Here is a 43,461-nt window from a genome sequence, read left to right as displayed (position 1 = left end):
CTGCATGCAAGTGCCAGGGTGTCCGGACAGCGGATCAGCCTGTCGGAGAAAAATGCTTCCCTGGAGGAGGTGTTTTCGGAGATTCGGGATCAGACCGGCTATACGTTTGCCTATGCCGAGTCGTTAATGCGTCCTTCGCGCAGGGTGACGGTGGATCTCCGCAACGCGACGTTGGAGGAGGCGCTGGCTCGCTGTATGGAAGGCCAGCCGCTCTCCTGGGTGGTGATCGGCAAGACGGTAGTGATCCGTTCTCTGACCCGGGATTCGGCAGACAGGATGCCGCCGTTGCCACAACAGCCGGTATCCGGCAGGGTCACCGATTCCTCGGGCAATCCGTTGTCCGGAGTGACGGCACAGGTGAAAGGCGGGACCGCCGGAACGGTCACCGATGCCGACGGCAAATTCAGCCTGGACGTTGCTGCTGATGCCGTATTGGTGTTCTCCTACCTGGGCTATGACAAAAAGGAGTTGCCGGTAAACGGACGTTCCCATATCAACGTGGTACTGAAGCCTTCCAGTACCGGTCTGAATGAGATCGTAGTCGTGGGATATGGCACCCAGAAAAGGAGCGATATTACAGGAGCCGTCGAATCTATCGATAATAAAATGATTGCCACCCGCCCCCAGGAAAACGTAGCCCAGACGCTACAGGGTTTGTCTCCGGGTTTAAATGTCAGTACGAATAGCTCCGGGGGAGAGCCCGGCGCGACGATGAATTTTAATATCAGGGGGATGGGGTCTCCTTATGTTCTGGTAGATGGGATGCCCATGGATATCAACCAGGTGAACCCCGCCGATATCGAGTCCGTTTCTGTTCTCAAAGATGCGGCGTCGGCAGCGATCTATGGCGCTAACGCGCCCTATGGCGTCATTCTCATCACTACAAAAAAGGGGAGGAGCACCTCCGGCAAACCCAATTTCACTTATCATACCGATATGGAATGGGCAACGCCAACGGTATTGCCTCAACCCGCCAATTCGCTTGAATTTGCCAAGGCCTGGAATGACGCAGCGAAAAATGCGGGAATGGCCCCGATCTTTTCTGACGAAGTGATCGGGCGGATTGAGGCGTTCATGAAGGATCCGCGGAATACGCCCGGAACAGTGCCGGATCCGTTCGATCCTAATAAGTGGGCCAAACATGAAAACGCCAATGCCAATACCAATTGGTACGATGCCCTGGTAAAGAAATGGTCCTTTCGTCAGAAGCATAACCTGTCCATGGACGGCAGCCGGGACGGATTGTCATATTATGTATCTGCAGGGTTTTATGACCAGTCCGGTCAAATGCGTTACGGCGATGAGCAATACCAGCGCTACAATATAGATGCGAAGATCAATACCGAGATTACAAAATGGATGAGGGTTAACTTCCTGACCAAATTTACGAGAAGCAAATCCGATTATCCGAATGACGGATATGGCCTGGAACGGGATGTAATGTGGCACGATCTTACACGCAGATATCCCACTGACCCGGTCGTTTATCCAAACGGTGAATACAGCGAGATGTCCAGGATCAATGTCTATGAGCACGGCGGACGGGATGTCTATACCAACAACGATTTGTGGCTTCGGGCGGAAGGCGAGCTGGAGCCGGTGAAGGATTGGCTGATCAAGGGAGATTATTCCTGGAAAAACGGAAACAATACCAATGCTGCTCATCATGCGCTGGTGTATGCCCACGGACCTAACGGTGACCCCTACGTGGCCTTTGATACCCGTACGCCAAATGATATAGCCAAAACATTTGATACGGATAATTACTGGACCTTTAATATTTCCACTTCTTACGAAAAAAGGATAAAATATCATCAGCTTAAATTGTTGCTGGGCTATCAACGTGAATATCAGTCTGCAAGCAATCTCTATGCTTTACGGAATACATTGATTACGGATAATGTGCCGTCCATTTCAACCGCTGCCGGCGATGTCAGTGCAGACGATGAAGTTTATCACTGGTCTACCGTTGGAGCATTCTTTCGATTCAACTATAACTTCAGGGATAAATACCTTCTCGAGGTGAATGCCCGTCGCAGCGGGTCTTCGAAATTTGCTGAAGATAAGCGATATGGTTTCTTCCCCTCTGTGTCTGCCGCCTATCGCATTTCCGAAGAAAAGTTCTGGTCCGGAATAAAACCTTACATCGGCTACTTCAAGCTGAGAGGCTCTTATGGATCTTTAGGTAATCAGAACGTGGATAATTATTTGTACATACCCATTATGCCGGTAACTCCTCAGGTCGGATGGATACTTGGGGATAACATGCCGGTCGGCGTCGGGATGCCCGGTATTACAAGTCCGGATCTTACCTGGGAAACCGTGAGGACTTTCGACCTGGGGTTCGATGCAGCGTTGTTGAAAGAAAGAATGAATGTGATATTCGACTATTTCAAAAGAGATGTGCTTAACATGCTCGGCACATCATACCCGCTGCCATCCGTACTGGGGACGGCTGTGCCGTTGGAGAATAATGCCGCTAAAAGAAATTCCGGTTGGGAAGCTTCAGTGGAATGGAAGGACAGGATAGGCGATAATTTCAGCTATAACCTGAAGGCCAGCCTGTCCGATTACAAGGTCGTGATCACAAAATGGAATAATCCGGATAAAACGCTGTCGAGCAACTATGCCGGGATGCGGGAAGGGGATATCTGGGGATATGCTTCCCGCGGCCTGTTCCAGTCGGAGGAGGAGGTGAAGGGCCATGCCGATCAATCCATTATCTATGCGAATTGGTATCCCGGAGATGTGCGGTATGAAGATCTGAACGGCGATGGCATCGTCAACTATGGCAACCGGACTGTAGATGATCACGGAGATTTAAAAATAATAGGGAATTCACTGCCGCGGTATGCTTATTCTCTTCTCTTTGGCATGTCCTGGAAGCAATTTGATCTCTCCATGTTCTGGATGGGCATAGGAAAGCAGGACGTCTGGTTTAACAATACCGCCAATGTATTCTGGGGACAGCTGGGAGATGTATGGCAAAACAGCACTTTCAAGGAACATCTGGACTACTGGACGGAAGACAATCCGAAGGCCTATTATCCGAGACCTTATTTCAGCAGCGAAGGCAACAAGAACCGGGAGATATCGTCATTGTATCTCCAGAACGCGGCTTATCTGCGGCTTAAATCCCTCCAGGTAGGTTATACGCTCCCTGAATCGCTGCTTCGAAGAATATCGGTTAAAGGCGCCCGTGTTTATGTCAATGCCGAAAACCTGCTGACCTTTTCTTCTATAAAAGGAATGTTTGATCCGGAAGGCATATCCGGCACATATGGACAAGGAAAGATATACCCGCTGTCGAAAATAATATCCTTCGGATTGAATGTGAACTTTTAAAAATTTTCTATGAGAAAGATAATTATTTGTATCATAGGATTTCCCCTGGTATTTCTTTTTTCCTCCTGCGAAAAGGATTTCCTGGATAGAAAGCCGCTTGACCAGATCTCCCAGGTTGAATTCTGGAAGACCACAAGCGACATGGAAACTTATTTGAATACCTTATATGCTTCGCTTCCCGGATGGGGGACGCATGATGCCGGGCCCTTTTGGATCGATAATAACAGTGACAATATGGTGCCGGGGCTGTACAATACGCATCTGGCCGGTTTGACCGTACTGCCGGTATCCGGAGGAGGATGGGACTGGACGAATGTGAGGGCTGCCAATGTTTTCCTAAGCAGCAGTTCGTCGGTCGAAGATGGCGCTGAGGGGGACAAGCAGCATTTCCTTGGAGAGGGCTATTTTTTCCGTGCTTGGTTTTATTTTGAATTGTTTCAACAATTCGGAGGTCTCCCGTGGATTGACGAGCCGTTGGAAACCAATTCTCCGGAATTGTATGGCATGCGGCAGCCCAGAAATATCACCGCCGATCATATTCTTTCGGACCTCGATTCCGCCATCATTCTTTTAAAAGATGCCGGCCAGGCCCCGGTGAACAGGGTGAACCGGTCGGTGGCTCTGGCTTTTAAATCGAGAGTAGCTCTTTATGAAGGGACATGGGAAAAGTACCACGCGGGAACGGTGTTCGGGATCACAGATGGCGATCCCGGAAAATACCTGAAGCAGTCACTGGATGCTTCGGAACAGCTGATGGAAAGTGGAAAGTTTGCCATCTATAATACCGGACATCCGGAATCCGACTACGATCTGCTTTTTAATCAATCGGATCTGAGCGGGAATCCGGAGATTATTTTTTGGAGAAAATATAAAGAAGGCCTGCTCACCCATAACGGCCAGCGGTACCTTTCAATCATTGCGGGCAATACCGGAATCAGCAAATCATTGGTGGATAGCTATCTCTGTACGGACGGACGACCTATTTCTTCCAGCCGCCTTTACCGTGGAGACAGCGGTCTTTTACAGGTAGTTAAAAACAGGGATCTTCGTCTCCGGCAGTTGATATTTGTTCCGGGCGATCCTATTACCATTGATTTCTCCGGAGGCGGTGATACGTTGTCAGTATTTGGTAAAGCAAAAATTAACCTGGGCGGCGATTCGCGGGATGTTACGGGGTATCAGATCAAGAAAGGCGCCTATCCGGATAAAACACTGCAGCAGGCTGATTTTACCTCTACTACCGCCGCTATTCTGTTCCGGTATGCGGAGGTGTTGCTTAATTTTGCAGAGGCCAAAGCAGAACTGGGGACGATCACCCAGTCCGATATCGACCGTAGCATCAACCTGCTGAGGAAACGAGCAGGGGTAGCGGCCCTTCAACTGGCAGACATCGCTTCCGATCCCGGCTGGGATTTTCCGGAATTATCCCCGGTGATCAACGAGATCCGGAGGGAGCGAAGAGTAGAACTTGCCTGCGAAGGCTATCGATACAATGATCTTTGCCGCTGGAGCGCGCATAGGCTTATTGTACATAAAAGAGCCAAAGGAGCGAGGTTTATCGCCCGCGATTATCCGGATAATATCAACATCAATGTAGATGAGGATGGTTATATTGATCCGTATCAGAAGTCGCTGCCGAACGGATATGGATTCAATATTGAAAGGGATTATCTGTATCCGTTACCGGCATATGATCTTTCTCTCAATGAAAAACTGGAACAAAATCCGGGCTGGCCGAGAAAATAATAGTAAAACTTAAATATTACGATATGCGTTGGGCACTTATTTTGATCCTTTTGTTTTCCTGGTCCGCCGGGGGACCGTCCTATGCGTATGATGCTTCCGGCCTGGCTATGCGAGATAAGGATACCCCGATCTATTATCCGGTCAGATATCTGGAAAAAACGGATATCCGGATCGACGGCACGGCAGACGAACCCGGCTGGGGAAAGTGTGTGGTGATAAGGCCATTACATGCTACCTGGGAGAATGATAAAGGGGATAATACCTCTTTTCGGGCCTGCTTCAGCAGGGATTATTTCTATTTTTCGTTTAAAGTTGAAGACACCACCCCGGTCGTAGCCAAATACACAGACGAGAATTCAGTGGCAGCGGGAGACCGGGTGGAGCTGTTCTTTTCCGCCGATGCGAATATGCATGATTACTACTGCATGGAGATCTCCCCGGAGGCCAGGGTACTCGATTACCAGGCTTCTTATTACCGGATTTTTGATTCGGACTGGAATATGCCGGGGGCGGACATCCGGTCGCAGCGGCATGAAAATGGGTATTCGATAGAGGGAAGATTACCCTTGCGCTTTTTTAAACGGCTCGCCCGCTCAGCTTCCATTAAAGGCCGAAGCATCAGGGCCGGTATATTCCGGGCCGACAAAAAGGGAGGCGGAACCGATACCGGGTTTACCTGGTTTACCTGGAAAACCCCGCAGGTGGATACGCCTGACTTTCATATACCTTCTGCCCTCGGTGTTTTTCAATTCGGGGAAGATCAATAAAAAACGATAAATACTTTAATTATGGATCGGAATAATTTGTTGAACAGGCGAACATTTGTAAAGGACGCACTTGTCTTATTGCCCGCCCTGTTTTTCACTGATAAACTGGTCAGGGGAGGAATGCCCGCCTGGACCCCGGGTCAGCTTAAGACCCGGGGCGTTGTGCTTTCTGTTGAGGACCTGCTTACGCTGGATTGGCCAAAGCTGGCATTTGATGCAGGGCTGACGACCATCGGAACCCATGTAACTCCTTCTCAGGTGGCCCGTTTTATCACATCGGAGAAGGGGCAGCAGTTCCTGTCCGATTGCAAAAAATATCATATTCAGGTTGAGCACGAGCTTCACTCCATGCACGATCTCTTGCCCAGGAGCCTTTTTTCAAAAAATCCGGATATGTTCAGGATGAACGATCAGGGGATCCGGGTGGGCGATTATAACTGTTGTGCTCACTCGAAGAGCGCATTGGATCTGATAGTTGAGAATGCGCTTAAATATGCAGATGTGCTTCGCGCGACTACGGGAAGGTATTTTTACTGGATAGACGATGGTGAGCCCATGTGCCGCTGTGAGCAATGCCGGCCATTTTCCGATTCCGAGCAGGCCCTGATCATTGAGAATGCAGTTGTATCAGGTTTGCGAAAAAAATACCCGGATGCGTCTCTGGCGCATCTTGCCTATGCGAATACAATTATCCCTCCCGTTAAGGTCAAACCGGCAGAAGGGATCTTTCTTGAATTTGCCCCGATATACAGAGACTGGGCGAAGCCGCTTACCGACCGGTCGGCCGGCGGGATAGGCAAGATAGCCGGTAAGAACAGGTTCATCTCGCATGGGGAGACATTGGATCTTTTGTCGGCTAATCTGGAGGTATTCCCAAAAGGAACTGTCCAGGTACTTGAATATTGGCTGGACGACTCGTTGCAAAGCAAATGGAAAAAGCCGCCGGTAAAGCTCTCGTGGTATCCGGAAGTATGTCGCAGCGATGTGCAGACATATGAAAAGATGGGCGTTACAAATATCACCAGCTTTGCCGTATATATTGACGCTACATACAAAAAGATGTATGGGGACCTTGGTTTCATCCGGTCTTACGGTCAGATACTGTCGGGGAAAGCCGGGTGATCCCGGTCTGCAGGCGAATGGGTTTACGCATGCGCAAAAAAGCAAAAAAGAATAGGCAACGTTGTGTATATTTGGCAGCATAAGTCCTAATCAATTGTTATGCTGTCACCGATCCTGATCCGCCTTTTTTCTTTTTTTCTGCTGATGGCCGCATGGGCGCCTTGCCAGGCGCAAACCAGGCCGGCTTCCCTTCCCAACATTGTGCTCATCTATATGGATGATATGGGATACGGGGATGTGGACGCCTATGGCGGCATCGGCTATACCACGCCGAACATCGACCGGCTGGCTGCCCAGGGGATGCGGTTCACCAACTTTTATTCCGCTCAGCCCATCTGCAGCGCTTCGCGGGCAGCAATACTGACCGGCTGCTATCCCAACCGCATCGGCTTCCATGGTGCATTGATGCCGCATTCCCCCATCGGGATCAGCGGCCGGGAAGAGACCATCGCCGGTATGCTGAAGAAAAAAGGATATGCCACGGCGATCATCGGGAAATGGCACCTGGGCGATGCCCGGAAATTCCTGCCGCTGCAGCACGGTTTCGATACCTATTTTGGCTTGCCTTACTCAAACGATATGTGGCCGGTGGGATACGACGGAAAGCCTTTTAAGGATACCAGCAGTCCCCGCGCCAAATGGCCCCCGCTTCCCCTGATAGACGGCAATAAGGTGGTTCGTTATATCCGTACCCTGGACGACCAGAGCATGCTGACGACCTGGTATACGGAAAGAGCGGTGCAATTCATCAACCATCATAGAACACAGCCGTTCTTCCTTTACTTTGCACAGTCCATGGTGCATGTGCCCCTGGGCGTATCGGATAAGTTCAAAGGGAAAAGTAAACAGGGTCTTTTCGGCGACGTGATGATGGAGATAGACTGGTCTGTAGGACAGGTGATGAAGGCGCTTAAGGAAAATGGCATGGAAAATAATACGCTGTTCATCTTCACCAGCGATAACGGCCCCTGGCTCACTTTCGGCAATCATGCCGGATCGGCGGGCGCGCTGCGTGAGGGAAAAGCCACTACCTGGGAAGGCGGGCAACGGGAGCCTGCCATCATCCGCTGGCCGGGGAGGGTACCGGAAGGGACGGTCTGCAATAAGCTGGCGGCCAACATTGACCTGCTTCCCACCCTGGCTGCGGTTACCGGCGCGCCGCTGCCTGCGAATAAGATCGACGGCGTGAATATCCTTTCTTTGCTGAAAGGCGATCCCGGCGCCAACCCCCGCGACCATCTTTTTTATTATTATCATCTGAACAGCCTGGAGGCCGTCCGGCAGGGACCGTGGAAGTTGATCCTGCCACACCCTTATCATTCGTATGAAGGACAGCTTCCGGGAAAGGACGGATGGCCCGGCAGGATGCACAAGGATTCCACCGGGCTGGCCCTTTACGATCTGCGCCGCGATCCGGGAGAACGCTATGATGTAAAAGCCGCGCATCCCGAAGTGGTGACGCAGCTGCAGCAGCTTGCTGAGGAGGCCCGGGAAGACCTGGGAGATGATCTTACCGGCAGGAAAGGCAAAAACAGGCGTCCCCCCGGTCGCTTATAGCCGGCCTCTTTACCGGGCCGGGTCTGGTGCGACCCCGGCATTACCGACAGGATATGGATGAGGATTGCCGGCAGGCAACGATTGCTGGTTGACCCGGTTTGACCCGGTGGCATACGCCGGCTTTGACAAGAAATAATGAAGAAGGTCCCGAATGCCGGAAGGCTACTGACTCAGCACTTTGATGACACGGCTGGCGGTCTTTTTAAACCGTTTCAGCTCCTGCCGGGTATATTGTATAAAACCGTTTTCTGCCAGCGGTCCCATTACCCGTTCCATTTCCGCTTCATTTTCATACACCATCTTCCGGAAGGGGTTTGTGTAATCCTTTTTCCGGCTGTTGATGATCTGCTCGCTGATCCATTCCTGGTTTCTGACGGCTTCCTGTAGCATTTCTTTACAAAGAGCGGCATCCGGCATACCGGAGATGCCGGCGATCTCCCGCAGCGAGGCCAGGGCATGCTGCAGTTTTTCGCGGGGATACTGCCGGCCCAGTTTGATATAGGCGTTATGCAGCTCTGTCCAGCCTTTGATCTTTCCGCTTTTGATATCCTGACGGAGCTGGGCTTCCGTATCGGCCGGCATAAGCTGTCCGCCTACATTGGTCCATTGCCTGCGCTTTGCTTTCTGCATGATCTTTTTCAGCTCGGCGAGGCCGGTGATGCTTTGCTGTTCCACCGCATCCATACAGGCGCGTATACCGTATTGAAAAATCATCCTGCGGAAAACGGGATAAGCCCGGGCAAGTTTTAACAATACCGCCGGGCGGCCGGAGTTTTCCACCCCCGTTATGGTTACCGTGAGCTTGTCCAGCCTTTCGGGATGATGCAGCAGTATATCCTTTCCGATACGGCAGACGGCTGCCCTGTGTTCTTCGCTGACGCCGGGGTCTGCGTTCTCCTTCTTCCGGCTTTTCAGCCATGCCCGCCCCGTATGGTATTCCATCAGCTCCAGTCCCTGGAACATTTCCTCCACGGAGTCCGGCGCCAGGTAGTCATATTCGAGCAGCTGTATCTTTCCGGTGCGTTTGTCCCGGTCCGCATATTTCCAGAAATTCCGGGACAGGGCATACATGTTGTAAAGAAACCAGTAGCCGGGGATGATGCGGATCTGGTCGTTGGATTCGTCGTTGATGAGCAGGGAAAAGGGGATGGGGAGGTCCAGTTCCGCAGGGTAGTTGCCCTTGGCGATCAGCGTAAAGGTGGCAAAACGGGAATTGTGTTTCAGGCTTACGCAGAGACCGGGCCAGAACCCCCTGCCCGCAATGATCTCCCCATCTGCTCCCCGGGAATTATGATTAGAGCCGATGGTGGCGCCCGCCGCCATATTGCTTTGTCCCATCAGCAGGGCGGCGCAAAGAAAAGAGTTGTTATGGTGCTGTTCGTGCGCCGGGAAGATCAGGGAGTTGAGCACCTCGCAGCAGGATACGGTAGCGTTGTTGCCCAGGTAGGAGTTGATCAGCCGTGCGCCATACTTCAGGCTGGAATGCGAGGCCATGATAAAACGGACCGCTTTTACGCCGTAAAAAATACGGCAGCCGTAGCCCACGATGCCGTTGACGAGCTCGCATCCTTCTCCGATCTGGGTATTGGCCTCGGCCTTGCTCTTGATCGTCAGGTTCTTGATCTTGTTGGCGCCTTTGATATAGGCGTCCGATCCGATGGCCGTGTCTTTGATGATCTTGCAGTTCTTGATCACCGAGCGGTCGCCTACGGTACCGTAGTACCCCCTTTTTGTATCGAACTGTTTTTCGGTGAACTCGCGGAATTTCTGCATGAGCAGGTCGTCATCGCGATGGCGGGTCCAGAGGTAAGCGTCTCCGGGCAGCATGTCCTCAAAGGGCAGGATGCGCCTCCCCCCGTTTTCATTGCAAAGCTCCAGCCAGATGCGGGTTTTTTCTTCTTCGCCTTCCTTCAGGATGCCGTTTCCGAATTTTGCATAGGGGGTGGTGGCCATCTCGTTGATATTGGCCAGCATGACCTCGTTGCCGATGATGTAATGAGAGAGATAGTTGACGTTGTGTACAACGACGTTATCCCCGAAGTCGCAGGAGGAGATGGTGCTGTTGTATAACCCTACAGCCAGGCGGAGGTTTTTAAATTCCAGGTAATAAGGTTCCAGCTTGCCGATGCGCACCAGGCCGTGAAACTGGCAGTGGCTGACCAGGTCTGCATCGAAGGCATCGGCCACCAGCACCTTGTTCCAGTCGTCCGAAGTATTGTAGTTGCGGACCAGCGTTTCGATCTCGTGGGCGGAAAGCTGGCGGTACTGCCGGGTTCCGTTCTGCCGGTTGCGGATATAATATTCGTCTTTCCCCTTTGGAAGGGCCTGCTTGTCGATAAAGTCGTAACCTAATTTATTTAACGGATTCTTGACGATATTATTCATCGGGGGGATTTATAGGATCGTTAGCGGATTCTAAGTAGAACAGGAAAAGCTTCCTCCTGGCTGCGGGCGCTATATTCCTGTTCGTTTTATCTATTCCACGGTCACTGATTTGGCCAGGTTCCGCGGCTTGTCCACATCGTAACCCTTCAGCACCCCGATGTGATAAGCCAGCAGCTGCAGGGGAATCACGCTGACCAGGGGCGCCGCCAGCTCGTCGGCTTCCGGAACGACGATCACATCGTCGGCCATGCCGGGGATGGTTTCGTCGCCTTCGGTGATCACGGCGATCACCTTTCCGCTGCGGGCTTTTATCTCCTGGATGTTGGATACTATCTTTTCGTAGTAGCTGTCGCGCGTGGCCACGATCACTACCGGCAGCGTTTCATCTACCAGGGCAATAGGGCCATGCTTCATCTCTGCCGCAGGATAGCCTTCTGCATGAATATACGATATTTCTTTCAGCTTCAGCGCGCCTTCCAGGGCCACCGGGAAATTATATCCGCGGCCCAGGTAGAGGAAGTCCCGTGCGTCCTTGTATTTCTCGGCCATGCTGCGAACCTGGTCATTCAGCTGCAGGGCCAGCGCTACTTTTTCGGGAATATCTTCCAGCTCGGTGAGCAGGTGGAGGAAACGTTTCTGGGTAATGCTGCCTTTTTCTTCCGCTATCTTCAGGGCGATGAGGGCCAGTACGGCCAGCTGGGCGGTGAAGGCCTTGGTGCTGGCCACCCCGATCTCCGGTCCGGCATGCGTATAGGCGCCGGCGTGAGAGGCGCGGGCGATGGAAGAACCCACCACATTGCAGACGCCGAAGATAACGGCCCCCTGCGCCTTTGCGCTTTCTATGGCCACCAGCGTATCGGCAGTTTCGCCGGACTGTGAAATAGCGATAATGATATCCCCGGGATTGATGACGGGATTACGGTACCGGAATTCCGAAGCATATTCCACTTCCACCGGGATGCGGCAGAGCTCCTCGATCATATATTCCGCTACCAACCCGGCATGCCAGGATGTACCGCAGGCAATAATAATAATGCGCTGTGCATTTTTCAGCTGCTCCGCATACTCGCGTATGCCGCCGAGGGTAAGAGAGCCTTCCGCCGCATCCAGGCGTCCCCGCAGACAGTCGAAGATGGTATGCGGCTGCTCGAAGATCTCTTTCAGCATGAAATGATCATATCCCCCTTTCTCGATGGCGGCCAGCTCGATATCCAGCTTCTGGATATAGGGGGTTTGTATTTCGTTGGCGATGTTTTTCAGGATCAGCTCATCTGCTTTGATAATAGCGATCTCATAATCGTTTACATATACCACCTCTTTGGTGTACTCTACAATGGGCGAGGCGTCGGAGGCCAGGAAATGTTCTCCTTTGCCAATACCGATTACCAGGGGGCTTCCTTTCCGGGCGGCAATGAGGGTGTCCGGGTTGTCTTTGTCGAGTATCACGATCACATAGGCCCCCACAATGCGTTTAAGAGCGATCCTTACCGCTTCTTCCGTCGGGCAGTTGTTGTTTTTGCGGATCTCTTCGATAAAATGAATCAGCACTTCGGTGTCGGTATCGCTCTTGAACACATGGCCTTTGTTGCTCAGCTCCTGTTTGATCTGCGCATAGTTTTCGATGATGCCGTTGTGTACGATGGCCAGCCTTCCGTCGCCCGAGCTGTGGGGGTGGGCATTGCGGTCGCTCGGTACTCCGTGGGTAGCCCAGCGGGTATGGCCTATGCCGATATGCGCATGCATGTCCTTGCCGGTGAGATACTCTTCCAGCTCCGCAACCTTTCCTTTTTTCTTGTAGATATGCAGTCCTTTGTTGAGCAGGGCCACTCCGGCGCTGTCGTAGCCCCGGTATTCCAGTCGTTTCAATCCTTTCAGAATGACGGGGTAGGCTTCCCGTTGTCCGATATAGGCGACAATGCCACACATAAGCGTATTCGGTTTAGTTGGTGATTAAGATGAGGCAGGTTCAGGAGCAGCTGCATCCTGTGCAGGGCTTCCTGTTCCGGCGATTCGTCTGCAAATATCAAAAAAAATGCCCAAACCATCCGGGAACCGGCAGAGTTTACAAAATAGTCATAACCGTTAGCGGTGAGCCGGGGACAGGAGGTCGCCTTACGTCTTATATCGTTTTGTTATTGTCGGGCTTTCAGTTATTCTTTCCGCCCCTGGTAGTACAGCACCCGGATTTTTTCCAGGGTGACCAGGCCGCCGCAGCCCGCCTCATCCATCAGGCGATGGACGGTAGCTACGAAATCTTGTATTTTTTCTTCCCGGTCGACGATTTCTACGATAATGGGAAGGTCTTGCGAAATATCGATCAGCTTGGCGGTATGTACCCGGGTGCTGGCGCCGTAGGACATGATGCCCCGCAGGACAGTAGCGCCGGCCATGCCCGCCTTCTTGGCCTCAAAAAGGAGCGCTTCATACAGGGGGCTGTGGCTGCTCTTGTCCGATTCGCCGATGAAGATGCGCAGGAGGGTGGACGTTCCGTCGGGTTGCATTTCCATATCAGTATGATTTTACGAGGACGATGCCGCCATATACCGCCAGGAATCCTATGAGGATGCTGACGGCGGTGTAGAGAAAGGTATACAGTATTTCCCCGTCGCCGAGCAGGGCAACATTCTCATAGGCAAAGGAAGAGAAGGTGGAATAGCCTCCGCAGATGCCGGTGGCCAGGAACAGCCGCCATTCGGGAGACAGCAGATTGCCTTTTTCGGACAGACCGTATACCAGCCCGATCAGGAAGCAGGCGGTGATGTTCACCAGCAGGGTGCCGAAGGGAAAGGAGGAAGGGAAGCGCCGGAATACCAGCTGCTGCACAAGATATCGGCCGATGCTGCCGAGGAAACCGCCGGTGCCTATGAGTAAGAATGTTTTGATCATCAGAATTGCAGTTATCTGTTTCAGACTATGGTTACTTCTATGCCGGCGTCTTCCATGGATTTGATCATATGGGGGGACACGGCGTTGTCGGTGATCACCTGGTCTATGTCCTGCAGCTCGCATATCTTACCAAAACCCCGTCGTCCGAACTTGGAGGCGTCGGCGAGGACAACGGTTTTCTGACAGGCGGCCATCATCTGCTGGTTCAGGTGGGCTTCCATGGCGCTGGTGGTGGTGATCCCGAATTCGAGATCGATACCGTCCGCCCCCAGAAAAAGCTTGCTGCAGAAAAAATCGGTCAGCATCTTTTCCGCATAGGGACCGGCCACCGAGGAAGAGCTTTTCCGGAGAATACCGCCCAGCTGGAGGACTTCGATTTCCGGATGGTGGTTGAGCTCATTGGCCACGTTGAGCGAAGCGGTGATAACGGTAAGGCGGCCCTGGGGTTGGATGTATTTGGCCATGGCCTGCACGGTGGTGCCGGAAGCAATAATAATGGAATCATCGGCCGTTACCAGGGGAGCGGCGGCGGCTCCGATACGGCTTTTTTCCGAGGAGCGGATCTTTTCCTTCTCGTTGACGGGCCGGTCGGTGGTATAAGGGTTGTGCAGGGCGGCTCCGCCATGTGAGCGGAACAGCAAACCCTTGTCCTCCAGTAATTTCAGATCCTTTCGTATCGTTACTGCGGAGACATCGAGCTCCCGGCAAAGGTCGAGCACCTTTACAAATCCTTCCTGGTTCAGCTTGCTCAGAATAGTCTGGTGACGTTCGGCGATATTGATCATAAACGGCGGATATGCGCTTGTCTGTGCCGGAACCGGCACGGAGGATAATAATAAGAAGATTTTCCCAATAATCCGAAGATAATATAAGGCGTGAGGACCGAAGTGCTCCCATTCCCCTCCGGGAGGTGCTTTCCCTAAGTTTGTTTTTGTGTCTGTTAGGCCTTCATCATCAGATAGTTCGAAGAAAAGTGAAAAAAAAGTTAAAAAGAATTTGCTTTTTCGATCTGATGAAATTACTTTTACTTTCGTTATATTTCACATTTGCGAAGTTTTCCTTTGTAAAAGAAATATTTTGGTATATACCAAAATATTGCGGTAAAACCGGGAATTCGGGTGTTCCGCATTTTGTAAGATCTTCTAAAAAAGAAAAATGTATGAAGAGAAAATCTATGCTACACAGGTGGAAAGCAGGTGGCAGATACCTGGTAGGGTGCCTGCTGCTTTGCTGTCTTTTTCTGGAAACCCACGCGCAGGAGCAGCAGCTGAAAGGAAGGGTAGTTGCCGTAAAGGACAAGACCCCCCTGGCAGGGGTGACGGTCCATGTCAAGGGGACCCAGAACGGAACGGTCACGGATGTCAATGGTAATTTCAGCCTCAGCGCCGCGCCGGATGCCGTGCTGGAAGCTTCCTATGTCGGCTATCTTAATAAGGAAGTGCCGGTAAATAGTCAGACCGACATCACCATTTCCCTGGCGGAAAATATCCGCGAGCTGAACGACGTGGTGGTTGTCGGCTACGGTACCCAGAAAAAAGTGAACCTGACGGGGGCTATCTCTACCCTGGATATGTCGGAGAAGGCTGGCGAGCCTACCACCAACGCCAGTAACGCCCTGGCCGGTATGCCGGGCATGTTCCTGAAGCTGGGGCAGAACCAGCCGGGGCTGGACCGTTCCCAGATCCGGATCCGGGGTATGGGCACCCTTAGCGGCAACGACCCCCTGATCCTCGTCGACGGAATCGAATACAGCATCGATGAGCTGAACCCGGACGATATCGAAAGCGTCACCGTGCTGAAGGATGCCTCCGCCGCGATTTACGGTTCCCGTGCCGCCAACGGGGTTATCCTGATCACTACCAAGTCCGGCGCCGGGAAGTCGCATGTGAATTACAACTATTATTATGGGGTGCAGTCGCCTACCATCATGCCCGATGTGATCTGGGATCCCATCGCCTATATGAAGCTGAAAAACCAGGCGGTGCTGAATGGAGGTACAGAGATACCGAATTACTCCGATGAGGAAATTGCCGAATACGAAGCGGGTATGAAGACCGACCCCTTTACCTATCCGGCCAATGACTGGTTCGATATTGCCCTGAAAAAAGGTCGTATCCAGAAGCATAACCTCAGCTTCTCGGGCAGCTCGGATAACTACCAGTACCGGCTTTCGCTGGGCTTTCTGAACCGGCAGGGGATCATCATCGGGCCCAACGATAAGGAGCAGAAATATTCTCTGGGGCTGAACACCTCCCTGAATGTGAGCAAGCGGCTGAAGGTGGGGCTTACCTTTAACGGCTATTACCGGTATTATAATGAGCCCTACTACAGCGGTGATGGAGGAGATTTCTTCAAGGACCTGATGCGCGCGCTGCCCATCTTTACCGATACGCTCAAAGACGGCCGTTACGGGGACTCCTGGCTGTCCACCCCGGGTCGCAATAACATTGAGAACCCCAGGATGATCGCCGAAACAGGCTATTTTCATAAAGTGGTACAGCGTTTCCTGGCCACTACTTTTGCCGAGTACAAGCTGCCCTGGGATATTACGTATAATATCCGTTTCGGGGTAGACAAATATGACGGTCTGCAGGAAAAATTCACCCCCCAGGTGAAGCATTATAATCCCAAGACCGGGAAAGCTACCAACTGGAACAGCCCCGCCACCGCGCCCCGGTCCACCAATACGGATTATAATGACATGAATATCCATTTCTATAACACGCTGGACTGGCACCGGCAGTTTGCCCGGAAGCACAATCTGGCCGTGATGCTCGGGGCCAGCTATGACTATTTTGATCACGGGCAGTTTGCCGCCGAAATGATCGGATACCTGGATGCGACGCTGACAGCCCTCGATGCAGGCTCTGTCAGGAATGCCATTTCAGGATACACTAATGAAGATGTACTGGAATCCTATTTCGGCCGGGTAAACTACGACTACGATGGCAAATACCTGTTCGAGGCCACCTTCCGGTATGACGGGTCTTCCCGTTTCGCACCGGGCCGCCGCTGGGGCTTTTTCCCATCTGCCTCCGCCGGCTGGCGCATCGATAAGGAAAGCTTTTTCCAGTCCTCCCTCATCGATCTGCTGAAGCTGCGGGCTTCCATAGGACAGCTGGGGAACCAGGCGGTTGACCTGTATAGCTACGAAAACAGCATTACACTGAATCACGACTATAGCTTCGGCGGGGTATTGGCCCCGGGTGCCGCTGCTACAGCCTATTCGGATCCTCTTACCAGCTGGGAGACTACCACGGATTACGACCTGGGTCTGGATGTCGATCTCTGGAAGAACCGGATCAATATCACGGCTGATGTCTATAAGAAGAGGACCAAAGATATCCTCCGCACCGTAGATCTGCCTTCCCAGGTAGGATTGACCGGTCCGAAAGAGAATGTAGGGACGGTGGACAATACCGGCTATGAGCTGGCGGTGCAGTATCGTAATACGATAGGGGCATTCCACTACGGCGTGCAGGGTAATATCTCCTATAACAAGAACAAGGTGATCGACCTGGGTGGACAGATACTGTATGATGAACAGACCAACCTGTCCACCATCACCCTGGCCGGTCATCCCATTGATGCCCATTACCTGCTGGTATCTGAAGGCATCTTCCAGACCCAGGAAGAGGTAGATGCACACGCTTACCAAAGTGAGGCTACCCGTCCCGGTTACCTGAAATATAAGGATGTAAACGGGGATAATATCATCAACGGGGACGACCGGGTGATCATCGACGAATCTTCTGCTATTCCCAAGTATACTTACGGTTTTGGGTTGAATGTAGGCTATAAGGGCATCTCCCTAAAAGCCTTTTTCCAGGGTATTGCCGGCATCAAGGTATATCCGGTCGGCAACATTGCCTATCCCTTTAATAACGGTGCCGGGGCTACGAAGCAATGGCTGACGGATGCTTGGACCCCGGATAATCCGGATGCCCGACTTCCGATCGTCACGGAAAGCACCGGCGGAAAGGACAATTTCCTGCAGTCTGATTTCTGGCTGCAGAGCGGAGCGTACCTTCGTCTGAAAAGCCTCCAGCTGGCCTATGCACTGCCCCAGAAATGGCTGTCCAAGGTGAAGATCGCACAGCTCAGCGTGTTCCTGAATGCCGAGAACTTCCTGACCTTTACAAAGTATAAGGATTTCGACCCCGAAACGATCAGCAACTACAGCTCGCTATATCACTATCCCAACCTGAAGACCTTCAGCGGCGGTGTAAATGTAAGTTTCTAAACAACAGTATATGAGCGGATCTCATTACAGCATATCAAAACGAACAGTTATGAAACGGATACTTGTTCTGCTCCTTGCCGGTTCCGGCATAGTGGCGAGCAGCTGCAATACCAACTTATTAGATACTTCTCCGGACAATAAATATGTGGAGAGTAATTTCTGGAAATCAGAAGCTGCAGCCAATGCGGCGCTTTCCGGATGTTATTCTGTCCTCAGTTATTCAGGGCTTTTTGGAGGAGATGCCACCCCACTCCTGGAAGATGCGGCCTCTCCCAATGCTTACAGCTATGGTAATACCAGTGGCTTTAATTCTATTGCCAATGGTCAGCTTGCCGCCAGTGACAACGGAATTATACCTACCCGCTGGAATCACTGCTACCAGGGCATCGGCCGTTGCAATACTTTTTTGGTAAAGGTGAATGAGGTGCCGGATATGGATTCCGCCCTTATGAGCCGTATGAAGGGAGAAGCGCGGTTTTTGCGTGCCCTCTATTATTTTGAGCTGGAGACCTACTGGGGTGATGTACCGTTGATCCTTGGCCCTCCCGATCCTCCGGCCCAGAAGAATCTGCCCCGGACGCCCAGGGAGGAGATAATAGCCCAGGTGATCAAAGATCTCGACAGTGCAGCCCTGCTATTACCGCTCAAATACGGAGCCGGGGATTTGGGACGCGCTACCAAAGGCGCTGCTCTGGCATTGAAGTCGCGTGTGTTGTTGTATGAAGCCAGTCCGCTGTTCAACGACAAAAACGACGCAAGTCGTTGGAAAAAGGCGGCGGATGCTGCCAAAGCGGTGATCGATCTGGCCCCGGAGGCCGGTTATGGCTTGTTTGATAACTACCGGGCGCTTTTCCTTCCCGACAATGAAAACAACAAGGAAGTGATCTTTGATGTGCAATTTATCTTCCCGGATGAGGGCAATTCGTTTGACCTGATCAACAGCCAGTATAATTCCAATGCGCCCTTGCTGGACCTTGCCGAAGCCTATGAAATGAAAAGCGGGAAACCCATCACCGACCCCACTTCCGGTTATAATCCGGATTCGCCCTACATAGGACGGGATCCCCGCCTTGAGGCTACGATCGTGTACCCGGGAGCTCCGTTCAAAGGAGAAGAAGCCACGCCGAAGTACTACAAACAAACGGGCTTTGCCATGAAGAAGTACTGTATCTATGATTCAGCTGCGCCCCCGAAAGATCTGGCTGATCTGAAAGCCGGCCAGTCTTTTACCAACTTCATCGTACTGCGTTATGCCGATATCCTCCTGGCTTATGCAGAGGCATTGAACGAATCGGATCCCGGGAATCCCGCTATCCTCTCCTCCCTGAACCAAATACGGGAGCGTGTACATATGCCTGCTATTGCATCCGGGCAAAGTCAGTCCCAGATGCGGGAGGCCATCCGGCACGAACGCCGGGTAGAGACGGCAGGGGAAGCCCTTTATTACAATGATGTGCGGCGTTGGAAAATTGCCGAGACTGTGTTGAATGCTCCGATCTACAATTATGATCATAAGGAGATCCAGAAACGGAAATTTAACAAGGCCAGGGACTACTGGTGGCCCATCCCGCAGGGTGAGCTGGACCTGAATCCCAAGCTGGAACAGAATCCTGGGTATTGAGGTTTGAGCTCTGAAGTTTAAAGTCTAAGGTTCAATGCCGAATAAATAAATGTTAACACTTCGATCTTGAACAGCGGACTTCCTATATTTGGGCCGGGGTTCCGAAAGGACACCGGCCCTTCTTGTATTGAACCGATATTGTGCACATGCAAAAAAAATTTACATCTTTCCATTACCTGCTGACGGGCATTTTGCTGCTGGCCGCCGCCTGCGGTAGGGGTACCGGTCATTCCGCAGGAGATGCCGGACCCTCCGGGGATACTGCTTCATTGGGGGACTGTACAAAATGTATCGTCATCGCCGAACAGCGCAGCCACGGCATCGACATTGTGAATACGGAGACCGGCAGTATTGTCTGGAGCTGGCATGCCAGCCTGGACCCTGCAATACGTCCGGAAGACACCGGCTGGTTTTCAACCCCCGATGATGCCAAGCCGGTGTACGGCAACAGATATATCCTGCTCAACGCGTCCGGCGGAGGTGTGGCCCTGGTCCGTGTTGCAGATAAGCGGGCCGTGTTTTACGCCCATGCCGGTAAGAATCCGCACTCCTCGGAGCTGCTGCCGGATGGCAATATTGTGACGGCGTCCAGCACAGACAACCGGCTGGTGCTGTTTCATGTGGATACCCTCTCATCCCCCGGGAAAATCTACCGCAAAGTCATTCCCCTGCCGTTTGCGCACAATGTGGTATGGGATAAAAAAAGACAGCTGCTGTGGTCGGCCGCCCGGAATAAGCTCTATGCTTTCCGGTACAACGGAAACTGTAAAAGACCGGACCTGACCTGCGCAGATTCGCTTATGCTGCCGGATACGGACGCGCACGACCTGTTTCCCGTTTACGGAAAAGATTTGCTCTGGCTGACCACCCTGAAGGATACCTACCGGGTGGATCCCGCCGGCCGGTCTGTTACGCCTGTAGCCGGGAAGTATACCCGCAATATCAAAAGCGTCAGCTCCGGTCCGGAAGGTTTTCCCGTGATCATCATCCTGCCCAAAGAAAAGTGGTGGACCGACGAGGTGCTGGACCGTGAGGGGAATACGGTATTCAGCGAGGCTGGCCTGAAGATTTATAAAGCTCGCTGGTTCCTGCAGAATACCTTCAGCTACGGGGACAATACAGACCTAAAAATATGCGTACCCTGAGACAGGCGAAATTATTCGATAAGTTTGCCACACAAATATCCGGATCCGGCTAAAATTAATTTTGGAACTTGATACGTTACGAGTTACATTTGTAATATGATTGGGAGCATCCGGCACAAAGGATTAAAGCGATTTTATGAAAAAGGAGATGTTTCCAAGCTAAATGCAAGCCACGTTAGTAAAATCCGGTTGATACTGACTCGTTTGGATGCAGCTGCAACTCCAGAGGAACTGAACGTACCAGGATATGGATTCCATCAGCTCAAAGGCGATTTGAAAAACTTTTGGGCGGTAAAGGTGGATAAGAATTTTAGAATCATATTTCGATTCGAAGGTGAAAATGCACAAGACGTAGATTATATAGATTACCACTAAAAGGAGGATAAAGATATGACCATGTATAATCCTGCGCATCCCGGTGAATTGATTCGGGAGACGATTGAGGGAATACGCGAAGAGACCAGCGAGAAGCTTTCTATTGAGGAAGTGGCTAAGGGATTGGGAACCACACGCAAGACGCTATCTGCCATCATCAACGGCAGGCAGGGGGTGACACCGGAAATGGCTATAAAACTGGCAACCGGTTTGGGAGCTACTCCAGAATTTTGGCTGCGGACACAGGAATATTATGATCTATTCCAGGCCCGAAAGAAAGTGGATACCGGAAGTATTCGGGTGTTTTGGAGAAATGCGGTTGCAGCTTTGTAGGCCATGCAACTTGTGCTACCTCTCCGGTTTCTATTTTTCAAAAATGGAGAGGGTATTTCTTTTTCGGCTGACTTCAAATTTCCTCGAAAATTTTTTCTTTCATTTGTATCTTGGGTGGGATATTCTTTTCTTAAACATTCAAGATTTATCGCCTCATGATACAAGATCGCAGGAGTTTTATTAAAAAGACGGCAATCGGAAGCACGATGGCTGTTAGCATTCCCGGCATCGTTTCGGCTGCGCTCAGCAAGCAGAAGGGGAAAAAAATAACCCTGTCCGACAATGATGTAGTGCTTTTCCAGGGGGATTCCATTACCGATATGGGCAGAAACCGCAATGCGAAGGATGCCAACAGCAACAGCGGGCTCGGACCCGGCTATCCCCTCATCGCAGGATCGGAGCTCTTGTACAAATACCCCGGGAAGCATCTGCAGATATACAACCGCGGTATAAGCGGTAACAAGGTGTTCCAGCTGGCCGACCGCTGGGAGGAGGATTGCCTCGCGCTGAAGCCTACCGTGCTGAGCATCCTGGTCGGGGTGAACGATTACTGGCATACCCTCACCGGCGGATATAAAGGAACGCTGCAAACCTACCGCGACGATTACCGCGCCCTCCTGGAGCGTACCCGCAAGCAATTTCCCGATATAAAGCTGATCATCGGGGAGCCCTACGCCGTCCGTGGAGTAAAAGCCGTGGATGACAGCTGGTTCCCCACCTTTACCGGCTATCAGCAGGCTGCCCGCGAGATAGCCGATTCCTTTGGCGCCGCCTTTATTCCTTATCAGCATATTTATGACCAGGCCCAGAAGTCCGCTCCCGCCAGCTACTGGACGCCGGACGGGGTGCATCCCGGCGCCGCCGGCGACGCGCTGATGGCGCATGCCTGGCTGGAAACCATAAAAGGATAAAACAAGCCGGCCTGCCCGGCAAAGTCTGTCCTGTTTTGTACCTTTGCAGCCTTAAAAAAAGCAAGGCAGGATATGATCAGTGTAAAAAACGTTACGCTTTCCTTCGGCAAACGGGTATTGTTCGAAGAGGTCAACCTTAACTTCACCAAAGGCAACTGCTACGGAGTGGTGGGGGCCAACGGCGCCGGCAAGTCTACATTTCTGAAGATACTCAGCGGCGTGGTGGAGCCCAACAAGGGTACCGTGGAGATCACCCCCGGCGAGCGGATGAGCGTGCTGAAGCAGGATCAGTTTGAATTTGATGAAATGCCTGTGCTGCAGACCGTGCTGATGGGCAACCAGCCCATGTGGAAGGTTATGCAGGAGCGGGACGCCATCTATGCCAAGCCCGATTTCTCCGAGGCCGACGGTATGCGGGCAGGGGAGCTGGAAGCGGCCTTTGGCGAAATGGGGGGATATACGGCCGAGAATGATGCGGCTGCCCTGCTGGGAAACCTCGGCGTGGAGGAAGGCCTGCACAACATCCTGATGAAAGAGCTGAGCGGCAACCTGAAGGTGCGGGTGCTGCTGGCACAGGCGCTCTTTGGTAATCCCGATATCCTGCTGCTCGACGAGCCGACGAACAATCTGGACGTAAGCACCATCGGCTGGCTGGAAAACTTCTTGGCGGATTATGAGAACATCGTGATCGTGGTGTCGCACGACCGCCATTTCCTGGACCAGGTCTGCACCCACATCGCCGATGTGGACCGCTCCCGGATCCGCATCTTCACCGGCAACTACACCTTCTGGTATGAGTCTTCCCAGCTGATGGCCCGGCAGCTGGCCGACCGCAATAAGAAGGTAGAGGAGAAGCGCGCCGCCCTGCAGGAGTTTATTGCCCGCTTCAGCGCCAATGCCTCCAAGAGCCGGCAGGCTACCTCCCGGAAAAAAGCGCTGGAGAAGCTCAACATCGAAGAGATCACCCCTTCTTACCGTAAATACCCCGGTATTATCTTCAAACAGCAGCGCGAGGTGGGCAATGCCATCCTCAACGTGGAGAAGCTGGAAAAATACCAGGACGAACATCCTCTTTTCAAAGACGTCAGCTTTTCGGTCAGCAAGGGGGACAAGATCGCCTTTATCAGCCGTAACCACCTTGCCCTGACCAGCTTTTTTGAGATCATCAACGGCCGGCAGGAGCCCGGCGGCGGCAAATACGAATGGGGAGGCACCGTTACCCGGGCCTACCTGCCCAATGACAATGCGCCTTACTTTACCGACGAAAGCCTCGACCTGATGGAATGGCTCCGACAGTATGTGCCTCCGCATGTGACAGACGTGGATGAGCCCTTTCTCCGCGGTTTCCTGGGCAAAATGCTGTTCAGCGGCGATGAGGTCCATAAAAGAACCGGCGTACTGAGCGGCGGGGAAAAGGTACGTTGCATGATCAGCCGGATGATGCTCCAGGACCCCAACGTGGTGATCCTTGATGAGCCCACCAACCATCTCGACCTGGAAAGCATACAGAGCTTTAACGATGCCATGATCGGGTTTAAGGGCATTGTGCTGCTCACCTCGCATGACCATACTTTTTTGCAGACTGTGGTAAACCGGGTGATAGAGCTGACCCCCGGCGGCATCATCGACCGCCTGTGCACCTTTGATGAATACCTGGCGGACGAGCGGGTAAAGGCGTTGCAGGAAGAGCTCTACCGGTAGCGCTCCTCAACCATTCCCGGGCAAAATTGTTATAAATGTAGCCGTGAGAATTTATGCATTTCTGATAGGAGCTCTTCTGCTTGGAGGGGTATGCCCGGTAGCCGCCCAGACGGTGCTGAGCGGCAGGGTGCTGGAGAAGGGCAGCGATCGCGTCCTCTATCCCGCCACCGTCTTTAATAAAACAGCGGGTACGCTGGGGATGACGGATCAGGGCGGCAATTATCATATCGTGGCACGGAAGGGCGACGAGGTATTTTTCTCCTACCTGGGTTATAAAACGGACAGCCTTACGATAAAAGGAACGGAAAGCGCTCCGACAGATATCTATCTGGAGGTCAGCAGCCAGGAGCTCCCCGAAGTGGAAATCGGCGGACTTACCGATTACCAGCGCGATTCGCTGCAGCGGCGCCAGCTTTTTCACGAATACCTGGATAAGCCGCCGGTGAAGCTGGTGGATAACGAACGGTCGCCCAAGAACAATGATGCCGGCTTCGGACTGGTGCTGCACCCCTTCACCCGGGCGGCGGAAAAAAAGAAGCGCCGTTTTCTGGAGCAATATGCAGTGTTTGAACAAAATGCGTTTATTGACAGCCGTTATACCGCCGATCTGGTCACCCGCCTCACCGGTCTCAGCGGAGACGCCTTGCATGCCTTTATGCAGGCCCGGAGACCTCCCTACGGGTTCGCCCGTATATCCTCCGATCTGGAATTTCAATCCTGGATAAAGCAGCAGTACGAAGATTATATCCGGAAAACCCGCTGACCCATCCTGTACCGTATCTTATCCTGCCGGGCCGGCGCAGTGCGGCAGCCCGGAGTATACGGGTGAAAATAAAATGTATAATTGATAATTTTCAATCAACATACGCCGCCCGGTTTTTTAAAATTTACCCAGGAAAACCGGTCTGCTTTTAAAATAAGCACAGGCATTAAATGAGCAGGGATACTTACGAAACGGATGCGCTAATATTTATGGCAGGGGAGCGCGCTGATGTGCGGGGTTTATATGGCTCATAGTTGATTTATGATAGGTCTCGATGCAGCTTTGCAGTCATCCGACCGTAAAAAAAACAAGATTAACGGATGAAAAGGGTATTACAGATACATCCGCGGGACAACGTACGGGTGGCCCTGGCCGATCTGAGGGCAGGGACGGAATTTGCGCTGGACGGCCAAAGCGTCCGCCTGGCGGCGGATATTCCGCAAAAGCACAAGTTTACCGTCCGGGCTCTTGCCCCGGGAGAGGATGTATATATGTACGGCGTATTGGTCGGGAAAACGGTGGAGGCCATCTCTGCCGGCGGGTTACTGACGGTGCACAACGTGCAGCATGCTGCACAGCATTACGGACGCCGGACCAAAACTTACCACTGGCAGCCTCCCGATATCAGCCGCTGGAAGGACCGCACCTTTATGGGATATCACCGCAGCGACGGGCAGGTAGGGACGCAGAACTACTGGCTGGTGATCCCTCTCGTCTTTTGTGAGAACAGGAACATACAGATCATCCGGGATGCCTTCCTGAAAGAGCTGGGATATGCCCAGCCGGATATCTACCGGATGCAGGTACGTGAAATGGCTGCCGCCTGGCAGGATGCCCATGATCCGGAGGCGATCCGGAAGATGACCTTTGCCGATAACCGGGCATCGTACGGCCGTAACCGTTTGTTCCCGGGCGTGGATGGCATTAAATTTCTCGTTCATGAAGGCGGATGCGGCGGTACCCGGGAAGATGCCAACAATCTCTGCGGTCTGCTGGCAGGCTATTCCGTACACCCCAATGTGGCCGGCATCACGGTGCTGAGCCTGGGATGCCAGCATGCCCAGTTCGATATCCTGAAAGCGCAGATCGCCAAGAGGAGCCCGCATTTTGACAAGCCGCTTTTGTTTTTTGAGCAGCAGGCGTGGGGAAGCGAGTTTGCCATGATCAGCGAAGCGATACGGCAGACTTTTCTCGGCCTTGCCGTGATAAACGAGCAGCAGCGTAAGCCTGCGCCGCTCAGCAAGCTTACGGTGGGGGTAAAATGCGGCGGCTCGGACGGCTTTAGCGGCATCTCGGCCAACCCTGCTGTCGGCCATTGCGCCGACCTGCTGGTGGCCCTGGGAGCCCGGGTGGTGATGGCCGAGTTTCCCGAGCTCTGCGGCGTAGAGCAGGAGCTGATCGACCGTTGTGTAAACGACGATATCGCCGCACGTTTTTCCCGGCTGATGACGGCTTATGCGCACCGTGCGGAAGCGGTTGGGTCGGGGTTTGATAAAAATCCTTCGCCGGGAAATATCCGGGACGGGCTGATTACCGACGCCATTAAATCGGCCGGGGCAGCGCGAAAAGGGGGTACTTCCCCGGTAACGGATGTGCTGGATTACCCCGAATATGCCGTCAGGCCGGGGCTGAATCTGCTCTGCACGCCAGGCAACGATGTGGAAGCCACAACCGGTATGGGAGGGGCAGGCTGTACCCTGCAATTGTTTACCACAGGTCTCGGAACACCCACCGGCAATCCCGTATCGCCCATGGTGAAGATCGCCACCAACCATGCCCTCGCCCGGCGGATGCCGGATATCATCGACATCGATACGGGAGGTATTATCTCCGGTGAACAAACAGTGGAAGAAGCAGGCATCGCCATCCTCGAATACCTGATCGGGGTAGCGGGAGGGGAGCATATTACCCGCGCCATGGCCCTGGGGCAGGATGATTTTATCCCCTGGAAAAGAGGCGTATCCCTGTAAGCGTTAGTTATAGACCTTTACCAGAAACATGTAATCTTCCAGCTTCTTGATCTGGTCCACCCGGCTGAGGCGGAGAGAATTGGTGCTCCTGTGCAGGATGCTGCATTTGCGGTTCATCGCCGGGATGCTGTCGATCAGGCTTTTCAGGTAATGCGATTTGATGGCGAAAGCGATATCGTTGGCCGAGGTCTGCTTGCCGCTGACGATTCCCAGGATATTGCCGCGATCATCTATGAGGGGTCCCCCGCTGTTGCCGGGGTTTACGGTGAGGGCGATCTGATAGGCGCAGGTATCTCCCTCGAAGCCGGTTTCCGCACTGATATAGCCTTTACCGTAAACCATATCGTCTTTCGGGAAGCCCAGCGTAAAGACGTCTTCGCCGATATCTGCGCTGCGGGCGGCCAGGGTATAAGGGAGGGCGGGAAGCATAAACGCGGAATCTTCCACCTTCAGCACCGCCAGGTCGCTTACCGGATCCTGGTAGACGATGTTGGCCTTATAGGCTTCCCCTTTATTATTCTGCACATACACGGAATCGGCATTGCGGATCACATGGCGGTTGGTGGTAATATAGCCGTCGGAGGATATGGCAAAGCCGGTGCCGCCGAAGGAACCGGGATCGGCGGGCGGGCGGGTATGGGAAGAATTGAAGTCCTTCATCAGGGCGGTCTGGGACTTTTTGATATTGTCGATCTCACGGCGCAGGATCATATAGGTGCTGCCGGAATCGTTGCTGAAGCCGCCGGTGATCCAAAGCGCGGCGGTGGCTACCAGCACTGCCACCGCTGCGGCAATACCGGTCATGCGCCATGCCTGGCGTGAAAGCTGGAAGATGTTGTTTTTCCCTTTTTCGGAGCGCATGCCGGAGTGGGCGGTGATTTTTTCCTCTGCTGCATGCAGCTTCTGTATAAAAGCCTTCCGGTCTGCATGGTCCTGCAGCATACTGCGGAAAGCAGCCTGTTCATGGAATTCCTTTTCCACGTCGCCATTGTCACGGCGCAGGGCTTCGAAGGCCCGTTCTTCCGCTTCGTTCATCTGACCGTTCAGATAGCGGTCTATTTTATGCAGCAAATGAGTTAGGTCGTTCATCACTATTCCTCCTGCTGGGTATTATATTGTGAAAAGAAGATTTTTTTCAGACGCATCAGACATTTATACTTCTGGTTTTTGGCATTGTCGGTATTGGTATACCCATATCTCTCCATGATCTCCTGCATAGAGGATTTCCGCAGATAATAATCCTCCAGCAGCGTGCGGCAGGGCTCTCCCAGCGCCACCAGGGCTTCGTTCATGATCTCGAACTGCCGGTCCGCCTCTTCATGTTTGAGGAGCGCCTCCTCCACAGGCACCTGCTCTTCCATCGTCTCGGTCAGCCGTACCTGGCGCTGATCCTGGTGAAGCCGCTTCAGCCAGAGGTGGCGGCATACCGCATACAGGTAAGTCTTGAGGCGGCTGTGCAGCTCAAAGGTCGGATCGGCTGCTTTATCATAGAGGACGATGAGCGCTTCCTGAAAAATATCTTTGGCATCATCTTCCGTTCCGCTGTTGCTGACCACCAGATGCCGGGCCACGGGGTAATAATCCTTATACAGTGACTCCACAGCATCTTCATCCTGCTGCATCATGTTTCTCAGCAGCAACCGGTCCTCAGCAAGCCCGCCCTTTACGTCCTTATTCACTTATTTAATACACTTTAAAGATAATGGTAACCCAAAATAACCGAAAAAATTTTTTACAAAGATGGGTTACCTTTTCCCAATTTACGTATAAACTGGTATAGAATTTGAAAATTACTTATTTCCAAATCTTAAACGTAAAAACAAAGTATCATGAAAAATCTGATCAAAGTCGGTCTGTTTGCTATGGCTTTTGGCCTGTTTGCAACCGCATGTAACCAAGGCACCGGTACCGGTGACAATCAGGACTCTTCCGCCATTGAAAATGCCGCCCCTGAAGAAACTGCTCCGATGGATCAGCAGGCTCCTGCAGACCAGGCTCCCGCTACCGATTCCAGCGCAGCTGCACCGGATACTTCCGCTGCTCAGTAATATTTAAGGCTGAAAAGATAAAAAGCGTCCCCCCTCAGGCGGGACGTTTTTTTTTGCCGGTAACCGACGCTGATGGTCTAAAGAAAACGGCCCGTACGCGTGTACAGGCCGTTTTTTTGTGCTATCCGGGGTTTTCGTATTCGGTGCCTTTCTTATTCAAAAGTATAGCGCAGTCCGATCTGGCCCTGCCAGCGGGAGCTTTGCAGCCCGATATCGTCGATATTGGCCACGGTTTTGTATTGCGATTTGGCGGGCGTATCCTTATAGTTGAAGGTAGGGGTGGTGCCGTCTGCTTCGAAACCGGCGAAATCCACCAGCCCGTAATTGCCGTAGCTCATGCCGGCATAGTTGGTATATATCCGACCCCATTTTTTGTTGATCAGGTTCCCCAGGTTGAACACATCAAAGGTCACCTCCAGGGTATGGCGTTTCCCGTTTTGCTGATCCATAAAGAATTCCTGGGCGAAGTGCAGGTCCAGGATACTGGTGAAGGGGGTGCGGGCGGCAAATTTTTCCGCATACTGACCCCGGCGATCGCTGAGGTATTTGTTTTTCTCAATAAACTTGTTCAGGGCTTCCCATTGCTCATCGACGCTATGCACGGTCCCGTTATTGTCGGTATAGGGTACGAGGTTGATATCATTGCGGTCTTTGGGGATATACATGATATTCAGGCTGGTGCCGTAGTCTCCGTCCATGGTAACGCTTTGGTTCTTGGCGGCATTGTAGTATCCGTAGGAGAACGGTGCGCCGGACTGGCCGTTATAGAACAGCGAAAGGGTGGTGGCAAAGTGTTTAGCGTATGCCTTCCGGTAGGAAACAGCGGCTACCACGCGGGAGCCCAGGTTATAGATGGAGTAGGAGAGGTTTACATCGTTCTTGCCGTTGATATTCGGTACCCGCCACTGAGAGCTGTTTTGCGATGACTGTCCGTCGTTCATGGATTTCGAGCTGCCATAGGTGTATCCCACGCTGGCAAAGAAGCCGTTGTCAAACGATTTCTGCAGCTGCAGGCTGATGTTGTACGCGTAACCTTTGTTTGTATTGGTGACGTACATGATATCGGTATAGTGCTGCAGCACTCCGGTGCCGACATCCTGCCAGATCGTGCGGTGGTCGCCGCTTTCACCGGTCAGCGTCTTGCCGCTGGGGTTGTACCGCAGATTGTAGTACAGGACGTTATTGAGGTTTTTGGTGTAGATGCCTTCGAGGGTGCCCACGATACCCCAGGGCAGCTTCCGGTCTACAGCGAGGCTTGCTTTCAGCACCTGGGGCAGCTTAAAGTCGCGGTCCAGCATGTCTACCTCGCCAGAAGGAGCGGCAGTAACGGTGGGCTGCTGCTGCCAATCGGGAATGAATTGGATGGGATCCCCGTTGTTGTCGGTATTTTGCCAGGAGATGCCGCCGAGGGTAACGCCATTGGTATTGTAGGGACTGCCCAGCCATACATAAGGGATGCGGCTGGTAAAGATGCCTACCCCGCCCCGCAGCTGGGTGGTCTTGTCTCCGTCTGCATCCCAGTTGAACGAGATGCGGGGAGAAAGCAGCGGAACCGCCTTGAAGGCTTCCCCGGTGCGGGCGTTGACCGCTTTGCCGTCCGGCAGCTTCAGCTTGGGAAGGACGTTTTCATTGAAATCTTTGTTTTCGGCGGGCTGATCCAGCATGATGGGCATGTCCGCCCGCAGACCGAAGGTCAGCTTAAAACGTTCGCTGAGCTGGTAGTCGTCCTGTGCATACAGTCCCAGCTGCAGGGCCTTGAACTCGGCGGCGGCCTTGGTGTTGTCGCCCGTCTTGTTGTCCAGCGCAGAGAAGGTGCGGTTATAGGCCGTAGCCGGCCGGTCGTTCAGGAAGTCGTCGAGATTGGCAAAGGTATAGGATCCGTAGTTCTGACGGATAAAGACGTTGTACATGTTGTAGTACTCGTTGTGCGTACCCAGGGTAATGGTATGTTTGCCCTGGTAAAGCTGTACGTTATCCGTAAGGGTGATGACGTCCTGTTTCAGCAGGTTGGCCGTAGAAAATTCCTCACTGCCGAAGTATACGCCTTCTTTCTGGATGCCGACATGGGGAAATTCTTTTCCCATAGGCTTCCGGTCGTCCCGCACGATGTTGACACCCACGAGCAGATCGTTGGAGACCTTGTTGTTAAAGAGGCTTTTCAGCTCGGCGGTAGTAGCGTTTGTGGTGGAAGGAAAGGCGATGCCTTCGTTGGCGAAGGCAATGCTGCTGGCGCTGGAGTTGGCGGGGCTGATGCTGTTGCCGTGTGTATATTGGTGACGGATGGTAAATTTATGCTTGTCGCTGATGTTCCAGTCGATACGGGCAAACAGCTTGGTACCGTCCAGGGACTCGGTATTGCTTTCGTAGCCGCCCGGATCATAGCCGTATCCCTTTAGCTTGGCGATCAACTGCGCGAGATCATCCTGACTGGCAGCATCCGCCCCTTTGCCGTCGGCATAGGTGGTGTAGGTGAACGGCTGAGGCGTTTCTCTCCGGTCGATCTCCACATTGGCAAAGAAAAACAGCTTGTCCTTTACAATAGGCCCGCCGAGCCGCAGCCCATAAGTTTTGGAGCTGAAGGGAGCAAACTTCTCCGGCTTCTCGTCGGGGTTGTCTGTCGGTTTCTTGCCGGCCAGGTCCTCATTCCGGAAAAGATAATAGGCAGATCCCTGGAAATCATTGGTGCCCGAACGGGTCACCGCATCGATAGCGCCTCCGGCGAAACCGCCCTGCTTTACATCGTAAGGGGTGACATTTATAGTGATCTGGTCGATGATATCCATGCCGAAGGGAGAGATGCCGATCTGTCCGCCGTTGGCCCCGTTGCCGGCCAGCCCGAACACGTCGTTCTGGATGGCGCCGTCTACCGTGATGGCATTATAGCGGCTGTTCATGCCGGCAATGGATACGCCCGGGTTACCGCCGCCGTCTTTGGTGATCTGGGCCTGCGGGGTCATGCGTACGAAATCGGTATAGTTCCGTCCCACGGTAGGCAGGGCTTCGAGTTGCTGCCGGCTGAGGGTGGTGCTGACGCCGGTATGGTTACCGTCAAAGAGATTATTACGGTCGGCCCTCACTTCCACTTCGCCGAGGGTAGCGCTTTTTTCGGTCAGCTTGACATTGAACCGCGAGGTCTGACCCAGGGTGAGGTTGATGCCTTCTTCCTTGTATTCATTATAGCCCAGAAAGGTAACGTTGAGCGTGTACGGTCCGCCCACGTTCATATTGGGCAGATTGTAAAAACCCGAGGCATCGGTGACGGTGCCGTAGCGGGTGCCGGTAGGGCCGTGAACAGCTACTACCGTAGCGCCGGGGAGACCGGAGCCGTCACCGCCGGTGACCCTGCCGTTGATGGCAGACGTGGTTACCTGGGCGGAGGCGGTAATCATACAGGAAAGGAGGGAAAAAACGAATAGTAGAATTCTTAGCGATTTCATAAAAGTGCAGTTTATTCCGATACAAAGAACGGAAATATTCGGGCACGACCCCCGCGTGAAAAATTAACAAATTATGAACTGCGGGGTTTGGGGGCGGGGTCATGGGTCGGTAGTCATGGACCGCCTGGGATTTTTATGCATAAAATGCGCATTTTCAGCAAGAGAGCCTTTTACTCTTTACCTTTTGGCTTTCACCTTACTGTGAACCAAACCAATAGCCCGGATTGTTATACCTTTGCTTCGGCTTACAGGAGGCCGTTTTAACTTTAACGATATGTTGGATACTATAGAAGCTGCGATAGCGGATATTAAGCTGGGAAAGCTGGTGATTGTGGTGGACGATGAAAATCGCGAAAATGAGGGCGATTTTGTCACCGCTGCGCGGAATGTGACCCCGGAAATCATCAATTTTATGTCGCACCACGGCCGGGGACTGATCTGTGCTCCCCTTTCCGAGGATATCTGCGACCATCTCGGGTTGGATATGATGGTGGGCAGGAATACCGCCCTCCACCAGACGCCTTTTACCGTATCGGTGGATTTGCTGGGGCATGGCTGCACTACGGGTATTTCGGCGCACGACCGCGCCAAGACCGTGCTGTCGCTGGTGGACCCGGATACCCGGCCGGACGACCTGGCCCGTCCCGGGCACATCTTCCCGCTGCGCGCCCGGAAAGAAGGCGTGCTGCGCCGTACCGGTCATACGGAGGCCACGATCGATCTGGCCCGCCTGGCGGGTTTTGAGCCGGCCGGCGTGCTGGTGGAGATCATGAACGAGGACGGTACCATGGCCCGCCTTCCCGAGCTCCGGGAGATCGCACGGAAATTCGATCTGAAGCTGATCGCCATCCGCGACCTCATCGCCTACCGGATGCAGAAGGAGACCCAGATCGCGGAAGAGGTCCGGGTACAGATGCCCACCCAGTATGGCAATTTTGAGCTTATTGCTTTCCGCCAGCTCAATACCGGCGAAGTCCATATGGCGTTGAAGAAGGGCAACTGGGAGGAAGGGGAGCCGGTGCTGCTGCGGGTGCATTCTTCCTGCTTTACGGGAGATATCCTGCATTCCCTGCGTTGCGACTGCGGGGAGCAGCTGCATGCCGCCATGGAGATGGTGGAGCAGGAAGGCAAGGGACTGGTGCTGTATATGAACCAGGAAGGACGCGGTATCGGCCTGATCAATAAACTAAAAGCTTACAAGCTGCAGGAGCAGGGAAAAGATACCGTCGAGGCCAACCTGGAGCTCGGCTTCCGGATGGACGAACGCGATTACGGCATCGGGGCCCAGATACTCCGTTACCTGGGCATCACCAAGATACGGCTGATGACGAACAACCCGAAAAAGCGGGCGGGTCTGAGCGGTTACGGGCTGGAAATCGTGGAGAATGTGCCTATAGAAGTATGTCCCAATCCGCATAATGCCTTTTACCTGCAGACCAAACGGGACAAGATGGGGCACGAGATCCTGAAGGGATAGCCGGTTTATTCTTCTGCGTCTTTATTGGGCGGCGGCGGTATCCGCCGGAGGCGCCTGCTGCGTGCCCGGCAGACTGTCCTTGAAGAGGATAGGCGATGTCCGGAGGCCGCCCGGGGGCTTGGTCGAGGGTTGCAGACTGTCCGGCCGTGCGGCCTGCCGGATACTGTCGATATGCGAAGTATCTTCCTGCATGGCTTTTTCCTGCAGCTCCCGGAAACGCTGCGCACGTATAGAATCCTGGTACCGCTGTTCCCTGCGGGAGACAAAAAATTCATCCAGCGCATCAAATTCCCGGCGATAGGCCATGCCCACCCCATTGCGGGTAAGACTCTGGTTGCGCAGCACGTCGTAGTTGTTCCGGCTGAAGGCGAAGAACCGGAAATGCCCATCGGGGGAAATGAGATATTCCAGGCGGAAATCCCCGGCGAAATAGCTGTTGGAGCCGATCTGGTTATTGGCGGTATTGTTATATCGTCCCCAGTCGATAGAAGGCCCTACTTCCACCCTTACCCGGTTGTTAAAAAAGCTTTTTCCTACGTTCAGCTGTACGTCGTTACGCTGGAGCGGATCGCCCTGTTCCCCGCCGGCAGTGCCGGAGTAAGTGTTGTAGTTGAAGTTGAGGTCCACGCCGGCGTTCCGGAGCTGGCGTCCGAAGACGTTGTTCAGCACGCCGTTCAGCTGTGAGGATACCCACATGCCGGCATTGCTGAGCCCGCCGGCGCGGAGCACCCCCCCGCTGGTAGCCGAGGCCGAAGGAATAAACTGCCCCGCGAAAAGAAGGCCCGTAACCTGGGTCAGCAGGTCGTTGGGGTTTTGCCGGATCTGCACCAGCTTGGCAGTGGCAAAGACGCTGGTGCTGATACCCGATTCGGGCAGCTGGATATCGTAGGTGATGTCGGGTTTTTTCAGGGATCCTTTCAGATTGAGCAGCACATCCACTTTTTCGCGCTGGCGGTCCTGCGGAGTGGGGTTGATGGTGCTGCCGCTGACTTCCATGTCGGCCGCGATCAGGTCATACAGGGTAGCGCCGCCCGGCACATGATATACGGCGGTAATGTTGACATTGGCGTCGGAGGGATCTCCGCTCCAGGTGATGGTACCGCCTTCGTTGATCTGGAATTTGCGGTTCAGCAGGTTGTGAAAGGAGAAGTTGTAGAAACCGCTTTCGATCACATAATTGCCGTAGAGGCTGAAGTCGCCCCCCACCCGTACGTTCATCTGCAGGGAGCCGTTGCCGCGGGCGCTGATGCGGTCGCCGCTGTTGGGATCCACGATCACATCAATGGTAGCGTTCGGGTTCATGACGGCGTTCAGGTGAACGGTGAGGTTGGTCTTTACGGCATTGCCGGACTGGGTGCTTTTCATTTCCTTGCCCAGCTGCTGGAAAATGATAAAATCATGCTTGCCGATATCCTTTGCATCGGAGAGCGGCAGGTAAAGATGGGTGTTTTTCTGCGGCGCCACGGTAACATCCATCTGCATATTGTTCAGCGGGCCATAGAAATGCAGGCGGCCGGAGGCAAATACCTGTCCGTAGTAAAGGGGATTGTCCTTTTCGGTGGTGTTGAGAAAGCGAAAGTTGCTTCCGAGCACGCTGAAATCGAAGCGCAGGTTTTTGAAATGCTGGTGGGTGGCTTTTCCGGTCAGCACGGCGGTATGCCCCATGTCGTCGTGCAGGGTAAGCGAGCCGGCGTCTATGGCGTTGTCGGTAAAGGTGATGGTTTCGTTGGTAAAGCGGTAGTAGGTGCCCAGGTAGTTTACCTTAAGCCGCACGCTGTCCATTCGCACCTTGCCCAATAGCAGCGGGCTTTCGGTATTGCCGCCCAGCGACAGCTGTCCCGTACCGGTGCCGCTGAACTCGCTGACATAGTCGCCCAGGAAGGATCCCAGCAGGCTGATATCGGTATGGTTCAGGTTGAACTCTCCTTTTAGCTGCTTGTTATCCGCCGTAAGCCCGACCAGGCCTTTCATGGAGAAGTTACGGGCCGGGTCGTCCTGTTTTTCCACGCTCCATTCGAGCTCGCCTTTTTCTTTGTCATAAGCGGCGCGGGTCTCGAGCAAACCGATAGAGTCGTTGTTGATCCGGAAGCGGTCGGCTTTCAGTCCCCCGCTGATCTGCAGCTTGTTGAGCGGGTCCAGCACGCGAAACTGCCCGTTGACGGTGCCTTCCAGCCGGTTGTCGCCGCTGAAGAAGCGGGTGAAATCCCGGATATTGACCTGCTGCACATTGACCAGAAAAGCAGGGGCTGCGCCCGAATCGGTCTTTTCGGAGCTGAGGCTGATCTTCTGATCGTTGTGAAAGATGTTGAAGTTGCTGACGCTGACGGATCTTTTTTGCAGGATGATCTCGTTGTCTGAGGGGATATGCCAGTCCTTGTTGTTGATCAGCAGCTCGGAGTTCAGGATGCTCACCTTGTATCCGTCTTCCGGGGTGATCAGGCGGGCATAGATATCCGCATTGTTCCCGGAGGTGTTGGATTTTGTCCTGAAGTTGATATAAGAAGTATCTGCATGGGATACGGTCCTGATCCGCGCATTGGGGAGAAACAGGCTGTCACCCACATATACCCCCTGCATGGTGGTGGTGAGGCCCAGCATGCTGTCGGTTCCGCGTCCGCTGATTTCAATGTCTTTGAACAGGTAGCGATCGTACCCGAAAGAAGGAACGGAGGCGGTCAGCGTCAGCGAATCGCTGCCGGTATTGATATTACCGCGGATATAGCTGTCGTTAAGGCCGCTGAAGCGGCCGGATACGGCCTGCAGCATCTTTTCCACCTTCCCCAGGGAGAGGGTGAAGGAAAAGTTTTCCGGGAGGAGGGGACCTTCCGGTTTTTTTATCTTATGGGGAAAATAACGGTTCAGCAGGGAGCCCACGGCATCGGGAAGATGCTGGATATTGAACCGGCCCCGGAGGGTGCCGGCTATTTCATTACCGGCAAGGGTAAGCTGTTTTTCACCGTTCACGACGTCGGAGTGCAGGGAGAGCGAATCGATTTCCACGCGGTTGCTGTTCTTGTACAGCGAGATTTCACGCAGCCGTGCCGTACCCAGGAAGTTGTCGATATTGTTGCCGGTGAAGTCCAGGTTCAGCCTGCCGCTGAAGGTAACCGTGTCGCGCGTGAGGTGGAGGGCATACAGGTTGCTGCGGTTGATGAGAGAGCGGAAGTTGAAGATGGGCAGGCTGTCATTGAAATCGATGGCGCCCTCGAAATTCAAGTCCAGGTTGGGATCGGCCACAGCAAGGGAGCCGTTGAAAAGCTTCCGGTTAAAGGTACCGGCCGTGCTGATGCCTTCGTAGGTATAATCGTTGAGCTCCAGCTGGCTGATATTGGCGTCGACCCGGGCATTCAGGGTATTAAAGTCGAACCCCTGTCCGTCCAGCTTGGCATTGAAGCTGGCGGCGCCCGCCCGGGCGATGTGGAAGAGCTTGCCGACATCGAACCGGTCGGCCGACAGGTTCCCGGAATAGACCACGGCCCTGTTATTTTTCCCGAATTTCATGTTCAGGTCCGATTGCAGGTTGCCCAGGTTGGTGTTGAATTTTCCGTAAGCCACGAAATCGTGAATAAAGCCGGTAAAGTTGCCTTCAAAACGTATGGAGCTGAGCAGGGAAGGGTCGATGGTCTGCTGTTCCTGTACTGCGGAAAAAAAGCGTTGTATATCGGGGCCGTTGGTGAGCAGCTCGTCGGCATGGAAGTCGATAAAGGTTTCGTTGATGTCGGGAAGTCCCCGCATTTTTATCCGGCCCCGGAGACGGGAATCGCCGGAACGGATCTCTGAGAAGGTGCCGCTGAGGTTCTCCACCGTGCCGTCCGCATTGCCGTTTACGGTAAAATCCTTTTTCCAGGTAGAAAGCGCCGGGGCGAAATAAGCGATATCGTCGGAGGAGATCACGGAGTTTTTGATGTTGGCCCGCATGATCACGCTGCTCACATAATCGCTCATATCGCTGAAATCGCTGAAGTTCATGCTGTAGTAATCCCTGAGACGGCTGCGGTTGGTACGGAGATCCAGGTCGGCAAATTCCATCTGTACGGGCGACAGCTTGAAGCGGGATTTCAGCTGATCGATGCGGAGGCCGCAGCGTTCCTTTGCCGAGAGGCTGACGCCGGTGATGATGGAGTCGTCCCGCAAGTGGAGGTCGTCGAAGCTGGCGTTGATATCATATACGGCAATATGGGCCGGGTCGAAACCGCTGTTCAGCTTCGGCTGTTCTTTTTTGATGAGGGCAAAAGCCCCCTTTGCCAGTTCCAGCTTGTCTACGCGGATATCCCAGTGGTCCGGGTTCCAGCGCAGGGCGCCGGAGCTGTCGGCCTCAGGCGCAGTGCCGGGGGAAGCAGCTGCTGCGGGACGGGGAGGCCGGGAACCGGTATAGTCTGCGATCACGAAGACCGGGTGGTCCAGCTTCAGGGTATGGATCAGCAGGCGGTGCTTCCGCAGATCGAGGCTGCGGGCATCGAGCTGCAGGGTGCCGATATCGGCGAACATGTCCTGGCCGAGCCAGGCATCGGTTTTGTTCAGCCGTACGTTTTCCAGGCTGAGGCGGCGCAGGGCCAGGTTGGGAGGCGGCTGGCTGCCGCTGGTATCCGGGGAGGCAAATACGTCGAGCAGGAACTGGTAATTCCAGGTGGAATCGCCTTTATGGCGGCGCAGGTTGACAACGGCATCCTTCAGGTATATCCGGCGGAAGTCGGTTTTCGCTTTCAGGAAAAAGAAGTCGTTTACGGCTACTTCCAGCCGGCCCGCATACAAAAGCGTATCTTTATGTCTGTCTTCAAGGTAAGCCCCGTCGAGGGAGAGACGGTCGAAAAGCCGTAGGCTCACATGCCGGATACTGACGCGGGTATGCAGGGTACGGGAGAGACGGTTGGTAGCCTCCCGGACCAGGAAGTTCTGAACGGGGGGGATATTGATCAGTACCGTGGCCAGCAGCAGTAGTCCCAGTATGGAAAAAAGGACAATGGATATTATTTTGAGGGTTCTTTTCAGGCGGCCGCTGGTTTTGGGATATGATTTTACGATACAAAAGTAACCAATCGCAAAATCTTTACCAATGTTGCGGGGAGTTGCGGCGCAGGGAAATATTAGTTGTTATTCCACCCGGGTGACCTTGATCATATTGGTCTGCATGTGCTTCTGGACGGGTATGCTGCCGGTGTTGACCACCACATCGTCTTCCTGCAGAAAGCCGCGTTCCTTCAGGATTTCGATCTGGTCAAAAATAATGGCGTCTACGCTTTCCTCTTCCGCATAGTAAAAGGCCCGTACCCCCCAGCTCAGGCTGAGCTGGTTCACCAGGCTCTGTACCTTGGTAAAGATGTAGAGCGGCGCCTTCGGACGGTAGCTGCTCAGCATAAAGGCGGTATAGCCGCTTTGGGTCATGCCGATCAGCGCGTCGGAATTGACATCCTCGGCGATGCGGCAGGCATTGTAGCAGAGCGCATCGCTGATAAAGGAAGGGGAATGCTGTTTGGGCGTGAGGTTACGGTTGTAGATGATGTCCTCTTTCTCCACCTCTTCGATGATCTTGGTCATGGTTTCGATCACCAAGGTAGGGTGCTGCCCCATGGCGGTTTCACCACTGAGCATGACGGCGTCGGCGCCCTCCAGCACGGCATTGGCCACATCGGTGATCTCGCTCCGGTTCGGCTTGGTGCGCTCCATCATGCTTTCCATCATCTGGGTAGCCACGATCACCGGCTTGGCGCGGTGGATGCATTTGCGAATGATGCTTTTCTGGATCATGGGTATCTGCTCCACGGGCAGCTCCACGCCCAGGTCGCCCCGCGCGATCATGATGCCGTCCGATTCGAGGATGATCTCGCGGATATTGGTGATGGCCTCGGGCTTTTCGATCTTGGCGATGATCTTGATATCGCTTTTGTTTTCTTCGAGGCGGGCCCGCAACCCTACGATGTCGTTCACGTTCCGCACAAAAGAGAGGGCTACCCAGTCCACTTTCTGAGCGATGGCGAAGTCCAGGTCCTTGATGTCCTTTTCGGTCATGGCCGGCAGGGATATCCGCGTATCCGGCAGGTTGACGCCCTTGTTGGAGGAAAGGATGCCGCCGATGGTCACCATTACCTTCACCTCGTTGTTCGGCGTAACTTCTTTTACCAGCACTTCTATCTTGCCGTCGTCGATCAGGATCTTGTTCCCGATCTTCACATCATTATGCAGATTGGGGTAGGATACATATATCTTTTCCTTGGTGCCGGTGCATTTTTCGTTGGTAAACGTAAGGATGTCCCCCGGCGCTACGGGCAGGGCGTTGTTTTCGATGAGGCCCACCCGCAGCTTGGGTCCCTGCAGGTCGGCCAGGATGGCTACGTTGTAAGGCTCCGTATGGTTGATCTTCCGAATATGCCCGATCACTTCCAGTTTGTCTTCGTAAGTGCCGTGGGAGAAGTTGAGCCGGAAGACGTTCACTCCGGCCTGCACCAGCGACAGCAGCTGGTCGTACCTGCTGGAGGCCGGGCCGACGGTGGCCACGATTTTTGTTTTGTGGGCTGAGTGAGAACGTCCGGCGGCATGGTTCATGCTTTTGTCGACGTACTTGGAAAGATCGCGTGATTTCGTCATAATCTAATAAGGTATGTTTATACTACGTATGATCTTAAGGCGGCAGCCCGTTGCAGGGTGCGGCGGGGCCATCGATCAGCTGGCCAGTATGCGGTAAAGACCGAACCATTCTTCCCCGATCTGCTCGGTGGTCTTGATGGCCTGTTCGAAAGGGGTGTACCGCACCTCGTTGTTGATGACACCCGCCATATGGCTCTGGTATTTACCTTCCAGGAGGGCTTTTACGGCCGCATAGCCCAGACGGCTGGCAATGATGCGGTCCATGCAGGAGGGGGAGCCGCCGCGCTGGATATGCCCCAGGATGCAGACGCGGGTGTCGAAGCTGGGGATTTCCCTCCGGACCACTTCCGCCATCTCGGTGGCGCTTCCGTGGGGACAGCCTTCCGCCACCACGATGATGTTCACCAGCTTCTTCCGCCGTTCGTTATCCTGCAGCGCCGCTACGATGTTTTCGATATCCGAAGGACGTTCGGGTACCATAATATGCTCTGCGCCCGTGGCAAGACCGCTGTACAGGGCGATGTATCCCGCATCGCGCCCCATGACCTCGACGATAAAAAGACGATCGTGCGCATCTGCCGTATCCCTGATCTTGTCAATGGCGCTGATGGCGGTGTTGGCCGCCGTATCGAAACCGATGGTAAAGTCGGTGCCGGAAATGTCTTTGTCGATGGTGCCGGGGAGCCCGATGCAGGGAATGCCGAATTCCTGGCTGAAAACGTGGGCGCCTTTGAAGGAGCCGTCGCCGCCGATCACCACCAGGCCGTCCACGCCGCGTTTCTTCAGGTTCTCGTAGGCTTTTTTCCGCCCTTCGGGGGTGAAGAATTCTTTGCTGCGGGCGGTTTTGAGGATCGTTCCCCCGCGTTGTATGATATTGGCTACCGATTTGGAGTCCATGGGCACGATATCGTCCTGGATCATGCCCCTGTAGCCATACATAACCCCGAAAACATTCAGCTTGTGATAAATACCTGTTCGCACGACCGCCCTGATGGCGGCATTCATACCGGGAGCGTCACCTCCGGAAGTTAGTACCGCGATGTTTTTTACTTTTTTCACTTGAACCTGTTTGTCTTTTTGAGGGACACGGGTTCGTCTTGCACATCCCCGTTGGTCCGCCAGCCTGTTTTCTCCGTGTCCATTGCCGTGGCACAAGGCCTTTGATGCCCTGCGGGCCGGCTTACCCTTCTTCCCGGAAGGCACAAAAGTACAGTTTTGGAACCGGATTTATGCAAATAAATTGGGGTCGTCTTCCAGGCTTTGCACCACCAGTTCGGCGATGTCGAGCACTTCTGCCTGCTCTTCCCTGTTTTCGGTCTTTATGCCGTCGCTGAGCATGGTCATGCAGAAGGGACAGGCGGAGGCAATAACGGCGGCCCCGGTGCTCACGGCCTGCCGGACCCGGAGCTGGCTGACCCGGAGCTTGCCTTTTTCCTCTTCCTTAAATGCCTGTCCGCCGCCGGCGCCGCAGCACAGGCCCCGGCTGCGGCAGCTTTTCATCTCGGCCAGCTCCGCATCCAGGGCTTTCAGTACCTGTCTGGGGGCTTCGTAGACATCATTGGCCCTTCCCAGGTAGCAGGAGTCGTGATAGGTGATCTTTTTCCCCCGGAAAACGCCGCCCTCCTTCAGCCGGATCTTGCCCTGGTCGATCAGCTGCTGCAGGAACACGCTATGATGGATCACCTCGTAGGAACCGCCCAGCGCGGGATATTCATTTTTTAAGGTGTTAAAGCAATGCGGACAGGCCGTGACAATTTTTTTTATATGATAGCTGTCGAGCGTCTGTATGTTCTGCTGGGCCATCAGCTGGAAGAGCAGCTCATTGCCCGCGCGGCGGGCGGGGTCGCCGGTGCAGTTTTCTTCTTTCCCCAAAACGGCAAAGCGGATGCCGGCCTTTTTCAGGATGGCGGCGAAGGCCCGGGTGATCCGCTGGGCGCGCTGGTCGAAGCTGCCGGCGCAGCCTACCCAGAAAAGCACTTCGGGGGATTCGCCCGCGGCGGCCATTTCAGCCATTGTCTTTACAGGCATAGGGTCGATTTGATAATTTGGTGATTTGATAATTTGATGATTTATTTCATCATAGTTTTAAATGTTTTGGGGTGGCTTCATCCTCAAATTGGCACATTGTTACATCACCAAATCAGCACATCAGCACATCACCAAATCAGTTTATCCACTGCTCCCGTTCATCGGGGCTGAACTTCCAGGGGGCCCTGTTGTTCTCAATGTTCCCGAACATGTCGTTCCAGGCTGCCGGGGCCCGGGATTCCTCCATGACCAGGTAACGCCGCAGCTGCAGGATGATATCCAGCGGGTCGAGACCGATGGGGCATTCTTTTACGCAGGCGCTGCAGGAGGTGCAGGCATTCAGCTCTTCGGCGCTGATATAGCCGTCGAGGAGCAGCTTTTCCTGATCCTGAGGCGGGCTGGCGTCCCGACTTGTCTTTCCCAGCGTTTCGAGCCGGTCCCGGGTATCCATCATGATCTTACGGGGAGATAGCCGCTTCCCGGTCTGGCTGGCCGGACATGCTGCCGTGCAGCGCCCGCATTCGGTGCAGCTGTAGGCATCCATCAGGTTTTTCCGGCTTAGGTCGGCAACGTCGCGCGCCCCGAATTTTGCGGGCAGGGCGTCGCTTGCGCTGTCCGCCGCGGCGGAGGGGTCCAGCATCAGCTTTACCTCCCGCTGTACCGCCGGCATATTGGTCATCTCGCCGGAAGGCGTCAGCCGCTTGTAATAGGCCGCCGGGAAAGCCAGGATGATGTGCAGGTGCTTGGAATAAGGCAGGTAGTTCAGGAAGGCCAGCACCCCCGCAATATGCAGCCACCAGCAGGTCCGCTCCAGGGCCCGGAGGGCGGAGGCAGACCACCCGCCGAACAGGGTGGCGAGCAGACCGCTCACCGGAAAAGTGCCGGTCCGCAATCCGGGGTTTGTGGTTCGTTGTGCGGCCTGGTCGGCGGCATTCATGGTCAGGAAGAGCAGCATCAGCACGATCTCGGCAAGCAAGATAATGTTGGCGTCCGATCTGGGCCAGCGGGTCATTTCGGGG

General features: G+C 53.8%; 29 protein-coding genes (1 of these 29 only partly in view). 16 read left to right on the top strand and 13 right to left on the bottom strand.

The genetic code is table 11. From position 1 onward, the window contains the following. The 5 genes from ABD851_RS08885 to ABD851_RS08865 all read left to right on the top strand — a co-directional run. Positions 1-3,345, top strand: a 3,345-nt coding sequence (locus ABD851_RS08885; protein WP_344978364.1) for a TonB-dependent receptor, incomplete at its 5' end; no start/stop codon positions are given. Between the two features lie 9 nt (positions 3,346-3,354). Continuing rightward, complete coding sequence (locus ABD851_RS08880; protein WP_344978362.1) at positions 3,355-5,091, top strand: RagB/SusD family nutrient uptake outer membrane protein; 1,737 nt, start codon at positions 3,355-3,357, stop codon at positions 5,089-5,091. Between the two features lie 23 nt (positions 5,092-5,114). Continuing rightward, positions 5,115-5,858, top strand: a complete 744-nt coding sequence (locus ABD851_RS08875; protein ID WP_344978360.1) for a carbohydrate-binding family 9-like protein — start codon at positions 5,115-5,117, stop codon at positions 5,856-5,858. A gap of 120 nt (positions 5,859-5,978) precedes the next feature. Then, positions 5,979-6,980, top strand: a complete 1,002-nt coding sequence (locus tag ABD851_RS08870) for a DUF4838 domain-containing protein (RefSeq protein WP_344978358.1) — start codon at positions 5,979-5,981, stop codon at positions 6,978-6,980. A 99-nt stretch (positions 6,981-7,079) separates the two neighbouring features. Then, a complete protein-coding gene (locus tag ABD851_RS08865) occupies positions 7,080-8,537 on the top strand; it encodes a sulfatase family protein (RefSeq protein WP_344978356.1) in 1,458 nt (485 codons plus the stop codon). A 162-nt stretch (positions 8,538-8,699) separates the two neighbouring features. On the opposite strand, the gene ABD851_RS08860 is transcribed toward ABD851_RS08865, so the two are convergent. From ABD851_RS08860 to ABD851_RS08840, 5 genes are all read right to left on the bottom strand, one after another. After that, positions 8,700-10,922: a DUF4954 family protein gene (locus ABD851_RS08860; RefSeq protein WP_344978354.1), complete on the bottom strand. Its 2,223-nt coding sequence runs from the start codon at positions 10,920-10,922 to the stop codon at positions 8,700-8,702. 90 nt (positions 10,923-11,012) lie between these two features. Next, complete coding sequence (gene glmS, locus ABD851_RS08855) at positions 11,013-12,848, bottom strand: glutamine--fructose-6-phosphate transaminase (isomerizing) (protein WP_344978351.1); 1,836 nt, start codon at positions 12,846-12,848, stop codon at positions 11,013-11,015. Between the two features lie 224 nt (positions 12,849-13,072). Beyond that, entirely contained in the window at positions 13,073-13,429 is a 357-nt protein-coding gene (locus tag ABD851_RS08850; RefSeq protein ID WP_344978349.1) for a DUF190 domain-containing protein, read from the bottom strand. Between the two features lies 1 nt (position 13,430). After that, on the bottom strand, positions 13,431-13,808 hold the full coding sequence (gene crcB, locus ABD851_RS08845) for a fluoride efflux transporter CrcB (RefSeq protein WP_344978347.1): 378 nt from the start codon (positions 13,806-13,808) through the stop codon (positions 13,431-13,433). 20 nt (positions 13,809-13,828) lie between these two features. Then, positions 13,829-14,593, bottom strand: coding sequence for a DeoR/GlpR family DNA-binding transcription regulator (locus ABD851_RS08840; RefSeq protein ID WP_344978345.1), 765 nt, complete (start codon positions 14,591-14,593; stop codon positions 13,829-13,831). Positions 14,594-14,967: 374 nt separating this feature from the next. On the opposite strand from ABD851_RS08840, the gene ABD851_RS08835 reads away from it, so the two are divergent. The 9 genes from ABD851_RS08835 (at position 14,968) to ABD851_RS08795 (ending at position 26,870) form a co-directional block, all read left to right on the top strand. Next, positions 14,968-18,051 carry a SusC/RagA family TonB-linked outer membrane protein gene (locus ABD851_RS08835; protein ID WP_344978343.1) on the top strand — a complete coding sequence of 1,028 codons (3,084 nt, stop codon included), beginning with the start codon at positions 14,968-14,970 and terminating at the stop codon, positions 18,049-18,051. Between the two features lie 49 nt (positions 18,052-18,100). Next, positions 18,101-19,672: a RagB/SusD family nutrient uptake outer membrane protein gene (locus ABD851_RS08830; RefSeq protein WP_344978341.1), complete on the top strand. Its 1,572-nt coding sequence runs from the start codon at positions 18,101-18,103 to the stop codon at positions 19,670-19,672. A gap of 146 nt (positions 19,673-19,818) precedes the next feature. Further along, positions 19,819-20,817, top strand: a complete 999-nt coding sequence (locus tag ABD851_RS08825) for a DUF6528 family protein (RefSeq protein WP_344978339.1) — start codon at positions 19,819-19,821, stop codon at positions 20,815-20,817. A gap of 96 nt (positions 20,818-20,913) precedes the next feature. After that, entirely contained in the window at positions 20,914-21,192 is a 279-nt protein-coding gene (locus ABD851_RS08820; protein ID WP_344978337.1) for a type II toxin-antitoxin system RelE/ParE family toxin, read from the top strand. Positions 21,193-21,207: 15 nt separating this feature from the next. Beyond that, the gene (locus tag ABD851_RS08815) at positions 21,208-21,525 is read left to right on the top strand and encodes a HigA family addiction module antitoxin (protein WP_344978335.1); all 318 of its coding nucleotides are present in this window, start codon (positions 21,208-21,210) and stop codon (positions 21,523-21,525) included. A 206-nt stretch (positions 21,526-21,731) separates the two neighbouring features. Further along, positions 21,732-22,436, top strand: a complete 705-nt coding sequence (locus ABD851_RS08810) for an SGNH/GDSL hydrolase family protein (RefSeq protein ID WP_344978333.1) — start codon at positions 21,732-21,734, stop codon at positions 22,434-22,436. 72 nt (positions 22,437-22,508) lie between these two features. Beyond that, entirely contained in the window at positions 22,509-24,137 is a 1,629-nt protein-coding gene (locus tag ABD851_RS08805) for an ABC-F family ATP-binding cassette domain-containing protein (RefSeq protein ID WP_344978331.1), read from the top strand. A 43-nt stretch (positions 24,138-24,180) separates the two neighbouring features. After that, on the top strand, positions 24,181-24,900 hold the full coding sequence (locus tag ABD851_RS08800; RefSeq protein WP_344978328.1) for a carboxypeptidase-like regulatory domain-containing protein: 720 nt from the start codon (positions 24,181-24,183) through the stop codon (positions 24,898-24,900). 320 nt (positions 24,901-25,220) lie between these two features. Next, positions 25,221-26,870, top strand: coding sequence for a UxaA family hydrolase (locus tag ABD851_RS08795; protein ID WP_344978326.1), 1,650 nt, complete (start codon positions 25,221-25,223; stop codon positions 26,868-26,870). A 3-nt stretch (positions 26,871-26,873) separates the two neighbouring features. Here ABD851_RS08795 and ABD851_RS08790 read toward each other — a convergent pair whose 3' ends face one another. Together ABD851_RS08790 and ABD851_RS08785 are read right to left on the bottom strand one after the other, a co-directional pair. Next, positions 26,874-27,959: a S1C family serine protease gene (locus ABD851_RS08790; protein WP_344978324.1), complete on the bottom strand. Its 1,086-nt coding sequence runs from the start codon at positions 27,957-27,959 to the stop codon at positions 26,874-26,876. Positions 27,960-27,961: 2 nt separating this feature from the next. Beyond that, entirely contained in the window at positions 27,962-28,549 is a 588-nt protein-coding gene (locus tag ABD851_RS08785) for an RNA polymerase sigma factor (protein WP_344978322.1), read from the bottom strand. 150 nt (positions 28,550-28,699) lie between these two features. Here ABD851_RS08785 and ABD851_RS08780 point away from each other — a divergent pair, with 150 nt between their 5' ends. Beyond that, a complete protein-coding gene (locus ABD851_RS08780; RefSeq protein WP_344978320.1) occupies positions 28,700-28,918 on the top strand; it encodes a hypothetical protein in 219 nt (72 codons plus the stop codon). 152 nt (positions 28,919-29,070) lie between these two features. Here ABD851_RS08780 and ABD851_RS08775 read toward each other — a convergent pair whose 3' ends face one another. Continuing rightward, on the bottom strand, positions 29,071-32,355 hold the full coding sequence (locus tag ABD851_RS08775; protein ID WP_344978317.1) for a TonB-dependent receptor: 3,285 nt from the start codon (positions 32,353-32,355) through the stop codon (positions 29,071-29,073). Between the two features lie 274 nt (positions 32,356-32,629). Between ABD851_RS08775 and ABD851_RS08770 the strand changes: the two genes are divergently transcribed. Then, positions 32,630-33,832 (top strand): bifunctional 3,4-dihydroxy-2-butanone-4-phosphate synthase/GTP cyclohydrolase II, encoded by a 1,203-nt coding sequence (locus ABD851_RS08770; RefSeq protein ID WP_344978315.1) that lies wholly within the window; start codon positions 32,630-32,632, stop codon positions 33,830-33,832. A gap of 21 nt (positions 33,833-33,853) precedes the next feature. On the opposite strand, the gene ABD851_RS08765 is transcribed toward ABD851_RS08770, so the two are convergent. The 5 genes from ABD851_RS08765 to ABD851_RS08745 all read right to left on the bottom strand — a co-directional run. Beyond that, on the bottom strand, positions 33,854-38,656 hold the full coding sequence (locus tag ABD851_RS08765; RefSeq protein ID WP_344978312.1) for a translocation/assembly module TamB domain-containing protein: 4,803 nt from the start codon (positions 38,654-38,656) through the stop codon (positions 33,854-33,856). Between the two features lie 267 nt (positions 38,657-38,923). Further along, entirely contained in the window at positions 38,924-40,414 is a 1,491-nt protein-coding gene (gene pyk, locus ABD851_RS08760; protein WP_344978310.1) for a pyruvate kinase, read from the bottom strand. Positions 40,415-40,489: 75 nt separating this feature from the next. Further along, on the bottom strand, positions 40,490-41,473 hold the full coding sequence (gene pfkA, locus ABD851_RS08755) for a 6-phosphofructokinase (protein WP_344978308.1): 984 nt from the start codon (positions 41,471-41,473) through the stop codon (positions 40,490-40,492). 168 nt (positions 41,474-41,641) lie between these two features. Then, positions 41,642-42,442 (bottom strand): (Fe-S)-binding protein, encoded by an 801-nt coding sequence (locus ABD851_RS08750; RefSeq protein WP_344978306.1) that lies wholly within the window; start codon positions 42,440-42,442, stop codon positions 41,642-41,644. 136 nt (positions 42,443-42,578) lie between these two features. Continuing rightward, a protein-coding gene (locus ABD851_RS08745) for a 4Fe-4S dicluster domain-containing protein (protein ID WP_344978303.1) crosses the window boundary here: on the bottom strand, positions 42,579-43,461 show its 3' portion. 425 nt of this gene lie beyond the right edge of the window; 883 of the gene's 1,308 nt are visible here — the last part of the coding sequence; its start codon lies off the right edge, out of view; its stop codon occupies positions 42,579-42,581.

It is taken from the genome of Compostibacter hankyongensis, from assembly GCF_039541075.1.
GTDB lineage: Bacteria > Bacteroidota > Bacteroidia > Chitinophagales > Chitinophagaceae > Compostibacter > Compostibacter hankyongensis.
This window is presented reverse-complemented; position numbering and strand designations above follow the sequence as displayed.

Coding starts and splice junctions, on each gene's coding strand:
- ABD851_RS08775 (WP_344978317.1), bottom strand. CDS start 32,355: ATGAAATCGCTAAGAATTCTACTATTCGTTTTTTCCCTCCTTTCCTGT.
- ABD851_RS08880 (WP_344978362.1), top strand. CDS start 3,355: ATGAGAAAGATAATTATTTGTATCATAGGATTTCCCCTGGTATTTCTT.
- ABD851_RS08810 (WP_344978333.1), top strand. CDS start 21,732: ATGGCTGTTAGCATTCCCGGCATCGTTTCGGCTGCGCTCAGCAAGCAG.
- ABD851_RS08795 (WP_344978326.1), top strand. CDS start 25,221: ATGAAAAGGGTATTACAGATACATCCGCGGGACAACGTACGGGTGGCC.
- glmS (WP_344978351.1), bottom strand. CDS start 12,848: ATGTGTGGCATTGTCGCCTATATCGGACAACGGGAAGCCTACCCCGTC.
- ABD851_RS08815 (WP_344978335.1), top strand. CDS start 21,208: ATGACCATGTATAATCCTGCGCATCCCGGTGAATTGATTCGGGAGACG.
- pyk (WP_344978310.1), bottom strand. CDS start 40,414: ATGACGAAATCACGCGATCTTTCCAAGTACGTCGACAAAAGCATGAAC.
- ABD851_RS08835 (WP_344978343.1), top strand. CDS start 14,968: ATGAAGAGAAAATCTATGCTACACAGGTGGAAAGCAGGTGGCAGATAC.
- ABD851_RS08875 (WP_344978360.1), top strand. CDS start 5,115: ATGCGTTGGGCACTTATTTTGATCCTTTTGTTTTCCTGGTCCGCCGGG.
- ABD851_RS08790 (WP_344978324.1), bottom strand. CDS start 27,959: ATGAACGACCTAACTCATTTGCTGCATAAAATAGACCGCTATCTGAAC.
- ABD851_RS08830 (WP_344978341.1), top strand. CDS start 18,101: ATGAAACGGATACTTGTTCTGCTCCTTGCCGGTTCCGGCATAGTGGCG.
- ABD851_RS08820 (WP_344978337.1), top strand. CDS start 20,914: ATGATTGGGAGCATCCGGCACAAAGGATTAAAGCGATTTTATGAAAAA.
- crcB (WP_344978347.1), bottom strand. CDS start 13,808: ATGATCAAAACATTCTTACTCATAGGCACCGGCGGTTTCCTCGGCAGC.
- ABD851_RS08825 (WP_344978339.1), top strand. CDS start 19,819: ATGCAAAAAAAATTTACATCTTTCCATTACCTGCTGACGGGCATTTTG.
- ABD851_RS08805 (WP_344978331.1), top strand. CDS start 22,509: ATGATCAGTGTAAAAAACGTTACGCTTTCCTTCGGCAAACGGGTATTG.
- ABD851_RS08850 (WP_344978349.1), bottom strand. CDS start 13,429: ATGGAAATGCAACCCGACGGAACGTCCACCCTCCTGCGCATCTTCATC.
- ABD851_RS08870 (WP_344978358.1), top strand. CDS start 5,979: ATGCCCGCCTGGACCCCGGGTCAGCTTAAGACCCGGGGCGTTGTGCTT.
- ABD851_RS08780 (WP_344978320.1), top strand. CDS start 28,700: ATGAAAAATCTGATCAAAGTCGGTCTGTTTGCTATGGCTTTTGGCCTG.
- ABD851_RS08770 (WP_344978315.1), top strand. CDS start 32,630: ATGTTGGATACTATAGAAGCTGCGATAGCGGATATTAAGCTGGGAAAG.
- ABD851_RS08860 (WP_344978354.1), bottom strand. CDS start 10,922: ATGAATAATATCGTCAAGAATCCGTTAAATAAATTAGGTTACGACTTT.
- ABD851_RS08865 (WP_344978356.1), top strand. CDS start 7,080: ATGCTGTCACCGATCCTGATCCGCCTTTTTTCTTTTTTTCTGCTGATG.
- ABD851_RS08840 (WP_344978345.1), bottom strand. CDS start 14,593: ATGATCAATATCGCCGAACGTCACCAGACTATTCTGAGCAAGCTGAAC.
- ABD851_RS08750 (WP_344978306.1), bottom strand. CDS start 42,442: ATGCCTGTAAAGACAATGGCTGAAATGGCCGCCGCGGGCGAATCCCCC.